The organism is Candidatus Avelusimicrobium aviculae, from assembly GCF_949292495.1.
Classification (GTDB): Bacteria; Elusimicrobiota; Elusimicrobia; order Elusimicrobiales; family Elusimicrobiaceae; genus Avelusimicrobium; species Avelusimicrobium aviculae.
On the sequence record NZ_CASEZB010000006.1, the window covers coordinates 55,584 to 112,452 of the forward strand.

The 56,869-nt window shown below is 48.3% G+C and carries 55 protein-coding genes and 1 tRNA gene (2 of these 56 only partly in view); 33 read left to right on the plus strand and 23 right to left on the minus strand.

Annotated elements, in window-relative coordinates:
* The 6 genes from lepB to ACQY33_RS01565 all read right to left on the minus strand — a co-directional run.
* Positions 1-565 carry the 5' portion of a signal peptidase I gene (gene lepB / locus ACQY33_RS01540; RefSeq protein ID WP_428073397.1) on the minus strand. The gene continues 407 nt to the left of window position 1, outside the view, so only the first 565 of its 972 coding nucleotides appear in the window; its start codon is at positions 563-565; its stop codon lies off the left edge, out of view.
* Between the two features lie 29 nt (positions 566-594).
* Positions 595-1,689, minus strand: a complete 1,095-nt coding sequence (locus tag ACQY33_RS01545; protein WP_428073398.1) for a glycosyltransferase — start codon at positions 1,687-1,689, stop codon at positions 595-597.
* 177 nt (positions 1,690-1,866) lie between these two features.
* Positions 1,867-2,028 carry a rubredoxin gene (gene rd, locus ACQY33_RS01550; RefSeq protein ID WP_428073399.1) on the minus strand — a complete coding sequence of 54 codons (162 nt, stop codon included), beginning with the start codon at positions 2,026-2,028 and terminating at the stop codon, positions 1,867-1,869.
* 34 nt (positions 2,029-2,062) lie between these two features.
* Positions 2,063-2,578 (minus strand): flavin reductase family protein, encoded by a 516-nt coding sequence (locus ACQY33_RS01555; protein ID WP_428073400.1) that lies wholly within the window; start codon positions 2,576-2,578, stop codon positions 2,063-2,065.
* 12 nt (positions 2,579-2,590) lie between these two features.
* On the minus strand, positions 2,591-3,784 hold the full coding sequence (locus ACQY33_RS01560) for an FprA family A-type flavoprotein (RefSeq protein WP_428073401.1): 1,194 nt from the start codon (positions 3,782-3,784) through the stop codon (positions 2,591-2,593).
* A 20-nt stretch (positions 3,785-3,804) separates the two neighbouring features.
* On the minus strand, positions 3,805-4,191 hold the full coding sequence (locus ACQY33_RS01565) for a desulfoferrodoxin (RefSeq protein WP_428073402.1): 387 nt from the start codon (positions 4,189-4,191) through the stop codon (positions 3,805-3,807).
* Between the two features lie 366 nt (positions 4,192-4,557).
* Between ACQY33_RS01565 and dnaA the strand changes: the two genes are divergently transcribed.
* From dnaA to ACQY33_RS01650, 17 genes are all read left to right on the plus strand, one after another.
* A complete protein-coding gene (gene dnaA / locus ACQY33_RS01570) occupies positions 4,558-5,928 on the plus strand; it encodes a chromosomal replication initiator protein DnaA (RefSeq protein ID WP_428073403.1) in 1,371 nt (456 codons plus the stop codon).
* A 174-nt stretch (positions 5,929-6,102) separates the two neighbouring features.
* Positions 6,103-7,212, plus strand: coding sequence for a DNA polymerase III subunit beta (gene dnaN, locus ACQY33_RS01575; RefSeq protein ID WP_428073404.1), 1,110 nt, complete (start codon positions 6,103-6,105; stop codon positions 7,210-7,212).
* Positions 7,212-7,511, plus strand: a complete 300-nt coding sequence (locus ACQY33_RS01580) for a DciA family protein (RefSeq protein ID WP_428073405.1) — start codon at positions 7,212-7,214, stop codon at positions 7,509-7,511. The genes dnaN and ACQY33_RS01580 overlap by 1 nt, the downstream gene beginning before the upstream one ends.
* A gap of 29 nt (positions 7,512-7,540) precedes the next feature.
* Positions 7,541-10,012, plus strand: a complete 2,472-nt coding sequence (gene gyrB, locus ACQY33_RS01585; RefSeq protein ID WP_428073406.1) for a DNA topoisomerase (ATP-hydrolyzing) subunit B — start codon at positions 7,541-7,543, stop codon at positions 10,010-10,012.
* Positions 10,013-10,074: 62 nt separating this feature from the next.
* Entirely contained in the window at positions 10,075-12,585 is a 2,511-nt protein-coding gene (gyrA, locus tag ACQY33_RS01590) for a DNA gyrase subunit A (protein ID WP_428073407.1), read from the plus strand.
* A 153-nt stretch (positions 12,586-12,738) separates the two neighbouring features.
* The gene (locus ACQY33_RS01595) at positions 12,739-14,202 is read left to right on the plus strand and encodes an alpha-amylase family glycosyl hydrolase (protein WP_428073408.1); all 1,464 of its coding nucleotides are present in this window, start codon (positions 12,739-12,741) and stop codon (positions 14,200-14,202) included.
* Positions 14,203-14,452: 250 nt separating this feature from the next.
* Positions 14,453-14,710, plus strand: a complete 258-nt coding sequence (locus ACQY33_RS01600; RefSeq protein ID WP_428073409.1) for an AtpZ/AtpI family protein — start codon at positions 14,453-14,455, stop codon at positions 14,708-14,710.
* On the plus strand, positions 14,697-15,458 hold the full coding sequence (gene atpB, locus ACQY33_RS01605) for a F0F1 ATP synthase subunit A (protein WP_428073410.1): 762 nt from the start codon (positions 14,697-14,699) through the stop codon (positions 15,456-15,458). The genes ACQY33_RS01600 and atpB overlap by 14 nt, the downstream gene beginning before the upstream one ends.
* Before the next feature lie 48 nt (positions 15,459-15,506).
* Positions 15,507-15,737, plus strand: a complete 231-nt coding sequence (atpE, locus tag ACQY33_RS01610; protein WP_428073411.1) for an ATP synthase F0 subunit C — start codon at positions 15,507-15,509, stop codon at positions 15,735-15,737.
* A 20-nt stretch (positions 15,738-15,757) separates the two neighbouring features.
* A complete protein-coding gene (gene atpF, locus ACQY33_RS01615; protein WP_428073412.1) occupies positions 15,758-16,252 on the plus strand; it encodes a F0F1 ATP synthase subunit B in 495 nt (164 codons plus the stop codon).
* A gap of 3 nt (positions 16,253-16,255) precedes the next feature.
* Entirely contained in the window at positions 16,256-16,783 is a 528-nt protein-coding gene (atpH, locus tag ACQY33_RS01620; RefSeq protein WP_428073413.1) for an ATP synthase F1 subunit delta, read from the plus strand.
* A 12-nt stretch (positions 16,784-16,795) separates the two neighbouring features.
* A complete protein-coding gene (gene atpA, locus ACQY33_RS01625; RefSeq protein ID WP_428073414.1) occupies positions 16,796-18,322 on the plus strand; it encodes a F0F1 ATP synthase subunit alpha in 1,527 nt (508 codons plus the stop codon).
* Between the two features lie 6 nt (positions 18,323-18,328).
* Positions 18,329-19,264: an ADP-glyceromanno-heptose 6-epimerase gene (gene rfaD, locus ACQY33_RS01630; RefSeq protein ID WP_428073415.1), complete on the plus strand. Its 936-nt coding sequence runs from the start codon at positions 18,329-18,331 to the stop codon at positions 19,262-19,264.
* Between the two features lie 12 nt (positions 19,265-19,276).
* Entirely contained in the window at positions 19,277-20,182 is a 906-nt protein-coding gene (atpG, locus tag ACQY33_RS01635) for an ATP synthase F1 subunit gamma (RefSeq protein WP_428073416.1), read from the plus strand.
* A 26-nt stretch (positions 20,183-20,208) separates the two neighbouring features.
* Complete coding sequence (atpD, locus tag ACQY33_RS01640) at positions 20,209-21,627, plus strand: F0F1 ATP synthase subunit beta (protein ID WP_428073417.1); 1,419 nt, start codon at positions 20,209-20,211, stop codon at positions 21,625-21,627.
* A 7-nt stretch (positions 21,628-21,634) separates the two neighbouring features.
* Positions 21,635-22,045, plus strand: coding sequence for an ATP synthase F1 subunit epsilon (gene atpC / locus ACQY33_RS01645; protein ID WP_428073418.1), 411 nt, complete (start codon positions 21,635-21,637; stop codon positions 22,043-22,045).
* Positions 22,046-22,183: 138 nt separating this feature from the next.
* Positions 22,184-23,257 carry a tetratricopeptide repeat protein gene (locus ACQY33_RS01650; protein ID WP_428073419.1) on the plus strand — a complete coding sequence of 358 codons (1,074 nt, stop codon included), beginning with the start codon at positions 22,184-22,186 and terminating at the stop codon, positions 23,255-23,257.
* 176 nt (positions 23,258-23,433) lie between these two features.
* Here ACQY33_RS01650 and ACQY33_RS01655 read toward each other — a convergent pair whose 3' ends face one another.
* The 5 genes from ACQY33_RS01655 to glyA all read right to left on the minus strand — a co-directional run bounded on the left by ACQY33_RS01655 (position 23,434) and on the right by glyA (position 28,708).
* A complete protein-coding gene (locus tag ACQY33_RS01655) occupies positions 23,434-23,685 on the minus strand; it encodes a hypothetical protein (protein WP_428073420.1) in 252 nt (83 codons plus the stop codon).
* A 1-nt stretch (position 23,686) separates the two neighbouring features.
* Positions 23,687-24,793, minus strand: a complete 1,107-nt coding sequence (locus ACQY33_RS01660; protein WP_428073421.1) for a S1 family peptidase — start codon at positions 24,791-24,793, stop codon at positions 23,687-23,689.
* Positions 24,784-25,965, minus strand: coding sequence for a hypothetical protein (locus ACQY33_RS01665; RefSeq protein ID WP_428073422.1), 1,182 nt, complete (start codon positions 25,963-25,965; stop codon positions 24,784-24,786). Before ACQY33_RS01665 ends, ACQY33_RS01660 begins: the two co-directional genes overlap by 10 nt.
* Positions 25,962-27,122, minus strand: a complete 1,161-nt coding sequence (locus ACQY33_RS01670) for a S1 family peptidase (protein WP_428073423.1) — start codon at positions 27,120-27,122, stop codon at positions 25,962-25,964. The genes ACQY33_RS01665 and ACQY33_RS01670 overlap by 4 nt, the downstream gene beginning before the upstream one ends.
* A 341-nt stretch (positions 27,123-27,463) precedes the next feature.
* On the minus strand, positions 27,464-28,708 hold the full coding sequence (gene glyA, locus ACQY33_RS01675) for a serine hydroxymethyltransferase (RefSeq protein WP_428073424.1): 1,245 nt from the start codon (positions 28,706-28,708) through the stop codon (positions 27,464-27,466).
* Between the two features lie 170 nt (positions 28,709-28,878).
* On the opposite strand from glyA, the gene ACQY33_RS01680 reads away from it, so the two are divergent.
* The 8 genes from ACQY33_RS01680 (at position 28,879) to ACQY33_RS01715 (ending at position 37,283) form a co-directional block, all read left to right on the plus strand.
* Positions 28,879-29,961: a 1,9-bis(guanidino)-5-aza-nonane synthase gene (locus ACQY33_RS01680; protein ID WP_428073425.1), complete on the plus strand. Its 1,083-nt coding sequence runs from the start codon at positions 28,879-28,881 to the stop codon at positions 29,959-29,961.
* A complete protein-coding gene (locus tag ACQY33_RS01685) occupies positions 29,961-30,812 on the plus strand; it encodes a hypothetical protein (RefSeq protein ID WP_428073426.1) in 852 nt (283 codons plus the stop codon). Before ACQY33_RS01680 ends, ACQY33_RS01685 begins: the two co-directional genes overlap by 1 nt.
* Before the next feature lie 10 nt (positions 30,813-30,822).
* On the plus strand, positions 30,823-31,263 hold the full coding sequence (locus tag ACQY33_RS01690; RefSeq protein ID WP_428073427.1) for a DoxX family protein: 441 nt from the start codon (positions 30,823-30,825) through the stop codon (positions 31,261-31,263).
* Positions 31,264-31,267: 4 nt separating this feature from the next.
* On the plus strand, positions 31,268-33,103 hold the full coding sequence (gene dnaX / locus ACQY33_RS01695) for a DNA polymerase III subunit gamma/tau (protein WP_428073428.1): 1,836 nt from the start codon (positions 31,268-31,270) through the stop codon (positions 33,101-33,103).
* A gap of 1 nt (position 33,104) precedes the next feature.
* Positions 33,105-33,698, plus strand: coding sequence for a recombination mediator RecR (gene recR, locus ACQY33_RS01700; RefSeq protein ID WP_428073429.1), 594 nt, complete (start codon positions 33,105-33,107; stop codon positions 33,696-33,698).
* Complete coding sequence (locus ACQY33_RS01705) at positions 33,698-35,572, plus strand: ComEC/Rec2 family competence protein (protein WP_428073430.1); 1,875 nt, start codon at positions 33,698-33,700, stop codon at positions 35,570-35,572. Before recR ends, ACQY33_RS01705 begins: the two co-directional genes overlap by 1 nt.
* A 30-nt stretch (positions 35,573-35,602) precedes the next feature.
* The gene (locus ACQY33_RS01710) at positions 35,603-36,091 is read left to right on the plus strand and encodes a nucleoside deaminase (RefSeq protein WP_428073431.1); all 489 of its coding nucleotides are present in this window, start codon (positions 35,603-35,605) and stop codon (positions 36,089-36,091) included.
* A 160-nt stretch (positions 36,092-36,251) separates the two neighbouring features.
* Positions 36,252-37,283, plus strand: a complete 1,032-nt coding sequence (locus ACQY33_RS01715) for a hypothetical protein (RefSeq protein ID WP_428073432.1) — start codon at positions 36,252-36,254, stop codon at positions 37,281-37,283.
* A 138-nt stretch (positions 37,284-37,421) separates the two neighbouring features.
* Here ACQY33_RS01715 and ACQY33_RS01720 read toward each other — a convergent pair whose 3' ends face one another.
* Genes ACQY33_RS01720 through ACQY33_RS01740 form a run of 5 tightly spaced genes read right to left on the minus strand, consistent with a single transcriptional unit; the run spans position 37,422 to position 43,184 of the window.
* A complete protein-coding gene (locus ACQY33_RS01720; protein WP_428073433.1) occupies positions 37,422-38,834 on the minus strand; it encodes a glycoside hydrolase family 3 N-terminal domain-containing protein in 1,413 nt (470 codons plus the stop codon).
* On the minus strand, positions 38,825-39,910 hold the full coding sequence (locus tag ACQY33_RS01725; RefSeq protein ID WP_428073434.1) for an anhydro-N-acetylmuramic acid kinase: 1,086 nt from the start codon (positions 39,908-39,910) through the stop codon (positions 38,825-38,827). The genes ACQY33_RS01720 and ACQY33_RS01725 overlap by 10 nt, the downstream gene beginning before the upstream one ends.
* The gene (gene murQ, locus ACQY33_RS01730; RefSeq protein WP_428073435.1) at positions 39,900-40,805 is read right to left on the minus strand and encodes an N-acetylmuramic acid 6-phosphate etherase; all 906 of its coding nucleotides are present in this window, start codon (positions 40,803-40,805) and stop codon (positions 39,900-39,902) included. The genes ACQY33_RS01725 and murQ overlap by 11 nt, the downstream gene beginning before the upstream one ends.
* A 1-nt stretch (position 40,806) precedes the next feature.
* Positions 40,807-42,162 (minus strand): MFS transporter, encoded by a 1,356-nt coding sequence (locus ACQY33_RS01735; protein ID WP_428073436.1) that lies wholly within the window; start codon positions 42,160-42,162, stop codon positions 40,807-40,809.
* Complete coding sequence (locus ACQY33_RS01740) at positions 42,159-43,184, minus strand: AI-2E family transporter (protein WP_428073437.1); 1,026 nt, start codon at positions 43,182-43,184, stop codon at positions 42,159-42,161. The genes ACQY33_RS01735 and ACQY33_RS01740 overlap by 4 nt, the downstream gene beginning before the upstream one ends.
* Positions 43,185-43,329: 145 nt before the next feature.
* Between ACQY33_RS01740 and ACQY33_RS01745 the strand changes: the two genes are divergently transcribed.
* From ACQY33_RS01745 to uvrB, 3 genes are all read left to right on the plus strand, one after another.
* Positions 43,330-43,404: transfer RNA gene (locus tag ACQY33_RS01745), tRNA-Val, on the plus strand.
* 142 nt (positions 43,405-43,546) lie between these two features.
* Entirely contained in the window at positions 43,547-44,239 is a 693-nt protein-coding gene (locus ACQY33_RS01750; protein ID WP_428073438.1) for a MarC family protein, read from the plus strand.
* A gap of 72 nt (positions 44,240-44,311) precedes the next feature.
* Positions 44,312-46,333 (plus strand): excinuclease ABC subunit UvrB, encoded by a 2,022-nt coding sequence (gene uvrB, locus ACQY33_RS01755; RefSeq protein WP_428073439.1) that lies wholly within the window; start codon positions 44,312-44,314, stop codon positions 46,331-46,333.
* Here uvrB and ACQY33_RS01760 read toward each other — a convergent pair.
* Positions 46,320-47,360: a hypothetical protein gene (locus ACQY33_RS01760; protein WP_428073440.1), complete on the minus strand. Its 1,041-nt coding sequence runs from the start codon at positions 47,358-47,360 to the stop codon at positions 46,320-46,322. The two genes, uvrB and ACQY33_RS01760, sit on opposite strands and share 14 nt — an antisense overlap.
* A gap of 13 nt (positions 47,361-47,373) precedes the next feature.
* Positions 47,374-48,435: a hypothetical protein gene (locus ACQY33_RS01765; protein WP_428073441.1), complete on the minus strand. Its 1,062-nt coding sequence runs from the start codon at positions 48,433-48,435 to the stop codon at positions 47,374-47,376.
* Positions 48,436-48,554: 119 nt separating this feature from the next.
* Here ACQY33_RS01765 and ACQY33_RS01770 point away from each other — a divergent pair, with 119 nt between their 5' ends.
* The gene (locus tag ACQY33_RS01770) at positions 48,555-49,145 is read left to right on the plus strand and encodes a biotin--[acetyl-CoA-carboxylase] ligase (protein ID WP_428073442.1); all 591 of its coding nucleotides are present in this window, start codon (positions 48,555-48,557) and stop codon (positions 49,143-49,145) included.
* A 60-nt stretch (positions 49,146-49,205) separates the two neighbouring features.
* Here the strand turns inward: ACQY33_RS01770 and ACQY33_RS01775 are convergent, their stop codons facing one another.
* A complete protein-coding gene (locus tag ACQY33_RS01775) occupies positions 49,206-49,574 on the minus strand; it encodes a response regulator (protein ID WP_428073443.1) in 369 nt (122 codons plus the stop codon).
* Between the two features lie 45 nt (positions 49,575-49,619).
* Here ACQY33_RS01775 and tilS point away from each other — a divergent pair, with 45 nt between their 5' ends.
* Both tilS and ACQY33_RS01785 read left to right on the plus strand, forming a co-directional pair.
* Positions 49,620-50,363: a tRNA lysidine(34) synthetase TilS gene (gene tilS, locus ACQY33_RS01780; protein WP_428073444.1), complete on the plus strand. Its 744-nt coding sequence runs from the start codon at positions 49,620-49,622 to the stop codon at positions 50,361-50,363.
* A complete protein-coding gene (locus ACQY33_RS01785; RefSeq protein WP_428073445.1) occupies positions 50,350-50,919 on the plus strand; it encodes a pentapeptide repeat-containing protein in 570 nt (189 codons plus the stop codon). The genes tilS and ACQY33_RS01785 overlap by 14 nt, the downstream gene beginning before the upstream one ends.
* A 5-nt stretch (positions 50,920-50,924) precedes the next feature.
* Here the strand turns inward: ACQY33_RS01785 and ACQY33_RS01790 are convergent, their stop codons facing one another.
* Positions 50,925-51,740 (minus strand): TIGR02757 family protein, encoded by an 816-nt coding sequence (locus ACQY33_RS01790; RefSeq protein WP_428073446.1) that lies wholly within the window; start codon positions 51,738-51,740, stop codon positions 50,925-50,927.
* A 34-nt stretch (positions 51,741-51,774) separates the two neighbouring features.
* On the opposite strand from ACQY33_RS01790, the gene ACQY33_RS01795 reads away from it, so the two are divergent.
* On the plus strand, positions 51,775-53,235 hold the full coding sequence (locus tag ACQY33_RS01795) for a UDP-N-acetylmuramoyl-L-alanyl-D-glutamate--2,6-diaminopimelate ligase (RefSeq protein WP_428073447.1): 1,461 nt from the start codon (positions 51,775-51,777) through the stop codon (positions 53,233-53,235).
* Positions 53,225-54,616: a UDP-N-acetylmuramoyl-L-alanine--D-glutamate ligase gene (gene murD / locus ACQY33_RS01800; protein ID WP_428073448.1), complete on the plus strand. Its 1,392-nt coding sequence runs from the start codon at positions 53,225-53,227 to the stop codon at positions 54,614-54,616. Before ACQY33_RS01795 ends, murD begins: the two co-directional genes overlap by 11 nt.
* A 55-nt stretch (positions 54,617-54,671) precedes the next feature.
* On the opposite strand, the gene ACQY33_RS01805 is transcribed toward murD, so the two are convergent.
* The 3 genes in view from ACQY33_RS01805 to ACQY33_RS01815 are tightly spaced (each overlapping or abutting the next) and all read right to left on the minus strand, a layout consistent with a single transcriptional unit that may run on beyond the window.
* Positions 54,672-56,087 carry a UDP-N-acetylmuramate--L-alanine ligase gene (locus ACQY33_RS01805; protein WP_428073449.1) on the minus strand — a complete coding sequence of 472 codons (1,416 nt, stop codon included), beginning with the start codon at positions 56,085-56,087 and terminating at the stop codon, positions 54,672-54,674.
* On the minus strand, positions 56,084-56,758 hold the full coding sequence (locus tag ACQY33_RS01810) for a 4-hydroxy-tetrahydrodipicolinate reductase (protein WP_428073450.1): 675 nt from the start codon (positions 56,756-56,758) through the stop codon (positions 56,084-56,086). The genes ACQY33_RS01805 and ACQY33_RS01810 overlap by 4 nt, the downstream gene beginning before the upstream one ends.
* Positions 56,758-56,869, minus strand: partial view of an aspartate-semialdehyde dehydrogenase gene (locus ACQY33_RS01815; protein WP_428073451.1) — the 3' end only. 764 nt of this gene lie beyond the right edge of the window; the window shows 112 of its 876 coding nt (coding positions 765-876); the start codon falls outside the window, past its right edge; the stop codon is at positions 56,758-56,760. Before ACQY33_RS01815 ends, ACQY33_RS01810 begins: the two co-directional genes overlap by 1 nt.

The following is a 56,869-nucleotide window of genomic DNA, read 5'->3' on the forward strand; positions in this document are numbered from 1 at the left end:
TCATTTGTTTTTTGTCTTTGGCCGGGAAAGAAAAAATAACAATATCCCCCTTTTCAATGGGTTTAAATTCCCCAAAACGGATATCCGTTAACGGAATACGAAACCCGTACACGGCTTTATTAACAAATAAATGATCCCCCTCCAACAACGTATCACGCATGGAAGCAGAGGGTATTTTAAAAGCCTGTATAAAAAAGAACATCACAAAAGAGGCTACAAACCCGGCAAAATAAACCGTATTGGCCCAATCTAAATCCGCCTTTTGGATTTTATCCCGCTTATCCTGGTTGGCTTCATAGCCGGATTTTAAACCATAAAAAACGGCTGCCAATATACACAAATACACAAAAGCTCTTTTACCAGGGGCGATGGACTCCCCCCCTAAACCATTGGATATAATAAAAGAAACAACATACCAACCGCACCCTAAAATACACAATAAAAAAGCGCTGTGCCATATGCCAAAGCGCCAAGAAGTATGCAACACTTTCTTTTTATTCAGATAACGGGTAATTAGGGCAAAAACATACATCACACACGCAATAGTAAATAAACGTTGTTCCATAAAGACTCCTATCAGTTTTCACGTGGAAACTATTTAACTAACTTTTCATAAGCTTTTTGGTAAGCTTGCTGGTTATTGATGAGTTTCTTTTCCGCTATTTGCAGCGATATTTCCCCCATCTTTTTGCGCAAGGGCTCATTTACGGCCAGCTCCGTCATGACACAGCTAAGCATGGTTTCATCGCCCGGTTTAAATACAAAACCGCTGCGGCCATGTTCCACAAATAAAGGCATATCCCCCACTTTGGTTACCAGACAAGGCAACCCGGCCGCCAGCGCTTCCAGTAAAGCCAGCGGCAAGCTCTCTACATTAGAGGGCAGGACAAAGACATCCGCACCGGATAAAAAAGCGTCTACCTGGGTTTTTTGCCCCTCAAAAATTACTTTACCGGTTAAGTCGTTAGATGTAACAAATATTTCCAATTCCGTCTTTTCCGGTCCATCTCCCACCAATACTACACGCGCGGAAGGAACTTTAGCCAACATTTTCTTAAAAGATTTTAATAAAAGTTTTTGGTTTTTTTCAGGGACTAAGCGCGCCACGCAAATAAAAACCGTCTCCCGCATGGAAACCCCCCACTTCGCGCGCATTTGCTGGCGTTTGGTAAAATCCCGCGCAAAACGGCTACGGTCTATACTGTTAGGAAGCAAATAAACCCGGTCCTTTAAATACTTTTGGTTGCCTATTAAATATTGCGCCGTATAGAGAGATTCCGCAAAAGACATTTGGTCCATACTTTTTAAGGTACGGTCCAACGCTTGCAAAAAAGCCGGCTGTTTAGACATATCAAAATGCGGCGTAGTGACCAATTTAAATTTAGTTATATAGCGCAAAGCGCGGCATAGTTCTATGGCCGTATACAACATGGCGTGTACCAAATCCGGCTTAAAAGAGGTAATGATTTGACGTAATTTAAACGCTTGCATAGGGGTAGGAATATTTTCCATATCCAGCGTATCTACCTTAAACCCTTCTTTGGCCAGCTGCACCCCTATCGCACCCGGTGTACGCAGAGAGACAATTCTCACCTCCGCTTTTTGCGCTTTCATATAAGCGGCTAATTGGGCCATGGATTGTTCCGCGCCCCCCACACACGTGGTTGTAATAACATATAAAATTTTCATAAGTTTATTATAGCAAGTTCTTTGGAATTAAGTGCTAAACTATCTAAAGTATTTGTACCAAATTTCTAAATCAGCAGAGCTTATATAAGTATAAAAAGGCACTGCCGAAAACAGTGCCTTTTTTATATCAGAAAAATGCTTAAATTTTAAGCATTTTTTTCAAATTTGCGTTTTACGCTAGTTTTGAGCCTTGAACTGGTCCTTACCTACCCCGCAAACCGGGCAAACCCACCCCTCCGGGACATTTTCCCAAGCGGTTCCGGCCGCAACGCCATTATCCGGGTCACCCGCGGCTGGATCATACACATAACCACAAACTTCGCAAACATATTTAATCATAGTTAACCTCCCCTAAGGGTATATCTTTTAAAAATTAACGGTGCGTGGCACCTTCGGGCGTTTTCCCTTTAATAACGGTATGATAATATTCATACGTTAACGGAACGCCGTGTTCACAGCATAAAATATCCGCGTCGGCCACATCCCCGATAAATAAGGTATGCGTGCCCATATCCACCGTATTAAATACTTTTACTTCCATATACGAAAGCGTATCCTTTAATACTATCGGGCAGCCCGACGGGCCCATCTTATACGGCACATTGGCAAATTTATCAAAATTACGCCCTGTGCGGAAACCAAAAATTCCAATAAAAGGCAAAGTAGTGTTTTGAGCCAGCGGCATGGCCGCAAACTTACCGCTTTTGGATATATACTCGTGCGTTAAACTGTTCTTATTTACAGAAATAGCCACGCGCGCCGGCTCTGCCGTTACCTGAAAAACGGTATTCACAATCAAACCGTTTTTCTTTTCCCCGTCTACCGACGTAACGATATACAAACCGTATGTAATATAGCTAAGCGATTCTCCTACTTCTTTGGGCAGCATAGCCCCCCCTTTTTATTGTAGTTTTTTGGCAATTTCCCGGCTGACCAAAAGGCCTAATTCCCGGCAGGAAGACAGCGCTTTTTCATCCGGCACAAATAATGATTTTACCGCCGGAGCCACCACCTGTACGCCCATACCTTCCAACATTTTGGTCAGTTCGTCTATCGGGGCTCCGTTCCAGCCATAAGAACCAAACGCGGCACCCACCAAACCTTTTTTGCGCAATCCTTTTAAATAGCAAAGCACATCCGCCATGGCAGGGAAAATACCGCTGTTTAATACAGGCGTTCCAATAATCAGCGCGCTGCTGTCTAAAATTTCCGTCGCCACATCGCTTCTGTGACAGCTGTGCATGGAAAGCTGTTTCACTTCTGTAGCGCCTTGGCGCAGCCCCTCGGTAATTTGCACGGCCATTTTTTCCGTGCTGCCCCACATGGTATCATACAATACCACCGCTTTGTTTTTAGGAGCCTGGGCCGCCCATTTGGCGTATAACTGAACGATTTTGGAAGGGTCTTTGCGCCAAATAAAACCGTGGTCCGGCGCGATGATTTTAGGAGAAAGCCCCATCTTGGTCACCTGGTCTAAAAAGCGAAGCACAATATCGGAATACGGCAACACGATATTGGCGTAATATTTTTCCGCCTCATAAAGCCACAGGCGTTCTTCGTTCTCGTCGTCAAACAATTGGGAAGTGGCGTAATGCATGCCAAAAACGTCGTTTGTGAACAATACGTCTTCCTTCTCTAAGTAAGAAAACATACTGTCCGGCCAGTGCAGCATGCGGGCTTCCACAAAAGAAATGGTGTCCCCCCCTACGTCAATGCGGTCACCGGTTTTTACTATTTTTAAATTTAAATCCTGGTGAAATTGGGCGGTAATATCTTTCATTCCCATGGCGGAAACATACACTTCTTTCGGCTCAATAGCCGCTACGGCCTGGGGCAATGCGCCGGAATGGTCCATTTCCGAATGGTTGGAAATGATAATTTCTATTTTTTTCGGGTCAATCACGCTTTGAATACGCGCCATCATTTCCCCGTAAAATTCTTTTTTCACCGTATCAATCAGCGTGGGCTTGTCACCCAACACCAAAAACGCGTTGTATGTAGTGCCTTTCTTGGTGGAATATCCGTGAAAATCACGGATATTCCAATCAATGGCGCCTACCCAATATACTTTGTCTGTAATTTTAACAGCTTGCATAAAATCCTCAGCAGTCATCCTTAATTTTCTTTTTGCCACAAACCGTGCAGGTTGCAATATTCCCGCACCAGCACTTTGTTGGACGGAGTTTTAAAATCCGCTTCCGGCTTGTCCCCGGGTTTTAAATATTTGCGCTGGATTTTACCGCATTCCTCACAAATAAGCTCAATCCATTCAATCCAATGTACGTCCTGCATCGGGTGTTCCACGGAACCTACCTTTACATGATACCCGCCTTCTATTTTTTCAATAACGGGTACGTGTTTTTCGGTAGCGGCGTCCGTTTCGCCGGGTACTTGCAGTTTCATCGGTTGCCCGCAGCACACCAGCTCCCCGCCGGCTGCGTGTAATACTTCCACTATATTTCCACAAACACTGCATTTATATACTTCATATTGTTTGGTCATAATATACCCTCTTTTCATCCTTTGTATTGAATATACCTTTTTGTATTTCTTTTGTCTATTATGTCAGTTAAAACTATCTTATTAATAATTTTTCTTATTTATTTTATAATATATTCTATCCCGCTGACAATGCTATTATATATCCCTCCAGCCCATTTAACAAGGATTAAAAGTAATTAGGCTTTTTAATGATTTTTAAGGCTATTTTTCATTTTAAGCGTTTTTAAAACCATTCCATAGGGGTGAACAGCCAAAAAATTTAAAAATTCCAATAAACCCGTTTTTTAGGCTTTTAACGTTATTTTGCTGTTTATTGTAATTGACGCGAACGTTGGATAAGTAGTATCATATACAATATATTTTTGAATGGCGGAATATGTTGTGGATAATGTAACTTCAAACGGTATACCTGCTGCTATTTTAACAGAAATTGAAACTATTTTGGGTACAGACAGCTTTGATATGTGGTTAAAGCCGGCTGTGTTCCGTTACGCCAATAATGTATTGGATATTGAGCTGCCTAACCAATTCTGGGGCAAAACCATTAAAGAGCGTTATGAACATATTATTAAAGACGCTTTTTTAAAACACGCCGGCGCACAAATCACCGTTAATTACATTATAAAAGAAACGGCTCCCGCGGCTCCCACTGTGGCAGAACCTGCTGTGGCGGCCCCCATACGACGCAATCCGTTTATATCCAATTTAAATTCTTCTTTTACGTTTGATAATTTTATTGAATCGGCTTCCAACCGTTTCGCCTACCGCATGGCGGAAGCCGTGGTAAATAAATTAGGAAACCGCCAAAACAATCCTTTATTTATTTACAGCACGCCCGGACTAGGCAAAACCCATTTACTGCACGCCATAGGAAATAAAATTTTACAAACCAATCCCAACGCCCGCGTACTGTATAAATCCGGCGAAGAATTTGTAAACGATTATGTGGATTCCGTAGTAAACAAAGACCGGGAAAACTTCCGAAAAAAATATCATCAGTTGGATTGTTTTTTAATGGATGATATACAATTTGTCGTCGGTACCACTAAAGTGGGAAGCGAGGCCGAGTTTTTTTATACCTTTAACGCTTTGTTTGACAATAAAAAACAAATTGTTTTAACGTCCGACAAAACCCCTCAGGAACTACAACTGGAAGAACGTCTTTCTTCCCGTTTGTTATCCGGTATTGTAACGGAAATTAAACTGCCCAATGTGGAAACCCGCATCGCTATTTTACGCCAAAAAAGAGACAGTATTAATTTTGATATTGGGGATGATGTATTGGCTTTTATCGCGGAAGGCATCAGAACCAATATCCGTGAATTGGAAGGTTCTTTTTTCAGTTTAGTGTCTTTCTGCACTTCCCACGGCATTACGCCCACTATCGGCGTAGCGCAGGAAGTGTTGGCCGATACATTAGCCAAAGAAGAACAAAAATTGGCTATTAACGTCAATTTGATTAAAAAAGTGGTGGGTAAACACTTTAAGATTAATATGGAGGATTTTAACTCCAAACGCAAAACCCAGTCCATTACTTGGCCGCGGCAAATAGCCATGTATTTGGCTACGGAACTCACGGATTTATCCCTGCCAGAAATAGGCCGGGAATTTAACAGAGACCACAGCACCGTTGTCCACGCGCGGGATTTAATTAAAGAAAAAATAGACGCGGACCCCTTTTTTACAGCGGAAATCAACCAAATTATTTTGGATATTAAGGCTGTGGATAAAAAGTAAACAAGCTGTGGATAACCCCTGTGTACAAAGCCGTAACAAAGGGAATAAAAATTTTCATTGTGGAGCGTGTTTATAACATTACCGGGTTATACACACATAACAGTACCGGAAACGTATAGGCCAATCCACATAATAAACACTATCAACAGGACATTAATAATAGGATTAATAGATATGAAAATAAATATAACTAAAGAGACCTTTTTGGAAGGAATCCAAATTGTTTCAGCAGGGGTATCTTCCCGCACCACTCTTCCCATATTGCATAATTTCTTATTGGAAGCCCAAGACGGAAAATTAAAACTCGTCCGTACGGATATGGAAATGGCTACCGTGCATTATATCAATGCGGAAGTGGAAGAAGAAGGCAGCATTACGGTACCCATGAAAGAATTTTCTGAAATTATTAAAAACCTTCCAAACGATAAAGAAATTAATCTCTATAGTGATGAAAACAATAAATTTCATATCAAATCCGGCAAAAGCAAATTTTGGGTGATAGGGACCCCTAAGTCTGAATATCCCGCCATTCCGGAAGTGGAAAAATCCAACAGCTTGTCTATGGATCCGTTGGAATTAAAAGACATGATTGAAAAAACCGCTTTTTCCGCTTCCACCCAGGAAACCCGCTATATTTTAAACGGGCTTTTGTGGAATAATACGGCGGAAAAATTTGAAATTGTGGCTACGGACGGCGGCCGCTTGGCTTTAGCCACCCACGCGCCGTTGGAAGGGTCTAAAGAATTTAAAATTATTATCCCTACCAAAATTTTAAACGAAGTCTGCCGCTTTATTTCCATAGCCAAGCCGGAAAAAGAAGCCCGTTTGGAAGTAAACGTTTCTTCCAACCAAGTCAGCTTTTGTATGAATGAGACCACCTTTATTTCCCGCTTAATTGAAGGGAATTTTCCTAACTACAACCAGGTAATTCCCACTAAGAAAAACTTAGGTTTTGAAGTGTTTACCAAAGATTTACTGGCTTCCACCCGCCGTTCCGCTCTGTGCTCTGGCGAGTTTGGCAGCACGGTAAAATACAAAATGGAAAATAACGCTATTATAGTGTCTTCCAATTCTCAAAATATGGAATTTGTGGACGAGCTTCCCATAGAATACAGCCAAGAACCTTTTGAAGCAGCCTTTAATCCGCAATACATTATTGACGTATTAAAAAACGTGGGGGAAGAAAAAGTGTCTTTCTCTTTTGTGAACGCTTCCCAGCCGGTACTTATTGAACCGGTGGAAAACACCACGTTTAAATACGTGATTATGCCGGTACGGGCTTAATGATGAAGTTTGGCCAAACTCCCCGCAAAGCATGGCACAGTACCCAGGAGTTAGGGGGCGCGTTTAACGGGCTGAACCGGACGTTAAACCGCTTGATGGTGCTAGACCATGTGTGGACCCGTTTAACGGGCGTGCGGGGGCAGTTTTGGCGCTTGCAAGGGGTAAAAGACGGCACATTGTATGTAAAAGTAACCGCCAGTGTAGCCAAAAACCATTTGCTTACCCAGCGTGAAACGCTGATACGGGAAATGAATAAGCATTTTGACCGTCCCTGGATACAAAAAATAGAGATTTTATAATTTGCGCCATGCAAACAAGGAGCAATCTAATGACTGAAGCAGAAAAAGAAAAGGAGTATGATTCTTCTAAAATTACCGTTCTAGAAGGTTTGGAAGCGGTGCGCAAGCGCCCCGCCATGTATATCGGTTCCACCGGTTTGCCCGGTTTGCACCATTTAGTATATGAAGTGGTGGACAACTCCGTGGACGAAATTTTAGCCGGCGGCGCCACCACTATTACCGTTACCATTAAAGACGATATGACCTGCTCCGTGCAGGATGACGGACGCGGTATTCCGGTAGACGTAATGAAAACCGCCAAAGACCCCAAACTTCGCAATAAATCCGCCTTGGAAGTGGTTATGACCGTATTGCACGCCGGCGGTAAATTTGACAGCGGCGCCTATAAAGTATCCGGCGGTTTGCACGGGGTGGGTGTATCCTGCGTAAACGCGCTTTCGGAAACGATGGAAGTGGAAGTACGCCGAGACGGGCACGTGCATTTCCAGCGCTATCACCGCGGCAAGCCGGAAGATAAAGTGCAAATCATCGGCGATACGCGCGAACACGGCACCAAGGTTACTTTCCACGCCGATAAAGAAATTTTTGGCGATGTGGCTTTCTCTTATGAAACCATCGGCAACCGTTTGCGTGAACTGGCTTTCTTAAACGCTGGCGTAAAAATTATTTATATTGATGAGCGCAAAGAAGAAAACCCTTCCGTCACTTTCCATTTTGAGGGGGGAATTTCCCAATTTGTTACGTATTTAAACACCAATAAAACGGTCATTAACCCAGAACCCATTTATTTAACCAAACAAGTGGGGGATAATTATATTGCCTTTGCTTTGCAATACAATGAGGGATATTCAGAAAACGTATTCTCTTTCGTTAACAACATTCACACGGTGGAAGGCGGTACGCACTTAAGCGGTTTTCGCTCTTCGCTGACGCGTATTATTAACGAATACATCAAAAACAACAATATTTCCAAACATAAAGACATTTCCGTGGGCGGGGATGATATTAAAGAAGGGTTAACGGCGGTTTTGTCCGTTAAAATTCCGCACCCGCAGTTTGAAGGGCAGACCAAAACCAAGCTGGGCAACTCGGAAGTGGAAGGGATTGTCCGCTCCGTGGTGGGGGAAACCTTAGCCACTTTCTTTGAGGAGAACCCCAAAACCGCCCGCGCCATTTGTGAAAAATGCGTAGGCGCCGCCGTAGCGCGTGAAGCGGCCCGCAAAGCGCGTGATTTAACCCGCCGCAAAGGCGCGTTGGAAGGGGGCGGACTGCCGGGCAAACTGGCGGACTGCCAAGAAAAAGATTCTTCTAAATGCGAAATATTCCTGGTGGAAGGGGACTCCGCCGGCGGTTCGGCCAAGCAAGGGCGTGACCGCGTATTCCAGGCCATTTTGCCTCTTCGCGGTAAAATTTTAAACGTGGAAAAAGCGCCGCTGGTTAAAATTTTATCCAGCGATACCATCCGCGATTTAATCGCCGCCGTAGGCACCGGCGTGGGTGAAGGGGAGGGCGGTTTTGATATTAGCAAACTGCGCTACCATAAAATTATTTTAATGGCTGATGCCGACGTGGACGGACAGCATATTTCCACCCTGCTGCTTACTTTCTTCTACCGCCAGTTAAAACCGCTTATTGAAGCGGGGCACGTGTATTTGGCCCAACCGCCTTTGTATAAAGTGAAAAAAGGCAAGTCTGAACAGTATTTGCAGACGGAAGACCAAATGCAGCAATGGCTGATGAAAGAAGGCTTGGCCAGCGTAACGGTAACCGATACCATTAAAAATACGGCTTTGACCCAAGAACAGTTAAGCGATTTGCTGAAAATACTGCGCGAGGTGGAAGACACCTTGGCTAAATTGGAAGTAAAAAACATTACGCTGACTGATTTCCTGGCCTTCTTGGCGGAAGGGCGCGTACCGGTATACCGCACCCCGCTGCAAAGCGGCGGCTACCGTTATTTCTATACGGAACAGGAATACCGCGATTTTGAAAACCAATATATGGAAGAAAAACGCGCCGAGCTGGAAGCCGACGGCGTAGACACGGCTTTAGTCAGCAATGACAGCCTGGTGCCGGAACACCAATCTTTGTTTGAATTTGGCAAACTGTTAGCCTGTGAAAAAAAGATGGAAGTTTTTGGCTTTACGTTTAAAAATTATCCCACGGTGGAGAATGAAAAGGACCGCGTGAGCCCGCTGTTTAAAGTAAACAACGGCAAGACCGATGTGCTGGTATACAGCTTGGCGGAACTTTTGCACGCGGTGAAAGAAGCCGCTTCCTCCGGCGCCACGATACAGCGCTACAAAGGGTTGGGGGAAATGAACCCCGAACAGCTTTGGGAAACCACCATGGACCCGGCCAAACGCAAATTAATCCAAGTAAAAATTAATGACGCGGCCGATACGGAACAAGCCTTCACCATGTTGATGGGGGACCGTGTGGAACCGCGGCGCGATTTTATCCAATCGCACGCCTTGGAAGTCAAAAACTTGGACATTTAATTTTCCCGCCGGGGGTTTTCCCCGGCCGGGGTACGATTTATCCGTAACAGGAGATTTTTAGAATGAGCGAAGAACTAAATAACCAGCCGCAAGTCCAAAACACCAATGTAGACTTGTTTGGCAATATCCAACAGCGCGACATCGCCAACGAAATGCGGTCTTATTACATTGATTACGCCATGAGCGTTATCGTAGGCCGCGCCTTGCCGGACGTGCGCGACGGCTTAAAACCCGTACACCGCCGCGTGTTGTATTCCATGAACGAAATGGGTTTAAAATACAACAAACCTTACAAAAAATCCGCCCGCGTGGTAGGGGACGTGCTGGGTAAATACCACCCGCACGGTGACAGCGCCGTATACGATACGTTGGTGCGCATGGTGCAGGATTTCTCTTTGCGTAAACCGTTGATTGACGGGCAGGGAAACTTCGGTTCTATTGACGGTGACAGCGCCGCCGCCATGCGTTATACGGAATGCCGCCTGCAGCGCATTGCCGACGAAATGCTGGCGGACTTGGATAAAGACACCGTTAAAATGATTCCCAATTACGACGGTTCTTTACAGGAACCTTCCGTATTGCCGGGCAAATTGCCGGCCCTGCTGGTGAACGGTTCTTCCGGTATTGCCGTAGGTATGGCCACCAATATTCCCACCCATAACCTGGGGGAAGTGTGCGACGGGATTATCGCCTATATTAAAGACCCGAACATTTCCACCAAAGACATGATGAAAATCATTAAAGGGCCGGATTTCCCCACTGGGGCCATTATCCGCGGGACCAAAGGCATTTATGAATATTTTGAAACGGGCCGCGGCAGCGTAAAAGTACAGGCCCGCACGGAAATTGAAGAACGCAAAGGCGGGCGCGAAGCGATTATCGTGTCCGAAATTCCGTACCAAGTCAACAAAACCGCGCTCATTGAAACCATTGTGGGTTTGGTGCGCGATAAAAAAATTACCGATATTTCCGATATACGCGACGAGTCGGACCGCCGCGGCATGCGCCTGGTGATTGAAGTCAAACGCGACGGCAACGCCCAGGTGGTGTTGAACCATTTGTTTAAACACACACAACTGCAGACTTCCTTCCCGGTGAATATGCTGGCGATTGTAGACGGTCGCCCTCGCATTTTATCGCTCAAAGAAGTGATGAAAGCGTATGTAAAACACCGCAAAGAAATCATCACCAACCGCACCAAATTTGATTTAAACAAAGCCCAGCGGCGCGAACATATTTTGCAAGGGTTGCTTATCGCCATTGCCAATATGGATCAGGTGGTAGCCATTATCCGCAATTCTAAAGACCCGGCCGAAGCCAAACTGAAATTAATGAGTACGTTTAGCCTCTCTGAGCTGCAAGCCCAGGCCATTTTGGATATGCGCCTGCACCAGCTGACCCAGCTGTCCGCCGAGGCGATTGCCAACGAACAGGCCGAACTGCTTAAACTGATTGCCGAACTGCAAGGCATTTTGGCGGACCCGCAGAAAATTTTGGATATCATCGTTGCCGAACTGACTGACCTCAAAAAGAATTACGGGGACGAACGCCGCACGGAAATTGGCCAAGATATGACGGACTTCTCTATGGAAGATTTAATTGAAAAAGAAGACGTTGTCATCACCATTTCCAACGACGGTTACGCCAAACGCATCCCGCTGGATACGTACCGCAGCCAAAACCGCGGCGGAAAAGGCATTATCGGCGGCAAAACCAAAGAGGAAGACTTTATGGAACATTTGTTTGTAACGTCTTCCCACGCCACTATTTTGATGTTTACCAACCGCGGCCGCGTATTTGCGCTGCGCGCGTTTGAAATACCGGAAGGCAACCGCATGTCCAAGGGCAAAGCCATTGTCAACCTGCTGCAGCTGGTGGGTGAAGAGAAAGTAACCTCCGCCGTAGCCATTGAAAACTTTGACCCCAAACATTGCGAGAATACTTTCCTCACCATGTGCACGCGGTATGGTTCCATTAAGCGTGTGGAACTGTCGGAATTTGCCAATATCCGCAAAACGGGTATTATCGCTATCGGGTTGGACGAGGGGGACGTATTAACCAGCGTACAAACCACGCACGGCAAATCCGATATTATCGTAGCCACGCGCAACGGTAAATCCATCCGCTTTGACGAAAACCAAGTGCGCGCCATGGGCCGCCCGGCCAAAGGCGTGCGCGCCATCAACCTGATGGAAGGCGACGTGGTGGTGGGTATGGAACAAGCGCCTAACGACGCCCCTCAGCCGGACGTGCTGTCCGTCTGTGAAAACGGATTTGGCAAACGCACGGAGTTTAGCGAATACAAACGCCAAAACCGCGGCGGCATGGGTGTGATTACCATCAAAACCAGTGAACGCAACGGCAAAGTGGTGGGTATTAAACTGGTGGACGAAAGCAAAGACTTAATGATTGTCACCGAAAAGGGTATGACGATCCGCGTCCGCTGTGAGGATATCCGCTCCGTAGGCCGCAACGCCCAAGGCGTCACGCTGGCCAAGATGGAGCCGGGTGATAAAATTGCCCGTATCGCTCCGGTTGTCAAGGCAGAAGACGCTTCCCAAGATGAAGAATAACCCCGCCTGATGTTTTTAAGCCCCTTGCCCTAAAGCGGCAAGGGGCTTTTTTATGGGTGGAAAAAGCCAAAATATTACTTTATGTACCGGGCGGTAAAAAAATATTTACAAGCTTCCAAAAAAAGTGCTATAAACTAAACAGGGGTATTATTTATGCGCACAAATCCGCACATATTGGAAATTAACACTCGGGCGTGGCTGAAGCGTTTGGAACGCCGCCACGGGCGGGCGTTTACCCTGGACCAAATTCCTGATTCCTATTGGACGGAAATCAAGGCCTTGGGGTTTGACGCTCTGTGGTTTATGGGCGTTTGGCAGGAAAGCCCGAAAGGGCGTGATATTGCCCGTACCCATCCGGAAGTGTTAGAAGCCATAAAAAGCGTAACATCAAATTTTTCTTCTGAAGATATTATCTCTTCCCCTTACGCTATTACGGATTACGTGGTGGACGAGTCCCTCGGCGGGCCGGAAGCGCTTAAAAAGCTGCGCGCCAAATTAAACGCTATGGGGATTTCTTTATTATTGGATTTTGTTGCCAATCATACCGCCATAGACGCTCCCACCGTAGAAACGGACCCGGATCTGTATATTACCACCGGCACGGCGGAACCCGGCGTGCATAAAGACTGGTTTTTTAAAAACAAAAAAGGCCAATATATTGCCCACGGGCGGGACCCGTACTTTGCCCCATGGACGGATACGGCCCAATTAAATTATTTCAATCCCCGCACCCGCCGCTTTATGTTGGATAATTTACTGAAAGTAGCCCAACAGTGCGACGGCGTGCGCTGTGATATGGCTATGCTGAGCCTCAATAAAGTGCACCGGGACACGTGGTGGGAGTTTTTAGGCGCGGATCTGCCCAAGGAAGAATTTTGGGCCCAAGCTTTAGCCGCCGTGCGGGAACAATACCCGGAATTTACTTTTATTGCGGAAGTATATTGGGGTTTGGAATGGGACATACAAGAAATGGGGTTTGATTATACCTACGATAAAATCCTGTATGACCGGCTTCGTTTTTCCACGCCGGAAGACATTAAAGCCCACTTGGGGGCGGAGCATTTGTTCCAAATGCGCTCTATCCGGTTTATTGCCAACCATGACGAAGAAGAAAGTTTAAAAGCCTTTGGAAAAGAAAAATCCCTCGCGGCCAGCACCATTATTGCCACGTTGCCCGGGGCGCGTATGTTTTATTTATTTCAGCTTTTGGGCCGGCCGCAGCGTTTGCCTATCCAGTATGTAAAGGATTTTTTCCCCGTGGATAAAGACGTGGCCACCCATTACGCGCGCTTGCTGACGATTTCCTCCGCGCCGGAGTTTCACGGCGGGCAGTGGTCCTTAAAAGAAATACGCGCTTTTAGCCAGGAAGACGCCTCCTATAAAAATGTGTTGGCTTGGCAGTGGAAACAACGCAGCACGGGCAAAATGGTGGTGATTAATTACAGCGCCCAGCCCAGCCGCTGCCGCTTGCCGATGAAAGGGAGCGAAGTCCCCAACGGGGTAGTGAAAGAGGAATTTTCAAAAGAGCAAATCTCCATTACGCCGCAAATGCGCGCGGAAGGTTTTGTGCTGGAGTTAAAACCTTACGAAAGTAAAATATTTACTTTTACCTTGTAAAAATGATGGCACATCATATACCGGCTTTCTTAAATTAAGAAGGCCGGTTTTTTATTTGGTTTTTTCAACAATCTGTTTTGTAGGGTGCCTTTGCGGTGTAAAACAGAGTAGAAAAATGTTTTCCCGGGTCTTTTTATTTAATACAATAAAAGAAAGGGCGGGTAGGTCCTTAAAACAATAGCTTTTTGCCGTAAATTGTTTTATAATAATAATAGGTACTTACCGCCCGGTAAATAAATTGGGGCAGTATATGGCGCTGGGACCTTTTAGCAAACAGGACCATTTAGAAATTACCACACTGGGGCTGGAATTTGCCGTGTCTGAAATTCTTGGCGCAGGCGCCGGGTATTTTCTAGATAAACATTGGGGAACTTCTCCCTGGTGTTTGGTGGCGGGAGCCATTGCGGGGTTTGCGTTGGGCATGTATCAAATTATCCGCGGTGCCGGTAAACTAACCCATGGGAATGTACATTTAAAAAAGGCAGAACAAAAAGATGGACGTAGCTGAAATTATTTCTCACCATATTTTAGACCATGACTGGGGGGTCACCCTGGCTGGTTTTCGTCTCCCCATTACCACGCACACCGTTACCTTGTTTGCAGTAAGCGTTGTGCTGTTTTTAGGATTGTATTGGATTTCTTTAAGACGCCAAAGCCGCCGCGGGCGCTTGTTAACCACGCTGATGGAAGAATACGTGGTTTTTATTCGCGACGGTTTAGTGCTTCCGAACATGGGGCAAGAGGGCAAACGCTTTCTGCCCTATTTTTGCACTTTGTTTTTATTTGTGCTTTTTTGCGCTTTGGCGGGGCTTGTTCCCAACATGAAAACCGCCACTTCCAATATTTCCGTTACTGCGGCCTTGGCGTTGTGTTCCGGCGGGCTTATTTTGTATTGCGGGCTGAAATTCCATGGTTTTGTAGGGTTTTTGAAAGGCTTTATTCCGTCCGGCACGCCGGGCTGGCTGGTGCCGCTTATTTTCCCTTTGGAAGTAGTCAGCTTAATTATTAAAATATGCGTGTTGGCCATCCGTTTGTTTGCCAATATGCTTTCCGGGCACATGGTGCTTATTTGCTTGCTGCTTATTGTTTTTGTAGTGGGGCAAATGCATATTGCCGCCGGGGCCGGGGCGTTGCTGCCGGCCATGGGGCTGGAACTTTTTATGACCTGTTTGGAAATTTTGGTGGCGTTTTTGCAGGCGTATGTGTTTACGCTGCTTACCACCATTTTTGCCGGATCGGTCATTCATACGCATTAATTTAAAAAATCTATCAATGGGGCAATGCCCCAAAAGGAGAGTAATTATATGGAACTCGTAGCACTTAAATACATTGCCGCCGGTCTTGGCGCCGGTTTAGTGGTTATCGGAGCCGGTTTGGGCTTGGGTAAAATCGGTAATGCCGCTTTGGAAGGTATTGCCCGCCAGCCGGAAGCCAGCTCTGACTTACGCTCCACGATGATTGTTATCGCCGCGTTGTTAGAAGGCGCCGCCATGTTGGGTTTGGTTATCTGCTTGTTGACGCTGGTGCTCAAATAATCCGTTAGGACGCTCTATTTATGGAAGATTTGTTAAAGCCGGACTACGGCGTGCTGGTACTGACTATCTGTAACTTTTTGTTACTGGTCTATTTGCTTAAAAAATTTGCGTGGAACCGCATCATCGGCGGTTTGGAACAGCGCGAACAGCAGATAGCCGATGACAAAAAGCAAGCGCAGCAAGCCCGTGCCCAGGCCGAAGAGATAAAGCAAGAGCTGGACGCCAAACTGGCGCAAATATCCGAGGAAGCTTCCAAAAAAATACAACAAGCGGTTTCCATGGGTGAAACGCAAAAAAACCAGTTGTTGGAAGAGGCTAAAGCTCAGGCGGAAAATTTAATCGCCCAGGCCAAAGTGCAAATCCAGGCGGAAAAGGACAAAGCCCTTGCTGACGTGAAAAACCAAATCGTCAGCACCGCCATGCTGGCCGCCGCGCAGGTGGTGCAGCAGCAAATCAACCAAGACTCCGCCCAAAAAGTGGTGGAAAAAGTATTGGCTGATGTACAAGGCAAGTAATTTATGAACAGTTCAGACAGAATACTGGCCCAGCGTTACGCACAAGCATATGACGGGTTGGCTGAGTTCTCCCAACAGGCGCAAGCCCGAGCCGAGGAATTAGCCGCCGCGGCGCAAGCGCTTCAAACGGCGGACGCATTTATGCAAGACCCCAAAATTTCCGCCGCCCAGAAAACCGGCCTGTTAAAAGAAGCGTTGGCCGGCGCGCCTGCCGCCCGGGCTTTTTTGGAAACGCTGGTGGCTTGCAAGCGCTACGCGCTGCTGCCGGAAATTGTGCGCCACGTAAACGCTTTGCTGGACGCGCGCTTGGGCATTACCCGGGCGGAAGTGTTCAGCGCCAGTGAACTGACGGACGCGTTAAAATCCCGCACAGAGGCCGCCCTTTCTTCCCGCTACGGGGGCAAAGTGAAAGCGGCGTATCATACGGATCCGTCTTTAATTGGCGGGGTAAAGATTTTATGTAAGGGGGAACTGATAGACGGCAGTATCAAACGCCAGTTTGAAAAACTGCAGGAACAGTTAACCAAATAGACGGTGTAATTTATGGCAATAAGACCAGAAGAAATAACCAATATTATCAAAGAAAAGATAAGCAAATTTGAATCGTCAGCGGACTTGAGCGAGGTCGGCACCGTTATCCAAGTGGGTGACGGTATCGCCCGCGTACACGGTTTAAATAATGTGAAAGCTTCCGAATTGGTGGACTTTGGCCACGGCGTAAAAGGCATGGCGCTTAACTTGGAGTATGACAACGTAGGCTGCGTGCTGATGGGGCCGGACCATTTGGTTCACGAAGGCGACAGCGTAAAACGTACCGGCGAAGTAATCAGCGTGCCTGTCAGCGCGCAGATGATTGGCCGCGTGGTGGACCCGCTGGGCAACCCGCTGGATGGCAAGGGCGCTATTAAAAGCGAAAAGATGATGCCGCTGGACATTGTAGCCCCCGGCATTACCGCCCGCCAGCCGGTGAAACAGCCGCTGCAGACGGGTTTAAAAGCCATTGACGCCCTGGTGCCGATAGGCAAAGGCCAGCGTGAATTAATCATTGGCGACCGTCAAACCGGTAAAACCGCCATTGCGGTAGACGCCATTATCAACCAAAAGAACATTCCCGCCAAGGACCGCTGCATTTGTATTTATGTAGCCGTAGGCCAAAAACAGAGCACGGTGGCGCAAGTGGTCAAAACGCTGACGGATTTCGGCGCGATGGATTACACCATTGTAGTGTCCGCCACCGCGTCTGACCCAGCTTCCTTGCTGTATATTGCGCCGTATGCCGGCTGCGCGATTGCGGAATACTTTATGTGGCAGGGCAAAGACGTGCTGATTGTGTACGACGATTTGTCTAAACACGCGCAGGCCTATCGCCAAATGTCTTTGCTGCTTCGCCGTCCGCCAGGGCGCGAAGCTTACCCCGGCGACGTTTTTTACTTGCACTCCCGCTTGTTGGAACGCGCGTGCAAACTGTCTGACGCCAACGGCGGCGGCTCCATTACCGCTTTGCCCATTATTGAAACGCAGGCGAACGACGTTTCGGCCTATATTCCCACCAACGTTATTTCCATCACCGACGGGCAGATTTACTTGGAAAGCAGCCTTTTCTTAAGCGGTGTAAAACCGGCTATTAACGTAGGGCTTTCCGTATCCCGCGTGGGCGGTTCGGCTCAGCGCAAAAGCATGCGCAAAGTGGCCGGTACGCTGCGTATTGATATGTCGCAGTATCAGGAATTGGCGGGTTTTGCCCAGTTCGGTTCTGAACTGGATAAAGAATCCCAGCGCCAAATTGCCCGCGGCAAACGCATGAGCGAACTGTTAAAACAAAACCAATATGCGCCGCTTCGCGTAGGGGAGGAAGTATTGGTGCTGTTTGCCGGCGTAAACGGCTATTTGGATGCGGTGGAAGTAAGCGACGTGCACGAATACGAAAAGCAACTCTTGGCGTATGTGCGCGCGGAACAAGCCGCCTTGCTGGACGAATTAAACAGCGCGAACGAACTTTCCAAAGAACTGGACGAAAAAATCCGCAAAGCGTTGGATACGTTCAAAACTATTTTTAAAGGGAGCAAATAATATCCCATGGATACGAAGAAAAAATATTTGGTAACCGGCGGGGCGGGTTTTATCGGCAGCAATATCGCCAAAACCCTGGAAGCCCAAGGCCATGAAGTAACCGTAATGGATGATTTTTCCAAGAACGGTCACTTTAAGAACCTGATTGGTTTTAAAGGGGACGTTATCGCCGCGGATTGTTTTAAATTTATGCCGCGGGATATGTATTTTGACGCTATTTTCCACGAAGCCGCCATCACCGATACCACGGTAATGGACCAAAAAGCCATGATGGAACAAAACGTGGAAGCCTTTAAAAACGTATTGGCTTTTGCGGCCGAGAACGAAGTGAAAAAAGTGATTTACGCTTCTTCCGCCGCCACATACGGCAACGGTCCCGTTCCCAATGTGGAAACGCAGCCCACCCACCCGGAAAACGTATACGGTTTTTCCAAAGTGATTATGGACAATGTGGCCCGCCAATTTGCCGAAGACAATAATGATATGACCATCATCGGCCTGCGTTATTTTAACGTATACGGCCCCGGGGAATATTTCAAAGGCAAAATGGCCAGCATGGTGTTCCAGCTGTATAATCAAATGCGTGAGGGAAAACGCCCCCGCGTGTTTAAATTTGGGGAACAACAGCGCGATTTTGTATACGTAAAAGACATTGTAAAGATTAATTTGTGCGCGCTCAATAACGGCAAAGAAACGGGCGTTTATAACGCCGCCACCGGTATTCCGCGCGACTATAACGCCATTATCGCCTGCTTAAACAAAGAAATGGGCCTTAACTTGGAACCGGAATACATTGATAATCCGTATCCGTTCTTCCAGTTAAAAACGCAAGCGGACATGACGGCCGCCAAAGAAAAATTGGGTTATACGCCCGATTATACCTTGGAAGCCGGCATTGCCGATTACGTAAAAGTGCTGGACGCACATTACGGCCGGAAATAAACAGGACAGGACATGGAATCGCTTAGAGACATACGGCAAAACATCAAGGCCATTAAATCCACGCAGCAAATCATGCAAACCATGAAGATGATTTCCAGCGCCCGCATACGCAAAGCGCAGGAAGCCATGCAAAACGCGCGGCCTTTTGCCCAAAAGATGTTGCAAATGGTGGACGACCTGAAGATGGATATTTTATCCATGCCTGCCGACGGGGAAGAAGCCGAAAGCTGGCCGTCTCGTTTCTTTGTGAACAAAACGGGCAACCCGGACAAAGTAGGCCTTATTTGCATTACGGGGGACAAAGGCTTGGCCGGTTCTTTTAACGCGGTGATTTTGCGCCGCGTGCTGCAGTTTTTAAAAGAGAACCAGGGCAAAGAAATCAAAGTGTTTGCCATCGGCAAAAAAGGGCGTGATTTTTTGGCCCGTTTAAAAATGCCGGGGCTGGAAATTGTATATGAGAGCGTGGGGATATTCCCTAAAGTCACTTACGCCCATGCGGAACTGTTGGGCGAAGCGGTGATGAAGGAATTTTTCCAAAATCATTTGGGGTCCGTCACGCTGATTTACAATGATTTCAAATCCATGGCCAGCCAAAATTTGGTGGCGCAGAAGCTGCTTCCTTTTGATTTTGAGCTCATCCCCAATGAGAAAGAAGAAAGCGATTTTGCTTTTGAGCCGGGTATAAAAGAAATCTTTCAGATTTTGGTCCCCCGTTTGGTAAAAGCCAACATGTACCGGGTGTTGCTGGAAGCCCAAGCGGCTAACTTGGCCGCCACCATGAACGCCATGGACGCCGCCAGCAAAAACGCCGGGGAATTGGTTTCCGCGCTGGGCGTTAAATTAAATAAAGTGCGCCAGGCCGGCATTACCAACGAGATTTTGGACATTGTAAACGGGGCGGAGGCCCTCAACAATTAGTTTATACCACTTACATAGGAAAAGATATGAAAAGCGGAAAAGTAATTCAAATTATCGGTGCGGCGGTGGATATTCAGTTTGAACAAGGCCACCTGCCCGCTATCGAAAACGCCATTGAAATTGAACTGACGCCTGAAAAGAAAATCGTGGCTGAAGTGGCCCAGCAGATGGGTGACGGCATTGTGCGCTGCGTTTCTTTGGAAAGTACCGACGGTTTACAGCGCGGAGCCAAAGCCGTGGATACCGAGGGCCCGTTAAGCGTGCCGGTGGGGGAAGCCTGCCTGGGCCGTTTAATGAACGTGTTGGGCAAACCGCAGGACCAAAAGGGTGAAATTGCCGCCCCCATGCATATGCCCATTCACCGCGATCCGCCTTCTTTGGAAGACCAAAACCCCACGCCGGAAATTTTTGAAACCGGTATTAAGGTAATTGACTTAATCGCCCCGTACATGAAAGGGGGGAAAGTAGGCTTGTTCGGCGGGGCCGGCGTAGGCAAAACCGTATTGATTATGGAGCTGATTAACAACGTGGCGCGTGAACACCACGGCAGTTCCGTCTTTGGCGGCGTAGGGGAAAGAAGCCGCGAAGGGAACGATTTGATGCTGGAAATGACCGAATCCAAACTGTCTGACGGCAGCACCGTATTGGATAAAACCGTGTTGGTATACGGGCAGATGAACGAACCGCCAGGCGCGCGCGCCAAAGTGGCGCTTACCGCGCTTACCCAAGCGGAATATTTCCGCGACGTAAAAGGGCAGGACGTGCTTTTGTTCTTGGACAATATTTTCCGCTTTGTGCTTGCCAACTCGGAAGTGTCCGCCTTGCTGGGCCGTATGCCTTCCGCCGTGGGTTATCAGCCTACGCTTAATACGGAAATCGGCAACTTGCAGGAACGCATCACCTCCACCAAGAAAGGGGCCATTACGTCTATTCAGGCCGTATACGTCCCCGCGGACGATTTGACCGACCCCGGTGTGGCGGCTACGTTTACGCACTTGGATTCCACCTCTGTTCTTTCCCGCCAAATTGCCAGCTTGGGTATTTACCCGGCGGTGGACCCGCTGGATTCCACTTCCCGTATTTTGGATCCGCGCATTATTGGCGAAGAACATTATAATGTTTCCCAGCGCGTGCGCCAAATCTTGCAGAAATACAAAGACTTGCAGGATATTATCGCCATTTTGGGTATGGATGAACTGTCTGACGAAGACAAGAAAACCGTTGCCCGCGCGCGCAGAATACAAAAGTTCTTGTCGCAGCCGTTCTCGGTGGCGGAACAGTTTACGGGCCACCCCGGCAAATACGTTAAACTGGCTGATACCATCAAAGCCTTTAAAGGCATTGCGGACGGCGAATATGACCACATTCCGGAATCCTGCTTCTATATGTGCGGCGGGATAGAGGACGTGCTGGCCAATTATGAAAAAGTGAAAGACAAAGAGTAATTCCCGTATGGCCAAAAAGCTGATTCTAAACCTGATTACGCCGGAAAAACAGCTCATTTCCAATTTAGAGGTGGACATGGTCATCCTGCCCGCCTTTGAAGGGGAAATGGGCGTTTTGCCCCGTCACGCGAAGATGATCGTGCAGCTGGGTATGGGCTCGCTGCGCTATAAACAAGGCGATAAGAAGGAAGAATTCGCCGTTTTGGGCGGGTTTGCGGAAGTATTGCATGATACGGTAAACGTTTTTGCTGAAGGGGCTGCCTTAGCCGATGAAATTGACGCTGAGGAAGAAGCCCAAAAAATCAAACGCGTAAAAGAAAGCCTTTCTAGAAAAGACGCGGATATTGATTTTGAATTGGCGGAAATTGAAATCAAGCAAGCCATTGCCCGCATGAAAGTGAAAAAGAAACATATTTAAGTTTTTGTTTCTGATAAAAAGCCCCGCTTGCCGCGGGGCTTTTTTATGGGGCGTTGGTGCAGTTTATCAGGCATGTGGCGTGCGGGCTTGGTATAATAAACATAACGGCAGGTTGAACAAATAAAAGAGGGTATAACCATGAAAAAACTTTTACTGGTATTTTTTATATTGGCGGCTTTTTGCGCCGGATGGTACGGGGCGTTAACGTATACCAAGCGGTTTTTAACGGGAGAGAATACGGAAATATTGCAAGATCCGGCAACCCTGCGCGAAACGTACGCCCAGCAAGCCGCGGCGGGGGATGCTGCAGCCGCTTATAAATTAGGGGAAATGTATTTAAGTACGCAAGGGGGGGAAGCGGACGCCCAGTCTGCCGTGTCTTATTTCCGTTTGGCCGCCGGAAAAGGCTATTTGCCCGCCCAAAAAGAGTTAGCCCGTTTTTATCAGGAGGGTCTTGCCGGTTTACGGCCCAGCCAAGAATCTTCTTTATTTTGGTGTATGCACGCCGCCCTGCAGGGAGACGCTGACTGCCAAAACCAAATTAAAGAAGCTTTTGCCAAAAACACCCAATTATATGACGCTGTGCTGGCCGCTTTTACGGCCAGTTTGCAGGCGCGTATTGGCAACGGCGCCGCCGCTTTGGAATTAGGGCGTTTGTATGAAGAGGGTTTTTTATCCCCAGACTTGGAGGAAGCCTCTCATTGGTACAGCGTGGCGGCGGAACAGAAAATTCCGCAGGGGCAAGCGCGCTTGGGTTTACTGTATGCGGAGGGAAAAGGCGTAGCCAAAGATGAAGAAAAAGCCCGCGCACTGTTGGCTCCGGCGGCGGAAGCGGGAGATCCGCAGGCGCAGTTATATTGGGGGAAACAAGCCTACACGCAAAGCGAACAGGACGGCGGGCCTGACTATACGGAAGCTTTTAAATGGTTTGCCAACGCCGCCGCACAGGGCAATGTGGAAGCCCAATATTTAACCGGGGTGATGTATATACAAGGGCAGGGGACGGATAAATCCGTTAAAAAAGCGTTGCAATTTTTCAGCCGCGCGGCCGAAGCCGGTTATGCGGACGCCCAATATGTAGTGGGACAAAGTTATTATAAGGGATTGGGCATACGCCAAAATATGAGTGAAGCCCGCAAATGGCTGGGCAAAGCGGCCCAAAACGGCAATCAAGCGGCTCAAGAACGATTGCAGCAGTTGCCTCAGCCTTAAGTTAGTTGGGGGATAATATCCCGGTAAAAGAATACACGCTTATTTCCCGTGTAGCCAAATGATAGCGGTATATTGTTTGGCGGTCACGCCCCAAAGACAGCGTTTTCCTTCAAAAATTTCCTCTATCACAAAGCCGGAGGCGTAAAACGGAGTTTTATATGTATTCGTAGCGTCTCTTAATAAAAAACCGTTCTTTGGGGTTGCGGCAAGGGAGATTCTTTTAATTGGGCGATGGCTTTTTTTTGCGCTTTGGCCGTGGCACGCCGCAAGAAAGAGCGCAGAAAAGCAAGCGGCTGTTGTTGCTGTTTATGTAAAGTAAGTAAGAACCGTTTTAAAGCGGGGTGAGGCGGCTGGGCCTCTAATGCGGAAGCTCCTGTAAGACAGCATGCGGCGGCTAAGGCGGTTAATAGAAGGATCTTTTTTTCCATATCAGCGTAAACTCTCCCGGGAGACGGTTCCATCACTCTGTTTAAAACGGTAGCGCCATGTTTTGCGGTAAGGGTCATAGGCGTCCCCGCGGGAAACAATAACCAGCAGTTCATCCTGCGGGGCAAGCGCGAACAGTTTTTCCAAATGTGCGTAATCTATAAACGGGTTTTGCCGCAATCGTTTGGTCAGCTTTCCGTTTTGTATTAACGAAATTTCTATTATAGCATCCTCAGGGGCAAGCTGGGTAATAGTCACCCCGTTTATTTTTAACGCCGTGCCGGGACTTTCTTGCCCCCGCGCTTTGGCTAACAGTTGTTCCACCCAGGAGCCTGGTATAGCGACGCTGAAAGCGGGCCAGCGCGCGTCCGGGCTGTTGAGTGATTGCAGATCTCTATGCCATTGCGGCTGCTGTGCGTCTTGCAGCGGAAAGGAACTCCCGCAGTGTACGCCGGCCACTTCTCCTTGCGCGTTAAATACGGGGCTTCCGCAATAACCCGCGCGTTTGCCTTTAGGCAGTTTAAAAGCGGTTGTGATATAAGCGGGGTAGGCGGTAAAAACGGTACGCCCGTTTATGGTTTGAAGAACGCCTTTTCCATAGCCGATGGAAAATAAATTCTCCCCGGGTTTTGGAAGCTGTTTGGCCAGTTTTAGCGGCCGCGCGACAGCCGCCGCTTCCGGCGGCAGGCGTATTAAGGCAATATCCGCCCCCTGTATATTTCCGTGAAAAGCCAAATGAGCGCAAAAAGAATACGTTTTGCCGTTTTCATCGGCAAACACTACGGGGAAATCCGGCGGCAGGTATTCCTGCATATGGCGCGCCGTTACGCCCCATAAAGTATTTGTGATAGGATCTTGCACCACGAATCCGCTTCCCCGCATGGGAAAATTAGGGCTTTGGTCTATTAAAAACACGCTGCGGCGGATAGTGCGGTTTGTCCACGCGCGGCTTTTGCGGGCCGCTTGCCGCACGGCGCGCATAGTTTGCTGTTGGGTATAATAAGCCAGCCGGTTGGCTGCTTTTTGCAGGGAAAGGCGTTGCTGGGCGTGGGCCGGCAATGCCCCTAACGCGGCGCAAAATAAAAAAATAAAAAAAATCTTTAATTGCATACGGTCTCCTCACTAACGTCTGTTATGCCGCTGTTTAGGTCTGTTACATATGTGCGCCGCAGGCAGGTTTTATCCGCCCGGGGAGCCGATTGCACCATTATCATAATCCCTTGTATGTTGGGATGGTCAAACGTTTCACGCAAATTCAGTTCGTTTAAAAAAGGTTCTTTGTCCGCCAGCCAAAGAGGCTCGCTTTGGAGAAGATTGTCTGAGTTGGAATAAAAGACAGTAATGTTTTCTATATGTTCGTTTACATCTATTTCCGCCACGGTAAGCGAATCCCATAATATGGGGCGTTTGAAAGAGCCTCCTTGGTGGTAAGCGCGCACCAAATCTCCCAGTAATCGGGCAGGAACGGCAAAACTAACGCGTTGGGAATAGTTGTTTACGGGCCATAAATTTTGTCCTTTTGGCAAAAGGGAGGGCCGGTGAGGGGGAAAATCTTCAGTTAAGGATCCGCAATGTAACCCCACCACTTCCCCTTGCGCGTTAAGGAGAGGACTTCCGCAAAATCCGGCCCGTTTATGGCGTTCTAATGTGTATGAAGTGGTAATAAGCGATGGATTTAGTATTTTCACTTTCCGGTTTGGGGAGAGGGAAGGCTCTTGGCGGGCATATCCCACGGCTGAAAGCGTAGCCCAGGGGACGACTTTTCTTTCGTTTAAAGAGAAAGGTTTTACAAATTCTAAAAATTCGGCGGTCGGTTCAAAGCGTATAAGCGCCGCGTCCAGCCTAAACGATGTCCCGCGCAGCAACAGTTCCGCGCGCACGGTAAGCGGTTTTTTCCCGTTGAGGAATACAACGTCAAATTTTTCTCCTTTGGCTAATGAGACGGGTGTAATATGCGCGGAGATAAAACCAAAAATTTTCTGCTCCGCTTGATCATTTGTTTGAAACACAAATCCGCTTCCCGCTACGGGCATTTTCCAAGAAGGTTTAATATAAAATACGGAATGCTGCCAAGGTTGGGCCTCGGCGGCTTTGCGTGAAAGGCGTTTGTTTAATGTATTTACCGCTGCGGCAATTTTGGTGCGGGTTTTTGCAGACGTTTGGGAAAGGGTTTGCGTTGCCGTTTTGATTTTTTTCGGCCAACCCCCGCCCGCATATAAAGGCTGCGGGCAAGTGAAAAATAAAACCGTGCACAAAAAACATGGGGTAAAAATACGTATCATTTTATTTTCCTAACGCGAAAAGAAAACGGCGGTTTTCCGGACAAAGTTCTTGTTTGTTTTTCAACACGGGCCGTTTTAAAATTTACAATATACTCAATAATTTGTTTTTCTTGTTCGGCAGGGTCATAAACGGTTACCAATAATCCGTCCGCTCCGGCTGTTGTTAAGAAACGTTCCAAGCGGGTTGGGTCTACAAACGGTCCGCCGTTGACGGCTTGTTCCAAACGGTTATTTTTAATAACCGCCACCTGCATAATATGTTGATGCGGCAGCAAAGCTCCTATAAAAATATTTCCGGCTTTCAAGGGTATTCCCCGGTATTGGCCCAGCCGGTATTGGGCCAGCAAGTCCGATATGTGTTGGACGGGCACGGCTAGGCTGACGTCCGGCGCCGGCATTTTTAATTTTTTAAAATCGCTTCTCCAAGCGGCATGGTGTTCTTGCAAATCGCTGCCGCAATGTACGCCTATTACTTCATTTTGGGCGTTAAGTAAAGGGCTCCCGCAATAACCCCTTCTGGGGGTATGGCGCATCTCATAAGAAGTTACCAGCCGAAAGGGATTTGTTTCTAAAAGCTCGCGGTTTTGCACCTGTTTAAATACGCCAGCCGCATACCCTATGGAAAAGGTTTTCTCCCCCGTTTTGGGCGTCTTTCGGGAGATGGATAAAGGTTTTACCCACTCCGCCGCCTGCGGCGGAAGAAGCAGTAACGCAATATCCGCCCCATCCCGGTGCCCTTTTACAACGGTTGCGGCGTCAAAGCCCATGGGCTGCTCGTCTATCATAAACATCATAAAAGGGGCTTCATACGCGTCTATTAGGTGCGCCGCCGTTACGCCCCACAAAAAAGATTTTCCGTTAAACCGCTCTTCAATGACAAAGCCGGTTGCGGGGGCGGGGTTTGTATCGCTTCCCACAATAAAAAGGGAACGTTGGGCTTGGTTGCGCAAAGCCGCTTTGCGCGCGGCGGCTGTATGGCGTGTTAAAGAGGATACCGCTTTTTGCGCGGTTTGTTGGGCGTTGGTCCCGGCGGACGCTGTTGTTTTAAGGGAGAACTTTTTTGCCAGTTTTTGTGCCGCAGCATTCTTTTGCGCTTGGGAAGAAATTCCTAAGAGCAGCAATAAAAGACAAACGGCGAAAGGCAAAAAACGTTTCATATTAATGTTTCGTTACGGTTCGGTTACATCCACTGTGTAAAATAGATGTTGGGAACGATTTATATTCACTTCAATGTCTGTTTGTTGCGCTCCCTGCGTGGCCCGGGCAAAGGGAACAGTGCTTGGTTTTGCCTCGGAATACAGCGTTTTTGGGCTGTGCTGCGCACGGCAAGGCCCACGCGCAAGAGCAGATTAGGGCTGAAAACCGAAAGCAGTTCATATATAAATTATCTGTTTTTTATAAGCACTCTTCCAGGGCCCTTGGACCCACAAAACGCTGGGTCTTTAGGCCTGAAAAAACGCGCCGTTTCGCGGCGCGTTTTAATTGGTTGGGCGTGTAATTATAAATTAGGATACAGCGGGAAAGCCTCTAAAAAGCGTTTTACCCGCTGGGCGATATCTGCCAGCAGCGCCTCATCCTGCGGGTGGGAAAGCGCTTCATCAATAAAAGCGGCTATTTGGGCCATGTCTTTTTCTTTCATGCCGCGCGTGGTAACGGCCGGGGTACCCAAGCGAAGCCCGCTGGTGACAAAGGGTTTTTCCGGGTCAAACGGAATGGTGTTTTTATTGGCGGTAATGCCGGCTTTGTCCAAGGCGGCTTCGGCCGCTTTGCCGGTAAGGCCTTTGGAGCGCAAGTCTAAACACATGACATGGCTGTCCGTTCCGCCCGCCACCAAACGATATCCGCGGTCTTTAAGTTGTTTGGCCAGTTCGGCGGCGTTTCGTTTTACTTGGTGCTGGTAGGCTTTGAATTGCGGGGTTAACGCTTCGCCGAAGCAAACAGCTTTGCCGGCGATAACGTGCATCAGCGGCCCGCCCTGTACGCCGGGGAACACGGCCGAGTTAATGGCCTTGGCCAACGCTTCTTTGCATAAAATCAGCCCGCCGCGCGGCCCGCGCAACGTTTTATGGGTTGTGGTGGTAACCACGTCCGCATACGGAAAAGGATTGGGATATTCTCCGGCGGCGATGAGGCCCGCGTAGTGGGCCACGTCGCACACTAAATACGCCTTGCAGGAATCGGCAATTTCGCGCAGGCGTTTCCAATCAAATATGCGGGAATAGTTGGAGGCTCCCGCCAAAATCATTTTGGGTTTATGCTCCAGGGCCAGTTTGGCGGCTTCGTCATAATCCAGTTCTTCCGTATCGGGGCGCACGTTCATGGCCACAATGTGATATAACTTGCCGGAAAAATTGAGCGGGTGCCCATGGGTTAAATGTCCCCCGTGGGACAGGTTCAGCCCCAGCACGGTGTCCCCAGGCTGAAGCAGGGCCAAATAGACGGCCATGTTAGCCTGCGCGCCGGAGTGCGGCTGTACGTTGGCGTGTTCGGCGCCGAATAATTTTTTGGCGCGTTCAATAGCCAGGTTTTCCACAATATCCACATTTTCACAGCCGCCGTAGTAACGTTTGGCGGGGTAGCCTTCCGCGTATTTGTTGGTAAGCACGCTTCCTTGGGCCTGCATGACGGCTTGGGAAGTAAAATTTTCCGAGGCGATCAGCTCCAGCTTATTGCGCTGGCGGCTTAGCTCTTTGGCAACGGCGTCGTAAACGGCGGGGTCTGTTTGCTGTAAAAATTCGTACATAAAAACTCCTTTTGGGGCGGGTGTAAAAACCCGCATGAAAAAAGTTAGATTTTCCCTATGAAAATCCCGTATAATTTAATATAATTTACTAAATAATTAAGTAAAAATAAAATAGCGCGTGATTTGCGTAAAAAATCAATACAAAAATCCAGTAATGAGGTGTTAAAAAAATGGCAAAATTAACAAAAAAAGACTTTCTGAAAGCAACCATCAAACACATTGACTTGAAAAAATACAATGTGGTTCCCATGGTGGAAGCTTTTGAAAGTATGGCTTACGCTTCCCGCGAAGTGGCTAGAGCAAGCAAAATCTACAATATGATGCTTTCCGACAAAAAATGCTCCGTTATTTTGTGCATTGCCGGGTCTTTGGTATCTGCAGGTCTTAAAAAAGTAGTGGTGGATATGATTCAAAACAACATGGTGGACGCCATTGTTTCCAACGGCGCCAACATTGTGGACCAAGACTTCTTTGAAGCGTTGGGTTTTAAACATTATATAGGCACTCCGCATAACGCCGACGACAACTTGCTGCGTGACTTGCATATTGACCGCATTTATGACACCTATATTGACGAAGACGAACTGAAAGTTTGCGACGAAACCATCCACAAAATTTGCAACACGCTGGAGCCCCGCCCCTATTCTTCCCGCGAATTTATTTGGGAAATGGGCAAATGGCTGGAGAAAAAAGGCAAAGGCAAAGATTCCATTGTTTACAACGCTTATAAATACGGCGTGCCGGTGTTTGTTCCCGCGTTTTCTGACTGTTCCGCCGGGTTTGGTTTTGTAGCCCATCAGACCGAACACCCCACCGCCCATGTTTCTATTGACAGCGCCAAAGATTTCCTGGAATTAACCAAAATTAAAATCAAAGCCAAAGAAACGGGGCTTATGATGTTCTCCGGCGGGGTACCGAAAAACTTCGCCCAAGACACCGTGGTGGCCGCCGAAGTGTTAGGCGCCGATTCCCCCATGCATAAATACGCCGTGCAAATCACCGTGGCGGACGTGCGCGACGGGGCGCTCTCCGGTTCCACGCTTAAAGAAGCTTCCTCTTGGGGTAAAGTTTCCACCGCTTTGGAACAAATGGTTTACGGGGAATGCACCACGCTGATCCCGCTTATCATCGGTTACGGTTATCACAAAGGCGCTTGGAAAAAACGCAAAGCCGCCAATTATGTAAAATTCCTGCAGGAAGAAGACAAAAAAGTGGCCGCGTTAAAAGCCAAAGAAGCCAAAGCTAAAAAATAATGAGCTTTTACCGTCTGTTTGCTGTTCTGTTAATACTGGTCTGCCCGTGTGCGTTATGCTACGGGCAGCTCAGTTTTTCAGGCGTAAACGGAGAGAAAGGCTACGCCGCCCTGCGCGGCGAATATAAGCTGGATTTAGACAACGGTTTTATCCTCACGCCCGATTACGGCTATTACCGCCGAAGCGACAAAGAAGAAGACGAAGCCGGTTCCACTTCCCGTTACGGCTTAACGGTATTGTATGAGCTAAACGATAAAACCGCTTTTACGGCAACCGGGCGCTGGGTGCCTATTACACTGGGGTTTCAAAGCGTGTCTTACCAGGCGGGGGTCAGCTGGAAGCCTTTTTACCGGTATGGTATCATTAAAGAACCGGTGTTGGATTTTGCCGCTGGACAAACGCGTTATGATGTTTATTCGGATCACGCTGGGCGCAGGCTGCCTGCGAAATTTGCCACGGTGGAAACATTTGCCCAAGGGGCGGCTGCCGGTTGGCTGGGGCCTTTGCAGTTGCGGGCCGTCTACCAGAAAGTGATAAAATATAGTAGCCAACCTCCGTACGGCGTAACCGCCAACTGGGCGGATATCCCGTTTATGGTAGCGGTGATACAGGGTTTTGTAAAAGAAACAACCGGCGCGCGCATAAGCTACCCCACCCGCTGGATTACGCCTTATGCGTCTTGGGTGCGTTATAAATACGCCGGGAAAAGAGATTTTGCCGTAGCGGTAAGCGGCGGCTTGGCCCTGCATTTTTGGGATATGGATTTCCGGGGCGGGGTGGAAATATTTGAACCAAAACGGGAAGAAACGCGCAAAACGTATTTTTCCATGTCCGTAGAAGCTAAATTTTAAGGAGATTGCCATGTCTGAATTGGAACTGCATTGTAAAATAGATGAACAGCGTTTTTCTTTAGCCCTGTTTTTAGGCCGCCTGCTTACCGGACTGTCTTTATTATACGTTACGGTAGGCTGTTTGCTTTTTTACCGGGAGTTTGTTTATAACATTACCGCGCTTCGGGTTCCGTTTTCCGTAACGGTGGGTTTTGTGTTGGTGGTGTTGGAAATTTTTTGTGCGCTGTTTTTAATTTTAGGTTGGTTTACCCGGTGGGCGGCTGCGGTGGCGTTTGTCAGCAGCGCGGCCTGCGCGTGGGTGTTTTTCGCGGGGGATTTGAATAAAATTTTTGTGGCGCTGTGTGTGCTGTTAGCCACGCCGCTGTTGATGGTGTCTATGTTGGGGCCGGGGCGTATTAGTTTGGATTTCCGCTGGGCCCAGCGCCGTTTGAAGAAAAAAAGAAGAGGTTAATGTTATGGAAATGTTTGACGAAAGCAATAAATACGTTAGTTTAGCCAATAAATACCGCCCGCAAACGTTTGAAGATATGGTAGGGCAGGAAAGTATTTCCAAAACATTAAAAAATGCGCTTAAGTTGGGGCGCATAGCGCACGCCTATTTGTTTTACGGTCCGCGCGGCTGCGGCAAAACCACTACGGCGCGCATATTGGCCAAAGCGTTAAACTGTACGGGGGAGGGCCGCACCAAACCCACGGACGAACCGTGCGGGAAATGCCCCCAGTGTTTAGAAATTGCCCAAAGCAGTGATTTGGATGTGTTGGAGTTGGACGCCGCCAGCAACACCCAAGTGGAAAAAGTGCGTGAGGCGATTATAGATACGGTGGCGTTGGCCTCTTCCAGGGACCGTTTTAAAGTATTTATTTTAGATGAAGTACACATGCTTTCCACCAGTTCTTTTAACGCGCTTTTAAAAACCATAGAAGAACCGCCTTCCCATGTGGTGTTTATTTTAGCCACTACCGAAAAGCACAAAGTGCCCGCCACCATTGTCAGCCGCTGCCAAACGTTTCGTTTCCGCCCGATTACGGTGGACGAAATTGCCAACCATTTGTTGGATTTATCCGGCGCGGAAAATATTGATTTAACCCCCGGCGCGGCGCGCATTATTGCCAAAAACGCCGGCGGCGCCATGCGTGACGCGTTGACACTGCTGGACCGGGCCATCGCCTATTCCGGCGAGCGTATAGATGAAAAACTGGTGGGGGAAATGTTGGGGCTTACGCCCGACGAACTCATTTCCCAAGCCGTAACCGCGCTGGCGGATAAAAACAACGCCGCCTTGCACCAGGTGTTTGAAACCTTAAAAAGCGAGGGGTTTGACGCCAATTCTTTTCTAAAAGATTTAAAAAACGCATTGGGAGATTTGTTTTACTTTGCCCTGGGCCAAGGTAACGAGCCTTTTGAGGGGGCCAAACAAATTACGGGGCGGGTTTCCCCCGGGTTTTTGGCTTCTTTATCCCGTAAAGTAAACAAGCTGATTGAAGAGGTTAAATTTTCTGATAATACCCTGGTCAGCGCGGAAGTGGGCCTGTTTACCGTTATGGACAGTTGTTTGGATATAGAAAACTTTGTGCGCCGTTTGGAAGCGCTGGAGAGAGGGGAAACCCTCCCGCCCGGCTCCGGTACGGGGTCCGGCCCGGCTGTGGAAAGGGGCTCCTCCGCCAAACCGGCGCAAGTCTCCTATAAACCGCCCATGCAGGCCGCGGCGGCCCCGGCGGAAACAAAAAGAACGACGGAAGATTTTTCTAAAGGGGATGAGTCCGTGTCTTCTTTGTTGGCGCAAGAACCCGCCTCCCCTGAGCCGGCGCCTGCCTCTGCTCCGGCCGAGCCCTCCCCCGTGCTGACGGATAACCAAGCGTGGGAGGCGTTATTAACGCAATTTGCCAAAAGCCCGCTGGTGTATGACGTGATGACCAGCTGTTCCGTTCAATTTGCGGACGGTACCTGGACGCTTTCTTTTGGCCCCGGTAAAGAATTTTACCGTATTCCCGCCCAAAGCAAGCTGGCGGAATTGGAAGCGGCGGCTTTTAAAATTTGCAAAAGAAAAATCAAAATTGTGCTGGCTTCCAATGCCGCCAAATCCGCGGTAAAAAAAGAATCTCCCTCTGCCGCAAAAACTGCCGTGCGGGAAAGCAAACCCGACGCGGCGCCCGCGGCGCAGGCCCTTAGCCAAGAGGAGCCTTTTGTAAAAGGGGATTTTTCCGCCGATGCCCAGCCCTCCGCCCCACAGCAAGCGCCGGAAGAATTAAAAGATTTATTTAGTATTATCCCCGGGGAGCTAATGGCTTAATATGAAAAGCTTGGAAAGACTGGTCCGCGCGTTTCGCAGACTGCCCGGGGTGGGCCCCCGGCAGGCGGAGCGTTTTTCCGCTTATTTTTTGCGCGCGTCCCAAGGGGAAACGGAAGAATTTATTTCCGCTTTATTGGCGTTAAAGGAAGATGTAAAACTTTGCTCTTCCTGTTTTGCGTATTGTGAGGGGGACGTGTGCGAAATCTGCGCCGACCCGGACCGCCAGCAAGACGTGATTTGCGTGGTGGAAGACCCCCAGGATATTGAATCCATAGAAAAAACCGGCGCATACAAAGGGTTATACCATGTGCTGCACGGCGCCATATCCCCCATGGAAGGGCGCGGCGCGGACCAAGTAAAAGTAAAAGAATTGTTAGACCGCGTACAGCATGCCACCACTCCCATTAAAGAGGTCATCATCGCCACCGACCCGGACAGCGAAGGCGAAACTACCGCCCTTTATTTGGCCGATTTGCTGCGCGGCCTGGTGGATAAAATAACCCGCATCGGCTACGGCGTGCCGCTAGGGGGGGATATTGATTATATTGACGAAATGACGCTGGGCTATTCCCTCAAAGGCCGAACAAAACTCTAATGCATCCTTCCGCCTATAAACGCCCGCTTTTGTGGGCGTTAATTTTATATATCATTGGGTTGTTTTTATTTTATCACCCGGCGCCCAAACCGGGGGATGCTTCTTTTTGGGTTTCTAAAGAAGAAGTAACGCTAGAAGGGCGTGTGGAAAATTTTTCCGTTTCCAAAAAAGAATACTATAACGCCATTGTACGCGTATTGCGCATAAACGGCGCACCGGCTAAAGGCCGCGTGTTTGCCCGCGTAAAATATACCTGCCCGCAATGGAAAGACCAAATCCTCCTGCAAGGCAAATTAAAACGCCCCTATAATGTGGATTTGTTGGGCAATTTTGCCTGGGGGGATTATTTGGCTTTAAAAGGAGTGTTCGCGGAGATACGCTCTTCTTCCTTACAGGTAGTAAAGCCGGCGCCGTGGCCATACCGCGCCCTTCGCACAGTAAGGGAAAGCATTTTGCACACGCTGGACAGCCGTTTTTCCCCGCAGTTGGCTTCCATAGCCGGCGGGGTTATGCTGGGGGAACGGGGCAATATATCCGAAGCTTTGTATGAAGATTTTCAAGACAGCGGCGCCGTTCATTTGTTAGTGGCGTCCGGCGGCAATGTGGGTTTTGTTACGTTAATGGCGTTTGCTTTTTGTTCTTTATTTGGGCTCAGCCGTAAAAAAACCGTACTTATTGCTTTGGCCGCCGCCGGATTATATACGTTAGCCGCCGGGGCGGACGCGCCTTTGGTGCGCGCTTATTTTATGGCGCTGTGCGCGTGTATGGGTTTTTTGTTAAACCGTAACAGCGGCGTGTTTCAGGGGCTTATTACCGCGTGTTTTATTATTTTGCTTGCAACGCCCGGCGCTTTGTTTGAAACCGGTTTTCAAATGTCTTTTTTGGCTACGCTGGCTATTATTCTTTGTTTGAACTTTTGGAAAATTCCGCCCGTGTGGCCCAAACCCGCCCGGTTTTTTACGCAGATTTTTTTAGCCACGCTTTCCAGCCAGTTGGCGTTGTTGCCTGTTTTTACCAATGTTTTTTATAAAGTATCCGTTACCGGGTTGATTTCCAATATGCTGTTGGTGCCGTTGGCTTCGGCGGTTATGGGAGTTGGCTTTTTGTTTTACCTGTTTGATTTGTGCCACTTGGGTTTTTTGCTGCAAGGGGTGTTGGGCGGCCTGTTATGGGTGTTTCAAAAACTGGTGGAATTTTTTGCCTCTTTGCCGTTGGCGTCAGTTCCCGGCGCCGCTTGGGGTGGCGGATGTATTGCCGCGTACTATTTGGTTTTGTTTTGGCTGTTTCATTTTCCTTGCAAACCATTTGCCAAAAAAATAATGCCTTTTTGTTTGGCGGGTGCGGCGGTATGTCTGGCGGCGCAGGGCTGGTATTCTATGCGAACGCGGGTGTGGGTGCTGAGGGAATGGAACCAGTCCGTTGTATTGGTACGCACTTGTGACGGGCAAAATTTGTTGTTTGGCACGGGTATAAACGCGCCCAGTTTGGCGCATGCCGTGTTAAAAAGCGGGAGTACCCGCCTAGACGGGGTTTTTGTGACGCGCTATGATAAAAAAGAACAACAAAACGCGTTGGAATTAGCCCAAGAGTTTGAGGTAGCTCAAACCGTTTATGCACGCGCGGGCGAGGCTTGGCCGTCCGATACGTGGACGTTTGGCAACAGCGCGGTAAAAGCCATTTGGGGGAAGCATAGCAGCCGTACAAATGGGGAATGGGAACAACCCGGCTACAGCGGCGCAAAAGGGGAAACGCTTTCTTTTGAGGTCCAGTCCTGCGGGAAAACCTTGGTAATAGGGGCGGGGCAATTTTTTGTGCAAACGCCCCAGGGGCCGGTACAAAGCGTGCGCAACGGAACGGTTTCTGTTGCCATTTAAGCTATAATAGAAAAAAGAGGAAGACTTTTTATGACAGAACAAGAACTGCAAGAACACAAACGTTTTTTAACGCGCGCCATAGAGTTGGCGGCCCAAAACATGCAAACCGGCAAAGGCGGACCGTTTGGCGCGGTGGTGGTGCGCAACGGGGAGATTGTGGCCGAAGGTTTTAACCAAGTTACCTCCGCCAATGACCCTACCTGCCATGCCGAGGTGGACGCCATACGCAAAGCCTGCAAAAAATTGGGAACTTTTGAGTTAAAAGACTGCGTGATTTATTCCTCTTGTGAGCCGTGCCCCATGTGTTTGGGGGCTATTTACTGGGCCCGCCCCAAGGCCTTGTATTTCGCGGCGGACCGCTACTGCGCCGCCAAACACGGCTTTGATGACAAGTTTATTTATGATGAAATCCCTCTCCCGGCGGATAAACGCACCATTCCCACCGTACACATTGTATTAGACGGAGCGGAAACCCCCTTTGAGGTGTGGAGCGCGCGTACGGATAAAATAACTTATTAATTTGTTTATCAGCTTGCATGGGCCTATTAGTGTATAGGCCCATTTTTTTGTGCGTATAGGTCTAACGGCCCTGGTGGGGTGGGCGGGAAACAAGTAACATAATAATATAGGCTTTTGCCGCATCATAAAAATTTAACAGAAATATATTTAAGCAAAAAGAATGAAAACAATACTCTTTTTATTTTGTATTTTTCTCCCGGCCATGCTTTTCGGGCAGACGTGGCAGCAGGCGGTGGATAAAGCGCTGGGCCAATCTGCTAAAAAGGCCAGTATTTCTTTGCAAAAGAGCAAAACGCGCTTAAAAGCTCTAAACCAAACGCTGGAAAAAGAAGCCCATATGCGTAAAGTTTTAGATATCTATTATGCACCCGTTACGCCGTATTCTATATCTGATGTTTATCAGACATTGGCCGTTGCTTGGGCCGGCGCAAGCAATAAATTAAACATTATTCATCGCATCATAAGGGAAAGGCAGCTCAATTTTCTTCGCAAAAATGACCAAAAACTGCAAACGGAAATTTCAGTGTTGCCCTTTAGCCAAGCTGCAGATATGGCCCGGCGGATCGGGCCGGATACCCAATACGTTTTTTTAGGGGAAGAGCATTACTTGGAGCAGTCTCGCACGCTGGTGCTGCAGGTGTTGCAAAATTATCAGCTGCGCTATCCAGGGAAGAAAATTATTTTTCTTACGGAAAGCGTAAGAGACAGCGGGGTGTCCGGTGTGGAAGTGTTTTCTAAAAAGGGGGCGGAGGCGGAGTATTCTCCGTTAATGCGGAAAATTAGCGCGCGCGGAATTATTGTGGCTGGGTTGGAAGAGAACCCCAAAACAGATACTTTTTATGTTCAAAATGAGCATTTAATAAAAGGAGCCGTGGCTTCGCAAGGGATACAAGTGCGTAACCTCCATTGGGCAAAACGCATCAAAGAGTGGCGGGCTAAATATCCCCATGCGGTGTTTTTTATTTATACCGGGGCCAACCATTGTGTATATGATATGCCAAGTTCTTTGCCCAATCTGTTGGGAGCCCAAAAAACATATGTAAGTATCATGCAGACGGCGCGTTCTTTGTCTTTGTCTTTTTTTCACGCTTGGACTAAATTTAAATACGCCAACCCGGGTTTACTGTTGTTTAAAAACAAAACTTGGGCCCGGCACATAGGATTTGACGAGCAAATCATTTTCCCCCAATAACCAAACCCCTGCTTGGCAGGGGTTTTTATTATGTTTAGCCGTGGCAAATATATTATAAACCGGGCCTTCGCTCTCACGGCTTGCGTTTTAGTGGCAGTCAATCCCCGTCATTTTTTCTTCTTTAAACAGGGCGCGTAGTTAGAGCGCTACCGGCAGATTCCCTTTAGCGGCGCGTTTTCCAAGCAAAATTTCCGCCGCTGTTTGTTGGAAGGCGTCCAAAGGGCAAAAAGCGTGCAGGGTGCTTTGCACTTCTTGTTGTAAATCCAAGGCGGCAAACGGGCTCCCCAGGCACACCAACACGCTTTGAGAGTGTTGTTTTATTTCCTTACGCGCCAAAGCCAGCTCCTGTTCAGACAAATTAATATGTCCTTTAAAAGATTTGTAATTGGATAAAGAAAGCAGAACCAGCGTGTCCGCCCCGTGGGATACCACGTTCACACCCTCTTGTTTGAGGGTTTCTTCAAATACGGCAAAACCCCGTTGTTCCTGATCTCCCAGCGCAAGCAGTTTTATTTTATTTTCTTTGTTTAATGTTATTTTCCCCGTTTGTACGCAGGCCGCCTGGGCCGCGCGCTGATTAAAGGTGGAAAGTGTTTCTAAACTCCCGCCGGAGCGCGCCGCCAGGCGTTTGGCTTGCTGGCAAAGAGCGTCTATTTGCGCGCAGGCTTCTTGCACAATAGCGGGGTTTGCCGGGTTTTTATGCAGAAAATCCAACAAAGAAACCGGGTCATTCATCGCCAGCAAGATATGGCTTCCCGCCAGCAGGGCTTTTATGGCGGTTTGTTTTTCATCCCCGATGGCGCGCATCAGTAAAGCGTCCGTCAGCACGCAGCCTTTCCAGCCTAATTGGTTTTTAAGCAGCTGCGTCTGTATGGCGGGGGAGAAAGAAGCCGGGTTCTGCGGGTCTAATGCGGGAAGCAGCAAATGCCCCGTCATTACCCCGTGCGTATGTTTAAACAGTTCAATAAAAGGGATTAATTCATGCTGGTTTAATTGGGCCAATGTCCGGTGCAGTACGGGCATGGCCAGATGGGAGTCCGTCTCCGTTTGCCCGTGCCCCGGGAAATGTTTTAAACAGTTTAACGCCCCGCCTTGGGTTAAGCCGCTTATAAACGCGCGCGCTAGGCGGGTGACTGTTTGCGTGTCCGCCGCAAAGGCCCGCGCGTTTACAATGGGATTTTTGGGGGTATCCGCCAGGTCCAGCACCGGGGCGAAAACCCAATCTATATCCAGTTGGCGCGCCTGCAGGGCGGTTAGGAGGCCTTTTTCAAACGCCAAGTTTTCGTCCCCGGCGGCGCCCAGGGCCAAGTTGGGGGCCAGGCGCGGCGCGTCTTTTACCCAGCGGCCCAGGCCGTCTTCATAATCGGCGCAGATAAGTATTTTTTCTAGGGGGGAGGCCCGGCGCACCCTTTGCGTAAATTGTTTAATTTGCGCCAGCGTGCCGCCGTACAAACAAAAACCGCCCACGCCTACGCGCGCCAATTCTTCGGCAAAGGAAATGTCTTGCCGGTCAAACCAAAACCCGGGGAAAACCAAACGGTTTATTTGCATAAAGTGATTTTTCCTAACACGGCGTTTTTACGCGCCCCGGTGGCGCGGGCGCAATGATTGGTGCGTCCGTTTAAGGCTTCAAAAGCCATGACCGCAAACGCGGCGCTTTCTTTGGCTAACGGGTGGAGCCCGTCCTGCTGGGTTGTGTATATTTGCGCGCGCGGGTTTAAGCGGCGCAAGTTTTCCAGCAGGGTTGCATTATAAGCGCCCCCGCCGCATACGGCTATTTTGCCGCGCGCCGGTTTGGGCAAAAACGCCAGCGCCCGCGTGATAGCGGCGGCCGTAAATAAATTAAGCGTAGCCAGCGTATCTTGCGCGGAGGCCTCTCTTACATATTTTTGCAAAAAGGGTTGCCCAAAGGTATTTTTGTCTAAACTCTTGGGCGGGCGTTTGGTGAAATAGGGCAGTAAAAGCCATTGTTTTACCAGTTTTTCATCCGCTTTGCCTTTGGCGGCGCACGCGCCGTTTTTATCAAACGGGCGGTGCAGGGTTTGCTGGCAGAACAAATCCATCAGCGTATTGCCGGGGCCGGCGTCAAACCCGGTGGTTTTTATACCGCGTCCCACGGCGGTTACGTTGGAAATGCCCCCTATGTTTACCACCGTGCGCGGGGCCCGTTTGCCCCATAAAAAAGCGTCAAAAAAAGGAACCAGCGGCGCGCCCTGCCCGCCTAAAGCCATGTCTTTGGGGCGGAAGTCGCTTACCACCGGCGCGTTTAGCGCGCAGGCTAAAAAAGAGGGCTCTCCTATTTGCAAGGTGTTGGGGTTTTTGTCCTGCGGGCCGTGGTAAACGGTTTGCCCGTGGGAACCAACCACGCAAATTTGTTTGGCGCAAAGGCCGCTTTGGCGTAAAAATTTCTGCGCCAAGCGCGCGTATAAGCGGCCCAGTTCAAAATCTAGTTCGCTTAACTGAGGGGCATTAAACGTAAAAGCGTTTAATAATTTATTTTGTAACTCCGGCGGGTAAGGGTAATTTTTAAAGGCCAATACGCTAAACGGACGAACGGTAACGGCGCAAATGGTTAAACCGTCTGCGCTGGTGCCGCTCATGAGCCCCAAAGCGATGTTATTTTTCATGCAGTACCTTGCCTAAAAACCCACGGGATTTTTTAAGTAATTTTTCTGCGGCGGCTTTATCCACCTGTTTGCAGATCATCACACAGGCCGTTTTTACCTGATTGCCGGAAAGGGTTAAATACCGGGCGGCTGTTTTTTCGTCCGTATGGGCAATTTGCATAATCAGGCGCGTGGCGCGCGCCAGTAATTTTTTGTTGGTGGGGCGTACATCCGCCATTAAATTGCCGTACATTTTGCCGCATAAAGCCATGGCCCCGGTGGTAATGGCGTTAAGCGCCATTTTGGTGGCGCTGCCGGCTTTCATGCGGGTGGAGCCGGCCAGCGCTTCCGGGCCGGTGGGCAGGAAAAGGGCGATATCGGCAGAGGAAAAATCCGCCTTGGGGTTGCAGGTAAGCAACGCGGTTTGAGCTCCCAGCCGGCGCGCTTGTTCCAGCGCGCCCAGCACATAGGGCGTTACCCCGCTGGCGGTAAGACCGATAACAAAATCCCCCGCGCGGGCTTTGGCTTGCACATCTTTGGCTCCTTGGGTGCGGTTGTCCTCCGCCCCTTCTTTGGCGCGGAACATGGCGTTTTTTCCGCCGGCTATGATTCCGATGATTTGGGAAGGTTTTGTGCCAAACGTGGGCACGCATTCTGCCGCTTCCAATACGCCTAAACGCCCGCTGGTGCCGGCCCCTATAAAAATAATTTTATGCCCGTTCATAAACGCTTGCGCGGCGGCGCGTATAGCTTGGGAAATGGGTTTTGCCGCCTGTTTCACGGCGCGGGCGGCGTTGAAATCCTGCCCGTTTATTTTACGGGCGATTTGAAGCGGTGTCATTTGGTCCAGCCCGGCCGTTTGCGGGTTGGCGGCTTCCGTGGCCATTGTATAAAGAGAAGTGTTTTCTTTTTTCATATTAATCTGCGTCTTGTAAACCAATCGCGCGGGAGCGGAAATGTTTTTCCGTGTCCGTTAACGTTTTTATTTTCCCGGTAAGGGGAACCACCGCCAGCGTTACCAAGCTAAGCAGGCTGGCCGCCCAAAAAAAGGTTTCATAGCCAAAATGGGTTTGCAGCCAGCCCGAAAGCATAGACGGCACCATCATCCCCAGCGCCATAATCCCGGTGGATATGGCATAGTGGGAAGTTTTATATTCGCCTATAGATATATACATAATAAACACATTAAACGCCATTAAAGCAAGCCCGTTTCCAAAATGTTCCAAGGTAATCAGGGCCGCCGTTACGCTTAAACCCGGTTTTGCCCAAGCCATATACGCATAAAAAAAGTTGGGCAAGATTAAAATAACGGCAAACGGCCAAATGCATTTTTTAAACCCGTATTTGCCCAGAAGCCAGCCTCCGGCCAAATTGCCGGCGATAACGGCACCCAGCCCCAATGTGCCTTTAATAAGGCCGTAATTTTGCAGGCTCACCCCCATGGCCCCCTCTTGCGCCCCGCGCAGCAAAAAGAGCGGAACGGTCTTTTCCAGCAGGGCATCCCCCAGGCGGTACAACAAAATAAAAAGCAAAATATACACAATATTTTGTTGGGTAAAATAGGTTTTAAAAGAGGCGTTCCAGGCGTTTTCTTTGGGGGGTTGGGCGGGGCGGTCCGAAGCGGGTTTGGGCAAAACGCGTTGGTGGTATAGTGCGCCGAGCGCAAATAATACCGCCAAAAACAAAAACAGCAGCGCCCAGTTATAAGGCCAAGGGACGGTAAGGCAAACGCTCTCTTTCCCGGGTTTTACCAACGCGCCGGCGGCCGCCACCAAAATACCGCTGCCAAAAATCATGGCCAAGCGGTAAAAAATAGTGCGTATGCCTACAAAGTAAGACTGTTCCTGCGGGTTTAAAGTCAGCAGGTAGTATCCGTCCATGGCGATATCCTGCGTGGCGGATACAAAGGCTCCCGCCAAAAAACCAAAAAGAGATAAAGAAAGGAAGTTTAAATTATTGACCTCCTGCGCGTGGGAGAAAGCGTTCCAGGCATTTAGCGCGGCCAAAAATAAAAAAACAGCCGCCAACGTTATTTGCGCCCCCAGCAGCCAGCGGCGTTTGGTAGAGCGGGAATCTACCAGCGGACTCCAAAACATTTTTAAAATCCAAGGAAGGTAAAGCCAGCCGGTCCAAAAAGCGATTTGGGTATTGGAATAACCTAAATCCGCATACAGTACGGCGGAAACCGTATTAATAATAATATACGGCAATCCCTCTAAAAAATATAAAGAGGGAACATAAGCCCAAGGGGAAACTGGATTTTTGGTTTTCATTTAAACACCAGCAAACGGCCGGCCAAGCAGTCTGCCAGTGGTTTGGTGGTGGCGTGGCGTTCCAAAATCATTTTGGCGATAGCCGTCATCGGCACGGCCAGCAACGCGCCCATAATGCCCCATACCAGCGCCCAGAAAATCAAGCAAGCGATAACCACCAGCGGGTCTAAGTCCATGCCTTTTCCCAGCCATTTGGTTTCTAAAATATTGCCTATAATGAAATGGGCCGCCGTCAGCAAACATAAGGCCAGCACCATGTGCCAGTCAAACCCGTATTGTAAGAACAGAACGGGAGTGGGCAAAATGGTGGAGATAAACGGGCCAATATTGGGGATAAAGTTTAAAATAAACGTAAGGATGGCCAACATGCCGGCCAGTTCGCTCCCTACCAGCAAAAGTACAATCCAAGTAGCCAGTGCCGCTAAAATGGAAACGAAAATTTTAATAATCAAATAGTAAGAAATTTGTTTTTGTATGGTGCTGACCAGGGTGGGTTTGTCTGTAGAGGCGGATGCTTTCCCCATAAAAATAAAGATAACAAACAAACAAATAAGTACGGTGTTGGTAACAAAAGAAACCAAACCGCTGCCGAAGCTTCGTACCATATTAAATACCGGCAGCTTGGCTATATTGTCAGACAGAAACTGGGAATTTAAATTAATGCCGTATTTTTGAGCGGTTTGCAGGGCCCATTCTAACGTGTCGTTTAATTTTTCGGTATAGATGTCGGCTCCGTTTACGAAAGTTTCAATAGAGTTGGAAACAAATAAAATGGCTAAAGTGGCCATTCCCAAAAAACACAGGGCACAGGCGATTAGACCCAATATGTAGGGAACCTTCCAGGTATGTTTCATCCAGCCGGCAACCGTGTTGGCTACGATATAAATAAAAAACGCAATAACAAACGGCATGACGATGGTTTTAGTATATACTAATACCGCGGTTAACGCCGTGCCGGCCAATATCATCAGACAAATATTGTTAATGGGGGCGTAAATGTCCCCGGATTTTTTTTCTGCCATAGGGGTTCCTCTTGTCATATTAATAATATAGTAGCAAAAAACGGCTTTTTTCAATATATATTTTATGAGGCTTGGTTTTGTTGCCGCGGCAAATAATTTAGTTTTCAAACAGCTTGTAAATTGTTATAATAAATATATCTTTTTTGGGCAGTTGGCGCAGCGGTAGCGCGTCCGCCTCACACGCGGAAGGTCACAGGTTCAAATCCTGTACTGCCCACCATTTATTCACCGTCCGGTTCTTATTCCGGGCGGTTTTTTATATATAAAGAACAAAACCCTTCCCCCGCATAATGGGTATATTTTGATATACTATTTATACACCCCAAGCGGGTATTTTATTACGCGGAGGAGCCTGTATAAGTATGGATTGGAGTTTGCTGGTAAACGCTTTTATTGCTACCGTGGCTATTTTAAACCCTATCGGTAACGTGCCGGTGTTTTTGGAACATGTGGAAAACGACGAGCTAAAAGTGCAGCGCATGGTGGCGCTATTGATGGCTTTATCTATTTTTATTATGCTTACCATGTTTTTTATCTTCGGCAGCAAAATACTTTCTTTATTTGGCATTACCATACCGGCGTTCCGCTTAGCTGGGTCCATTATTTTGCTGTTGGTGGGGCTGCGCATGTTGCAGGGTAAATCTAAATTTGAAAGCAACGGGATTGAAACCGCCTCCCAACAAGGCAACACCTTTGACCGCGCCCGCAACCGTTTAAGCCATATTTTGGTACCGGTAGCCATGCCGCTGTTTATAGGGCCCGGTTCCATTGCTACCGTTATTTTGTATGCGGAAAAGACGACCTCTTTCCCCATGGCGGTGATGATGATTTTTGTGTTGTTTTTATGTTCTGTGCTTGTGGGGTGCGCGTTGGTGGCTTCCCGTTATATTTTTAATAAAATAGGCCCCAACGGCACGCAAATTGTCATCCGTTTTATGGGGATGATTTTGTGCGCTATCGCCATGCAGTTTATGATTGACGGCATAGGCCAGTTGCTGCCCGGTGTGTTGGATTCACACTTTTTGGGCAGTTTGGCTTCTTCGTCCGCCGCATAAGTTTTTGCTCAGTTTGCCAAGGCGGCCCGTTGCAACGGCCGCCTTTTTGTTTGTGTGGGGTATAATAAATATATGGATAAGTTTGAACTGGTTTCTAAATTTAGCCCGGCGGGTGATCAACCCAAAGCCATCGCGGCCCTTACCCAAGGGGTATTGCAAGGAGTGGAGCGGCAAACCCTGCTGGGGGTAACCGGTTCCGGCAAAACCTTCACCATCGCCAATGTAATAGCTAACTTAAACCGACCCACGTTGATTTTATCCCCCAATAAAGTGTTGGCCGCGCAGCTGTATGCGGAGTTCAAGCAATTTTTCCCCAACAACGCCGTGGAATATTTTATTTCTTATTACGATTATTACCAGCCGGAAGCTTATATTCCGCAAACGGATACGTATATAGAAAAAGATTCCGCCGTTAACGAGCATATAGACAAACTGCGTTTAAAGGCCACCACCTCTTTAGTGACGCGCAAGGACGTGATTGTGGTGGCGTCCGTGTCGTGCATTTACAATATCGGTTCGCCGGACAGCTTTAGGGAAATGCGCATTTACGTAAAGAAAGGGGAGCAAATGACGCGTTCCCAATTAAGCGGGCATTTAATTAAAATCCAATACCAGCGGGATGAGTTGGAGTTTACTTCGGGCCGTTTCCGCATGCGCGGAGCGTTTACGGACATTATGACCCCATACAGCCAAAACGCCGTGCGTGTGGAAATAAATGGAAAAACGATTTCCCATATTTATGAAATACACCCCATTACCGGTGACGTGGTGGCCGAGTTGGAAGAGGCCTGGATTTACCCCGCCAAACATTTTGTGGCTACGGAAGAAGAAACGGTAAACGCCATTGCCCAAATCCGCGCGGATTTGGAAACCCGCCGGGCCGCCCTTTTGGCCCAAGGCAAAGAAATGGAAGCTTACCGCTTAAAACAGCGTACGGAATATGACATTGAAATGCTGCTGACGGCGGGATATTGTTCCGGTATAGAAAACTACTCTTTATACATGGACGGCAGAAAACCCGGGGAACGCCCGGCGTGTTTGTTGGATTATTTCCGCAAATTTGATGATTTTTTAATGGTGGTGGACGAATCCCACGTAGCTTTGCCGCAGGTGCGCGGCATGTATAACGGGGACCGCGCCCGCAAGCAAATGCTGGTGGATTTTGGCTTTCGTTTACCCACGGCTTTAGATAACCGCCCGCTTAAGTTTGATGAGTTTGAATCGCTCCTGCCGCAAAGTATTTTTGTTTCCGCCACTCCCGGCCCGTACGAATTAACCGTTTGCGGCAACCACATTGTGGAGCAGGTAATCCGCCCCACCGGCTTGGTGGACCCGCAAGTAACCGTTCACCCTACGGAAGGGCAAATCACCCATCTGACGCAAAAAATACAGGAGCACACCGCCAAAGGAGAACGGACCCTGGTGCTTGCGTTAACCAAAAAAACAGCCGAGGATTTAAGCGCTTATTTTGCCGAACACGGCGTAAAAGCCCAGTATTTGCATTCGGATTTAGAGGCCTTGGAACGGGTGGAAATACTTAAAAAATTCCGCCGCGGGGATTTTGACGTTCTGGTGGGGATTAACCTGCTGCGCGAAGGGATTGATATTCCGCAAGTGGGGCTGGTGGCTATTTTAGGGGCGGATAACGAGGGCTTTTTACGCAACACCACCACGCTTATTCAAATTTCCGGCCGTGCGGCGCGCAACGCGGGTGGGGAAGTGATTTTGTATGCTGACCGGAAAACAGATTCCATTAAATACGCCCTTACGGAAATGAACCGCCGCCGCGCTTTGCAAGAAGCATATAATAAAGAACACCATATCACGCCCAAAACCATTCAAAAAACGGAAGTGGAATTAAAAGAGTTTGAACAGCAAACTAAAACCAGCGCGTTTGGTATTTTAACGCAAAGCCTGCCTGTTCCTACCGCCAAAAACGCCAAAGCGTTGGCGGAGGACTTGGAACAGCAAATGCTGCAAGCGGCCGAAGCCCTTAACTTTGAGCTGGCCGCCGAACTGCGTGACCGCCTGTTTGAACTGCGCCAAATGCAGGTACAAAGCGCGGAAAAGAAAAAACGCGCTAAGGCAGAATAACCTGCATGTCAAAGCCGGCCAGCCGGGCCGCGCGGGGTGTTTTCCAGCGCAGTACGCCGGGACGGTAAAAAATATAATTGGTTGCTTGGTGAAAAGGTTCCGAGGCGTATTGGAAAAACCCGTTAAAGAAGGGAATAAAGTGTACCACAAAACTTTCTTCCTGAGTAAAGCGCTGGGATACGGAATACGGCTCCCAATAATCCACATGGGCCGCTCCGGCGTGAATAATAAAAAGGGCATCCGGGTATTTTTGGCGCCATTTTTTTATTATGCTTATCCAGTGTTCGTTGCGGGTTTTTAAACCCATTAATGTAGCTTGGACCGGCATGTTGTACTCTTCGCTTAATACGGTTGCTTTCATGGGGCAGCTCTCTTTTAAACCTACCCAAGAAATGCCGGCTTTTTCCAGCGGGAGAATATATTGTTTAAAAAGGGGATCTTTTTCCGGGTCAAAGCCCCATTCTTCCATAAATTCTGAAAATACAATGATTTTCTTATCCGGATGCCGCACGGCGAAGGATTTTAACGTCTCTTGCAGCGTTTGGGTAATTTGGGGATGGTGGTATTCCCCCATAAAAATATATTTTTTATCCGCCGGAATTAATTTTGCCAGGTCTTGCGCGGACAGCAAACCCGGTGTTTGTATGTTATTATTGGACAAGAAAGCATTAGCTTGTAATAATTGGCGTGAGTGTCGTTCATAAATGACGCGTTGTATCATAAACTGCTTGTTTTCTTCCAGCGTCCATCCGTTCACCATATCCATTTTGTACATCCCAATCGGTTCCTTGATGGAATAGGAACGGTTAAACATTGGGGTGAAGTAAGACGTTTCCCCAAAAGCTTTGTGTACGGCTTGGGCGCGGGAAATATTTTTTTCCAGCGCTTTTTCTATATTGCCTTGGTATTTTTTGGTTGTTTGGCGCAGGGTTTTTTCCGCTCGTTTTAAAGCCATGTGCCAGTGTTGGGCGTGCAGCGGGGAGGAAAAAAATAAAACGGCAAAACATAACAGGGAAATCTTTCTCATGTGTAAAAACTCCTCACTTGGGCAAGGGCAATATCACCTGTACGTCAAACCCGGCCATACGGGCAAATTCCGGTTTTTGCCAAATCAAGGTACCGGGCCGCAAATATTTGGCGCGGGTGACTATGTGAAATTTTTCCGTATTCAGCGGATAATCCGGCAAGTTGCCAACAAGCGGGATAAACTGCATCACAAAACTTTCCTGTGGTTTAAATGCGGTTGATACGGAGAATGGCTCCTGATAGCCTGAATGTAAACTGCCGGAATGAATAAAGAAAACCGCGTCCGGATATTTTTGCCGATATTCTTTTAATTTAGCTATCCAATGTTCGTTGCGGGCTTTAATGCCTGTCAAAGTGGCTTGGGGCGGCCAGCGTAAATCCTCCGCTACCAACAGAATTTCTTGCGGAACGACTTCTTCCAATCCAACCCACGGAATGTCATTTTTCATATACTGGCTAAATAAAATGTTAGCCGTATATTCGTTTAAATCTTGGGGAGTCATCTCTTCGTGGGCGAATTCACTGAAAACGATGATTGTTTTTTCCGGGTGCAGGCGGCTGTATTCTACCACGGTTTGCTGTATTTTAAGGCTTAAATAGTTTTCGTGGTATTCTCCCATAAATACGTATTTTTTATCTGTGGGGATTAACTTTGCCAGTTGGTGCGGTTCCATTACCGGCTGTTGCTTTAAAAAAGCGGGGAATTTGTTTTTGTTTTTAAACAGCTCCTGGCGCGTTCTTTCATACACAATGCGCTGGATTAACCATTCCCGGTTTTCGTTTAATTTCCAGCCGTCGGCATAGGCAGTCATACCGTAGGATTTTTTAAGCAAAATAAAGTTGTTGGTAAAAGTATTATTGTAGCGGCTGACTGGCTTAAAGGCTTTGTTTACGGCATTGGCGCGAGAGATGCTTTCTCGTACAGCCTTATTAATGTTACCGTTATATTGTTTGGCTGCTTTTAAAACGTTTTTTCCAGCGTGTTTCAAGGCAGTATTCCACTGTTGGGCGGACAGCGGAGTACAAAGAAAAGCAAATAAAATCAAATGAGTAAAAATAATCCAAGTTGTCTTCATATACATATTGAAATACTTTTTAATTATAAAACAAAGGGTCTTTAGTCCTATGTCTTAGGGTTTTTGAGACCTAGGGTGTCTCTTCAGCAAGGGGGCTTTAAAATTGGTAAAATATAATTATGTTAGAAACCCAAATACCCGTACAAACGGTAGAAAAAGTAATCGGGCTGGAAGTAGTGGACAGTACCAATAATGTGGCCAAAGAATTGGCCGAACAGGGGGAAGCCGCCAATACCATGGTGTTGGCTTGCCGCCAAACAAGCGGCCGCGGCCGGTTTGAACGCAGCTTCAGCGCCGAAGAAGGCGGCGTTTATTTTACCCTTATTTTACGCCCGCGCGTTTATCCCTCCCGCAACCAAAGCTTTAGCATAAAAGCGGCGCAAGCGGTAAGTGAAGCGTTAAACGCTTTGTTTCATATTAAAACCAAAATCAAAGAACCCAATGACGTGTTGGCGTGGGAACCGAACTCCCGCAGTTGGAAAAAGATTTGCGGTATTTTAATAGAAGCGTCCGCCTCGGAAACCAAGACGGACTGGATGCTGGTGGGCATTGGTATTAATGTAAATAATAAAATACCCGCCTCTTTAAAAGACAGCGCCGTCAGCTTAAAACAGCTGCTGGGGCAAGACATCATGAAAGAAGTGGTGCTGGAAGAAGTGTTGGAACATTTTTGGCGCCGTTACGCGGAGTGGGAAAGTTCCGTTTGTTAATTTAGCAGACAGTAAAAAACCCCGCCTAAAATTTAGGCGGGGTTTTTGTATGGGTTTAATTTAAAAATCCCCAATGGCTTGTTTTACTTTGACCACCAGGTCTTTGAGGACAAACGGCTTGGCGCAAAAATCTTTTACTTGCGGGAAGCCCTCAAACATTTTTTGGGATTCTACCAAAGCGGAAGTGATAATCACCGGGATAGAGCCCAGCTGCTCGTCTTCATTTAATACTTTAATGATAGAAACCCCGTCCATACCCGGCAACATTACGTCTAATAAAATTAAATTCGGGTGGAATTCTTTTATCATAGCCACCGCCTCACGTCCGCTTTGGCAGGATTTTACTTCATATCCCTCGCGCATAAGCACCAGCATCAGCAGTTCTACGATAGATGTTTCATCTTCAATAATTAAAACTCTTTTTTTCATAGCAATCACCCCATAATAACTGTAATATTTATTATACTTTTTTATATGACAAAAAAAAGTTTTGAAGCGTCCGTTTTGCCGCGCATGCGTGCGTTTTCCTCTCAATTTATTAAACGCGCAGATAGTGTACTGGTGGGGTTTTCCGGCGGGCCGGATTCGGTTTGCTTGCTTCATTTTTTAAATTATCTGTCTAAAGAAAAACATTTTGAATTAGCCGCCCTGCATGTAAATCATTCTTTGCGCGGGGCGGACGCTTTGGCGGACCAAAAGTTTTGTAAAAATTTTTGCGCCGCATTGGATATTCCTTTTTTTACTCAAAAAATTGCGGTGCGCCAATTGGCAAAAAAGTGGAATTTAAGCATAGAACACGCCGCGCGTAAAGGGCGTTACCAGGCCTTTGCCGCCGTAGCCAAAAAATGGGGGGCGAGCAAAGTGGCGCTGGGACACCATTTAGATGACCAAGCGGAAACGGTATTGCTCAATATCCTCCGCGGGACTAAAGCCAAAGGGCTTTGCGGCATTCCCGCGCGCCGGCCGCTGGCGGAGGGGGTGGAAATCATCCGCCCGCTTTTATGTGTTACCCGGGCGGAAGTGGAAGCGTATTTAAAAAACAATTTCCTTTCATTCGTGACGGACCAAACCAACTCGGACGACGCTTACACCCGTAACTGGATACGACACCGCTTGCTGCCTCTTATGAAAGAAAAACAACCCCAGATACAAGCGCATTTAGCGGCAATGGCGCAGGAATTACAAGATTTATTTGAAGGAAAAAATGCCGGCAGATAATACCCAATACCAACAAGTTTTTTCACACCTTCAAGCTTTTCCGGCCGGTGCGGAAATTTTTGCCCGCTGCCGGTTTGAAAACTGCCGTTTCCCCGGCGCCCGGCTGGATAAATTGACATTTGAAGATTGCGTTTTTTGCGGGTGCGATTTGTCTTTGGCCCGCGTGCAGGGCACAGCGTTTAAAGAAGTGCTGTTTGAAGAATGCAAAATGCAAGGCTTGCCGTTGTATAGTTGCGCGCGCTGGCTGCTGGCGGTGCGGTTTAAAAACTGTGTGATGCGTTTTGTTTCTTTTGCCAACCTGCCTCTTAAAAACACGGTTTTTGAAAATTGTGATTTAAGGGAAGCTTCTTTCTCCCATACGCTTTTGCAGAAAGCGGTTTTTTCCCGCTGTGATTTAACCCGCGCTTCTTTTGTTCGCGCGCATTTGGAACAGGCGGATTTTACCACTTCCGTGGGTTTGGCGTTAGACCCGGAAGCCAATTATTTGCGCGGGGCGCGTTTTAGCGTGTATTCCTTGCCCGGCTTGCTTGCCAAATACGGGATAGAAACAGAATAAATTCCTTATCTTTTAGCCGGAGGTTTCCGGCGCGGTTTGGTATGGCGTTTGGCGGACAGGTCTTTATAGCTCATATCGTCGCGTATGCCAAAGCGTGTGAGGCAAAAGTCATATTTTACGGGGTCATGGGGGCAAAAGCGGGCAAAAGAACGGGTAATTTCCAGGGCGGCTTTCATATCCGCTTGTTTGCGTGCCGTTAAGCCCAGCATATGTCCCAGGCGGTGCATGTGCACGTCCAGCGGAACAATCAGCTTGGCGGGAGAAATTTTTTCCCAGCCGCCGGGGTCCACCTCATCTTGGCGCACCATCCAGCGCAAAAATAAATTAAGACGTTTTAAAGCGGAGTTTTTGTCCGGATCCGGCACTAAGGAGGATATTTCCCCTCCGCGGCGCAGCTGCCTGGCAAACGCGCGCAGAGCGGGCAGGATGTTTTCCTCCTCTGTTTTATAGTAGTGCAAAAAACAGTCTTCCAGGGTGCTGTATTTCTCCAATATGTATTTGATATTTACCAGCAGTGCGCAGAGTTCCCGGGAGGTGGTAAAGCGGTATTTAAAGCCGGAAAATGTTTTTTTAAAATCCGCGGTGCAGTGTTGGGTAATAAAGGCATAAGGACCGCCTGGCATTGCGGACAGCAGGGCTTGCACGTTTTTAATGATTTGTTTTACATTTCCATAAGCAAAACAGGCCCCCAGCAAGGCGGCAATTTCGCGGTCCTTTAGGTCTGGGTATTCGTAGAGAAATTGAAGAGGGTCCGGCGTAGCCAGCGCGCGTTTATTATAACGTTTATACAGACGGTCAAAAAAGGCCTTGTCTTTTTGCATAACTAAATTCTACCAATTTGATAACATATGTATTATGAGTTTAAGCAAAGTGCTGGGGCTGGCTTATTTAAATAACCTGCCGGTGGCGGATTTAACTTTTGATTCCAAGGCTGTCCGGCCGGGGGCTGTCTTTTTTGCGTTAAAAGGTTCCCGGGTGGACGGCAATTTATTTATTGAAGACGCCGTTTCCCGCGGGGCGGTGATGGTGGTTTCTTCACAGCCCGCCGCCAAAGATTACGGGGTATTATATTACCAGTCAGACGATATAGAGCGGGACATGGCGGATGCCGCCTGCGAATTTTACCAACGCCCTTCCGACCGTTTAAAAATAATAGGCATTACCGGCACAAAAGGGAAAACTTCCATCGCTTATTTGGTGGAAAGCGTACTGACGCATGCGGGGAAAAAAGTCAGCGCGCTGGGTACGGTAAATTACCGCATCAACGGCAAAGTGCAATGCACCGCCCCCAATACTACGCCGGCGGCGCTTCCCTTGTTTAAGCTGATGCACAAAATGGTGCTTAAAGAAAGCGAGTTCTTGGTAATGGAGGTTTCCTCCCACGCGCTGGACCAAAAACGCGTGCGCCGTATTGATTTTGATACTGCCGTATTTACCAATTTACAACGGGACCATTTGGATTATCACCTTACGTTTGAAAATTATTTTCAGGCCAAACGCAAATTATTTGAAAACCTGACCAGCCTGCAAAACCCCAAATCCGGCCGCTGCGCCGTTATTAACGCGGATGACGAGTACGGACGTCGTCTAATTCAAGAGGTGCAAAACAGAGCGCAAGTGCTTACTTACGGGTTGGAAAATTCCGCCGATTTTATTGCCGAAAACATACAAGAATCTTTAGACGGCACCACATTTACCGTTAACGGGCGGCTTTGTAAAATTCATTTATTGGGGCGGCATAATGTGTATAACGCTTTAGCGGCGTATGCCGTATGCGTGCGGCAGGGGCTGGACCCTGAAACCGTGATAGAAGGATTAGCCGCGTTGCCCGGGGTGCCGGGCCGTATGGAACGGGTGCGCGGCGGGCAAGATTTTTACGTGTTTGTGGATTTCGCTTATACGGATGAAGCCCTTAACCGCGCTTTTGATACGGTGGAACACTTTAAAAAGGGGCGTATTATTACCGTGTTTGGCTGCGGCGGCGAGCGGGACCGAACCAAACGCCCGCTGATGGGGGCAACCGCCTGCAAACGAAGCGATTTGGTCTTTATCACGAATGACAACCCCCGGCGCGAAGATCCGCAGCAAATTTTTGCCGATATTTTACAAGGAACAAAAGGGTATTCCAATTTTGTGGTGGAGCCGGACCGCGCCCAGGCCATTTGCCGCGCGTTGGACGCCGCCCAAAAGGACGATGTGGTTATTATTGCCGGCAAGGGGCATGAGGAACAGCAAATTATTGGCGCGGAAAAAAAACATTTTTCAGACAAAGAAACCGTGCTGGCATATTTAGGAAGCAAAAACCGTGTTTCATAAGAATAAATATAAAAAAGCGTGTGTGATTGGCATTGGCCGCAGCGGGCGCGCCGCCGCCGTGCTGCTTAAAAAACAAGGTTTTGACGTATTAATCAGCGAAGAATCATTTATAGAGCATGCCGATTCTTTTAATCTTCCCTCCGGCGTTTTGGTGGAAACGGGCGGACATACCAAAGCGGTTTTTGAAAGTGATTTTATTGTAAAAAGCCCCGGTATTTTCCCGGCAAGCCCCGTGTTGCTGGAATGTAAAAAAAGGGGAATTCCCGTCTTTAGCGAGTTGGAAACCGCCCTGGCTTTTGCCCCTAAGGGCATTACCGTTTTTGCCGTTACCGGCACAAACGGCAAAACCACCACCACCGCTTTATTGGGTGAAATTTTGGACGAACATTGCCGGCGGGAAGGAAAAGGCCGCCAAACCTATGTATCCGGCAATATCGGCACGCCGGTTTCCAGCGTGGTGCAACAGCTTAAAAAGGGGGATTTTTTAATAATAGAAGTGTCCAGCTATCAGCTGGAAGACAGTACATACTTCCGCCCTAAATACGCCTGTATTCTAAATGTAACGCCGGACCATTTGGACCATCACGGCGGAATGAAAAATTATATTAAAGCCAAAGCCAAAGTGTTTAAAAACCAGCGGGAAGGCGATGTGTTGGTGTTAAACGGGGCGGACGCGGCCTGCGCGCAAATATCCGGCAAGGCAAAAGGGGAGTTGCTGGCTTTTTCCACCCATCCCAACCATTTATTGAAAACCGATGTGTTTTTTGACGGAGACGAAATCATCTTTAGCGAAGGACACCAACTGCGCCCGCCGCATTTAAAAGGAATTCACAATGTGGAAAACGCCATGGCCGCCGCCTTAATGGCTTTTGCGGCCGGGGTGGCTCCCGCTACCGTGCAAGCGGTTTTTGAGCGCTTCCACGCCATGGAACATCGTATTGAACAATTTGCCCACCACGGCGGCGTGGTGTATGTAAACGATTCCAAAGCCACTAATGTGGATTCTACCGTTACCGCTTTAAAATCATTTGATAAAAACCGCAATATATGGCTTATTTTGGGCGGGCGTGACAAAGGGGCTTCTTACGCGCCGTTAATTCCGCTGTTGCGGGAGCGCTGCAAACGGATTTTATCTATTGGGGAAGCCATGGATAAAATAGACGGTGAGTTGGGAAAACTTTTCCCCATTACGCGCTGCTGGGACTTGCCCCGCGCGGTGGACTATGCTTTTGAAAACGCCGTCAGGGGAGATATTGTGCTTCTTTCCCCGGCGTGCGCCTCTTTTGACCAGTTTAAAGATTTTGAGGAGCGCGGCCGCGTGTTTAAACAACTGGTTAATACGCGCATTTTCGCTTCCCGTATGGATGGCAAGAAAAAATAATTTCTAAGAAATAAACGGCAAATAAAAACCCCCGCTTAACGGCGGGGGTTTTAAATTATTTGCTGTAAGCCATACAACAGTTGCCCAGCAGGCAGTCTTTACAAGTGCCTGGCTTTTTGTGTTCACGCAAAGCGTCCACAATTTTGCGGGCAAAGTCCGTCAGGGTGGGGTCCCGCGCGCCCAACACAAGAATCACATCCCCCGGTTGGGCGCTGGCGGCAATATCGGCCAGCAGGCGTTCACGGCAGGAATCATATGTTACTTTTACGCCCCGTGCGCGCAGTCCTTCGTAAATGGTTTGGCAGCTTACGCCCGGGGGGATTGTGCCGCCGGGGTAGTATACTTCCGTCAGCCACAGGTGGTCGTCCGTGCCGATGTGTTTGGCAAAACTTTCCACAAACTCTGGCGCCAGTAATTTAACGGAAGCAAAAGCATGGGGTTGGTAAAAAGCCAAAACCCGTTTTCCGCGCAGGTGGGCGGCGTCTATCGTGGCTCCCAATTTGTGCGGGTTGTGGGCAAAATCATCAATTACTTCTATTTTATTGTACGTTCCCACGCTGGCAAAGCGCCGCGCGATGCCCGTAAATTTATTTAAAGCTTTGGCGCAGGTTTCCAAATCAACGCCCATTTCCAAGGCGGCGGCTACCGCCGCGGTGGCGTTGGCCACGTTATGCAGCCCCGGAATATGCAGGCGGAATTCCTGCCCGTTAATCGTAAAGTCGGAACCAAAGCCGTCTGCTTTAATGGCGGAGGGATGTATGTCCCCGCGGGTAAGGCCAAAGGTTTTGGCGTCTCCGGCAATTGCCGTCAGGTTGGGCTCTTCGGCATTGATAATGGCTTTTTTGCAGTGGCTGATAAATTGTTTAAAGTAGCCTTGCAAGACGTCAATTTCTTTGTGGTCTTTTTGCAAATTTAAGCAAATGCCCAAATGCGGGCGGTATTGCACGATAGAGCCGTCGCTCTCGTCTGCCTCAATAACCAGGATGTCGCTGTCTCCTTTGTATACATTGCCAAAAACGCCTTGGTCTTTTTGTAAGGAAAGAATGGCAGCCCCCGTGATGACAGACGGGCTTAACCCCGCAAAAGCCAAAATATCGTATACCATGGCGGTGGTGGTGCTTTTGCCGCTGGTGCCGGATACGGCAATGGTGCGGTGCTCTCCCACGTGTTTGGCAAGAAGGTCTGAACGGTGGATAATTTTAATACCCAGCTTTTTGGCTTTTTTAATTTCCGGGTTGTCTTCTTCTATGGCGGAAGAAAGAACCACCAGTTCGGTTGTTTCGTCAATGCCGCTTCCGTCTTGAGGGAATAGGGCTATGTTTAATTTTTTTAAATAATCCCAAAGGGCCAAATCCGTATATCCCTTGCTGATTAGGCGGTCAGAACCGGTTACGGTGTCTTTTCCCATCGCGTGCAGCTGCGCCAAGGCGCTCATACCCACGCCGCCAATTCCTACGAAGTGAATTTTCATTTTTGCTTTTCCTTAAGTTTAAATTTAGCGTAATCAGACATGGTGTAGAAGCCCGCTTCTCTCTGCATAAGCCACAGGGCGATATGCAGGGCGGAATCGGCAAACAAATCCCGGTTTAAGGCTTTGTGCTCCAGGGTGATTGCGTCCAACGCACAGCCAAAAGTAACGCGGTGCGTACCTACGGTTTCCCCTATGCGTTCATAGGTTACCTTTTCCCAAGGCTGGTGAAGGGCGTCCGCCAGTTTTTTAGCGGTGCCGCTGGGGGCGTCCTTCTTATGCACGTGGTGTATTTCGTGCATGGCAATTTCATAACCCGGGAACATGCGCGCGGCGGTTTTGGCCAGTTCGGTAAAGAAATACACGCTCAGGCTTACGTTCGGCGCGTAGAACACGGGGATTTTATCTTCTTCCTGCATTTGGAAAAGGAAAGTTTCCGGCAAGTTGGTGGTGCCGGTTAAAAAGGGTTTTTTCTTCTCTCGCGCCAGGTAGAAAGCTTCCTGCGCTCCTTGCGGGGAGGAAAAATCAATCACGCAGTCAAACCGTGCGGGCAGCGCGTCCCCCGCTTCGTGCAAAGCGGCCACGCTAAGGCCCAAGGAAGGCGTACTTTCTATAATGCGGGCCATGGCTTGCCCCATTTTTCCCTTGCCGCCGTTTATTAAAATGGATTTCATTAAAATTTCTCCAAGAGCAGTTCCACAATTTGCCGTGCGTTCATGGCGGCTCCTTTTAACAGGTTGTCAAAGGTGATAAAGTAGTGGATGATATTGGGTTCATATAAATCC

Bases quoted from the DNA above. Each gene is read 5' to 3' on its own strand.
- ACQY33_RS01545 (WP_428073398.1), bottom strand. From the start codon at position 1,689: ATGAAAATTTTATATGTTATTACAACCACGTGTGTGGGGGGCGCGGAA.
- rd (WP_428073399.1), bottom strand. From the start codon at position 2,028: ATGATTAAATATGTTTGCGAAGTTTGTGGTTATGTGTATGATCCAGCC.
- ACQY33_RS01555 (WP_428073400.1), bottom strand. From the start codon at position 2,578: ATGCTGCCCAAAGAAGTAGGAGAATCGCTTAGCTATATTACATACGGT.
- ACQY33_RS01560 (WP_428073401.1), bottom strand. From the start codon at position 3,784: ATGCAAGCTGTTAAAATTACAGACAAAGTATATTGGGTAGGCGCCATT.
- ACQY33_RS01565 (WP_428073402.1), bottom strand. From the start codon at position 4,191: ATGACCAAACAATATGAAGTATATAAATGCAGTGTTTGTGGAAATATA.
- dnaA (WP_428073403.1), top strand. From the start codon at position 4,558: ATGGCGGAATATGTTGTGGATAATGTAACTTCAAACGGTATACCTGCT.
- dnaN (WP_428073404.1), top strand. From the start codon at position 6,103: ATGAAAATAAATATAACTAAAGAGACCTTTTTGGAAGGAATCCAAATT.
- ACQY33_RS01580 (WP_428073405.1), top strand. From the start codon at position 7,212: ATGATGAAGTTTGGCCAAACTCCCCGCAAAGCATGGCACAGTACCCAG.
- gyrB (WP_428073406.1), top strand. From the start codon at position 7,541: ATGACTGAAGCAGAAAAAGAAAAGGAGTATGATTCTTCTAAAATTACC.
- gyrA (WP_428073407.1), top strand. From the start codon at position 10,075: ATGAGCGAAGAACTAAATAACCAGCCGCAAGTCCAAAACACCAATGTA.
- ACQY33_RS01595 (WP_428073408.1), top strand. From the start codon at position 12,739: ATGCGCACAAATCCGCACATATTGGAAATTAACACTCGGGCGTGGCTG.
- ACQY33_RS01600 (WP_428073409.1), top strand. From the start codon at position 14,453: ATGGCGCTGGGACCTTTTAGCAAACAGGACCATTTAGAAATTACCACA.
- atpB (WP_428073410.1), top strand. From the start codon at position 14,697: ATGGACGTAGCTGAAATTATTTCTCACCATATTTTAGACCATGACTGG.
- atpE (WP_428073411.1), top strand. From the start codon at position 15,507: ATGGAACTCGTAGCACTTAAATACATTGCCGCCGGTCTTGGCGCCGGT.
- atpF (WP_428073412.1), top strand. From the start codon at position 15,758: ATGGAAGATTTGTTAAAGCCGGACTACGGCGTGCTGGTACTGACTATC.
- atpH (WP_428073413.1), top strand. From the start codon at position 16,256: ATGAACAGTTCAGACAGAATACTGGCCCAGCGTTACGCACAAGCATAT.
- atpA (WP_428073414.1), top strand. From the start codon at position 16,796: ATGGCAATAAGACCAGAAGAAATAACCAATATTATCAAAGAAAAGATA.
- rfaD (WP_428073415.1), top strand. From the start codon at position 18,329: ATGGATACGAAGAAAAAATATTTGGTAACCGGCGGGGCGGGTTTTATC.
- atpG (WP_428073416.1), top strand. From the start codon at position 19,277: ATGGAATCGCTTAGAGACATACGGCAAAACATCAAGGCCATTAAATCC.
- atpD (WP_428073417.1), top strand. From the start codon at position 20,209: ATGAAAAGCGGAAAAGTAATTCAAATTATCGGTGCGGCGGTGGATATT.
- atpC (WP_428073418.1), top strand. From the start codon at position 21,635: ATGGCCAAAAAGCTGATTCTAAACCTGATTACGCCGGAAAAACAGCTC.
- ACQY33_RS01650 (WP_428073419.1), top strand. From the start codon at position 22,184: ATGAAAAAACTTTTACTGGTATTTTTTATATTGGCGGCTTTTTGCGCC.
- ACQY33_RS01655 (WP_428073420.1), bottom strand. From the start codon at position 23,685: ATGGAAAAAAAGATCCTTCTATTAACCGCCTTAGCCGCCGCATGCTGT.
- ACQY33_RS01660 (WP_428073421.1), bottom strand. From the start codon at position 24,793: ATGCAATTAAAGATTTTTTTTATTTTTTTATTTTGCGCCGCGTTAGGG.
- ACQY33_RS01665 (WP_428073422.1), bottom strand. From the start codon at position 25,965: ATGATACGTATTTTTACCCCATGTTTTTTGTGCACGGTTTTATTTTTC.
- ACQY33_RS01670 (WP_428073423.1), bottom strand. From the start codon at position 27,122: ATGAAACGTTTTTTGCCTTTCGCCGTTTGTCTTTTATTGCTGCTCTTA.
- glyA (WP_428073424.1), bottom strand. From the start codon at position 28,708: ATGTACGAATTTTTACAGCAAACAGACCCCGCCGTTTACGACGCCGTT.
- ACQY33_RS01680 (WP_428073425.1), top strand. From the start codon at position 28,879: ATGGCAAAATTAACAAAAAAAGACTTTCTGAAAGCAACCATCAAACAC.
- ACQY33_RS01685 (WP_428073426.1), top strand. From the start codon at position 29,961: ATGAGCTTTTACCGTCTGTTTGCTGTTCTGTTAATACTGGTCTGCCCG.
- ACQY33_RS01690 (WP_428073427.1), top strand. From the start codon at position 30,823: ATGTCTGAATTGGAACTGCATTGTAAAATAGATGAACAGCGTTTTTCT.
- dnaX (WP_428073428.1), top strand. From the start codon at position 31,268: ATGGAAATGTTTGACGAAAGCAATAAATACGTTAGTTTAGCCAATAAA.
- recR (WP_428073429.1), top strand. From the start codon at position 33,105: ATGAAAAGCTTGGAAAGACTGGTCCGCGCGTTTCGCAGACTGCCCGGG.
- ACQY33_RS01705 (WP_428073430.1), top strand. From the start codon at position 33,698: ATGCATCCTTCCGCCTATAAACGCCCGCTTTTGTGGGCGTTAATTTTA.
- ACQY33_RS01710 (WP_428073431.1), top strand. From the start codon at position 35,603: ATGACAGAACAAGAACTGCAAGAACACAAACGTTTTTTAACGCGCGCC.
- ACQY33_RS01715 (WP_428073432.1), top strand. From the start codon at position 36,252: ATGAAAACAATACTCTTTTTATTTTGTATTTTTCTCCCGGCCATGCTT.
- ACQY33_RS01720 (WP_428073433.1), bottom strand. From the start codon at position 38,834: ATGCAAATAAACCGTTTGGTTTTCCCCGGGTTTTGGTTTGACCGGCAA.
- ACQY33_RS01725 (WP_428073434.1), bottom strand. From the start codon at position 39,910: ATGAAAAATAACATCGCTTTGGGGCTCATGAGCGGCACCAGCGCAGAC.
- murQ (WP_428073435.1), bottom strand. From the start codon at position 40,805: ATGAAAAAAGAAAACACTTCTCTTTATACAATGGCCACGGAAGCCGCC.
- ACQY33_RS01735 (WP_428073436.1), bottom strand. From the start codon at position 42,162: ATGAAAACCAAAAATCCAGTTTCCCCTTGGGCTTATGTTCCCTCTTTA.
- ACQY33_RS01740 (WP_428073437.1), bottom strand. From the start codon at position 43,184: ATGGCAGAAAAAAAATCCGGGGACATTTACGCCCCCATTAACAATATT.
- ACQY33_RS01750 (WP_428073438.1), top strand. From the start codon at position 43,547: ATGGATTGGAGTTTGCTGGTAAACGCTTTTATTGCTACCGTGGCTATT.
- uvrB (WP_428073439.1), top strand. From the start codon at position 44,312: ATGGATAAGTTTGAACTGGTTTCTAAATTTAGCCCGGCGGGTGATCAA.
- ACQY33_RS01760 (WP_428073440.1), bottom strand. From the start codon at position 47,360: ATGAGAAAGATTTCCCTGTTATGTTTTGCCGTTTTATTTTTTTCCTCC.
- ACQY33_RS01765 (WP_428073441.1), bottom strand. From the start codon at position 48,435: ATGAAGACAACTTGGATTATTTTTACTCATTTGATTTTATTTGCTTTT.
- ACQY33_RS01770 (WP_428073442.1), top strand. From the start codon at position 48,555: ATGTTAGAAACCCAAATACCCGTACAAACGGTAGAAAAAGTAATCGGG.
- ACQY33_RS01775 (WP_428073443.1), bottom strand. From the start codon at position 49,574: ATGAAAAAAAGAGTTTTAATTATTGAAGATGAAACATCTATCGTAGAA.
- tilS (WP_428073444.1), top strand. From the start codon at position 49,620: ATGACAAAAAAAAGTTTTGAAGCGTCCGTTTTGCCGCGCATGCGTGCG.
- ACQY33_RS01785 (WP_428073445.1), top strand. From the start codon at position 50,350: ATGCCGGCAGATAATACCCAATACCAACAAGTTTTTTCACACCTTCAA.
- ACQY33_RS01790 (WP_428073446.1), bottom strand. From the start codon at position 51,740: ATGCAAAAAGACAAGGCCTTTTTTGACCGTCTGTATAAACGTTATAAT.
- ACQY33_RS01795 (WP_428073447.1), top strand. From the start codon at position 51,775: ATGAGTTTAAGCAAAGTGCTGGGGCTGGCTTATTTAAATAACCTGCCG.
- ACQY33_RS01805 (WP_428073449.1), bottom strand. From the start codon at position 56,087: ATGAAAATTCACTTCGTAGGAATTGGCGGCGTGGGTATGAGCGCCTTG.
- ACQY33_RS01810 (WP_428073450.1), bottom strand. From the start codon at position 56,758: ATGAAATCCATTTTAATAAACGGCGGCAAGGGAAAAATGGGGCAAGCC.